Origin of the sequence: Salinicola peritrichatus (assembly GCF_003206715.1) — a bacterium.
GTDB classification, from domain to species: Bacteria; Pseudomonadota; Gammaproteobacteria; order Pseudomonadales; family Halomonadaceae; genus Salinicola; species Salinicola peritrichatus.
On record NZ_PZJU01000021.1, the window covers coordinates 57,672 to 114,984 of the forward strand.

49 protein-coding genes, 1 tRNA gene and 2 pseudogenes (2 of these 52 only partly in view) are annotated in these 57,313 nt (G+C 63.3%); 24 read left to right on the forward strand and 28 right to left on the reverse strand.

Annotation, left to right across the window (positions count from 1 at the left end; genetic code table 11):
- The 3 genes from DOM57_RS09230 to DOM57_RS09240 all read left to right on the forward strand — a co-directional run.
- Positions 1-260: the 3' end of an urease accessory protein UreF gene (locus DOM57_RS09230; RefSeq protein ID WP_110648919.1), read on the forward strand. 427 nt of this gene lie to the left of the window's left edge; only the last 260 of its 687 coding nucleotides appear in the window; its start codon lies off the left edge, out of view; its stop codon occupies positions 258-260.
- Positions 261-469: 209 nt separating this feature from the next.
- Positions 470-1,132, forward strand: coding sequence for an urease accessory protein UreG (ureG, locus tag DOM57_RS09235; protein WP_110648920.1), 663 nt, complete (start codon positions 470-472; stop codon positions 1,130-1,132).
- A gap of 27 nt (positions 1,133-1,159) precedes the next feature.
- Complete coding sequence (locus DOM57_RS09240) at positions 1,160-1,765, forward strand: HupE/UreJ family protein (RefSeq protein ID WP_110648921.1); 606 nt, start codon at positions 1,160-1,162, stop codon at positions 1,763-1,765.
- 63 nt (positions 1,766-1,828) lie between these two features.
- Here DOM57_RS09240 and DOM57_RS09245 read toward each other — a convergent pair whose 3' ends face one another.
- The gene (locus tag DOM57_RS09245) at positions 1,829-2,791 is read right to left on the reverse strand and encodes a DUF1206 domain-containing protein (protein ID WP_239496166.1); all 963 of its coding nucleotides are present in this window, start codon (positions 2,789-2,791) and stop codon (positions 1,829-1,831) included.
- A 58-nt stretch (positions 2,792-2,849) separates the two neighbouring features.
- Between DOM57_RS09245 and DOM57_RS09250 the strand changes: the two genes are divergently transcribed.
- The 3 genes from DOM57_RS09250 to DOM57_RS09260 all read left to right on the forward strand — a co-directional run bounded on the left by DOM57_RS09250 (position 2,850) and on the right by DOM57_RS09260 (position 6,046).
- Positions 2,850-4,247, forward strand: coding sequence for an amidase (locus DOM57_RS09250; protein WP_110648922.1), 1,398 nt, complete (start codon positions 2,850-2,852; stop codon positions 4,245-4,247).
- Between the two features lie 94 nt (positions 4,248-4,341).
- A complete protein-coding gene (locus tag DOM57_RS09255; RefSeq protein WP_110648923.1) occupies positions 4,342-4,572 on the forward strand; it encodes a hypothetical protein in 231 nt (76 codons plus the stop codon).
- Positions 4,562-6,046, forward strand: a complete 1,485-nt coding sequence (locus DOM57_RS09260; protein WP_110648924.1) for a sodium:solute symporter family protein — start codon at positions 4,562-4,564, stop codon at positions 6,044-6,046. The genes DOM57_RS09255 and DOM57_RS09260 overlap by 11 nt, the downstream gene beginning before the upstream one ends.
- Before the next feature lie 86 nt (positions 6,047-6,132).
- Here the strand turns inward: DOM57_RS09260 and DOM57_RS09265 are convergent, their stop codons facing one another.
- The 3 genes from DOM57_RS09265 to DOM57_RS09275 form a co-directional block, all read right to left on the reverse strand.
- Positions 6,133-6,882, reverse strand: coding sequence for an amino acid ABC transporter ATP-binding protein (locus DOM57_RS09265; RefSeq protein ID WP_110648925.1), 750 nt, complete (start codon positions 6,880-6,882; stop codon positions 6,133-6,135).
- Positions 6,879-7,553 (reverse strand): amino acid ABC transporter permease, encoded by a 675-nt coding sequence (locus DOM57_RS09270; RefSeq protein WP_110648926.1) that lies wholly within the window; start codon positions 7,551-7,553, stop codon positions 6,879-6,881. The genes DOM57_RS09265 and DOM57_RS09270 overlap by 4 nt, the downstream gene beginning before the upstream one ends.
- Before the next feature lie 232 nt (positions 7,554-7,785).
- Complete coding sequence (locus tag DOM57_RS09275) at positions 7,786-8,586, reverse strand: amino acid ABC transporter substrate-binding protein (protein WP_110648927.1); 801 nt, start codon at positions 8,584-8,586, stop codon at positions 7,786-7,788.
- Between the two features lie 969 nt (positions 8,587-9,555).
- On the opposite strand from DOM57_RS09275, the gene DOM57_RS09280 reads away from it, so the two are divergent.
- The 3 genes from DOM57_RS09280 to DOM57_RS09295 all read left to right on the forward strand — a co-directional run bounded on the left by DOM57_RS09280 (position 9,556) and on the right by DOM57_RS09295 (position 12,021).
- Positions 9,556-9,888, forward strand: coding sequence for a hypothetical protein (locus tag DOM57_RS09280; RefSeq protein ID WP_110648928.1), 333 nt, complete (start codon positions 9,556-9,558; stop codon positions 9,886-9,888).
- Between the two features lie 135 nt (positions 9,889-10,023).
- A tRNA-Leu gene (locus DOM57_RS09285) sits at positions 10,024-10,108 on the forward strand.
- Between the two features lie 782 nt (positions 10,109-10,890).
- Positions 10,891-12,021, forward strand: a complete 1,131-nt coding sequence (locus tag DOM57_RS09295; protein ID WP_110648930.1) for a mechanosensitive ion channel family protein — start codon at positions 10,891-10,893, stop codon at positions 12,019-12,021.
- Between the two features lie 54 nt (positions 12,022-12,075).
- Here DOM57_RS09295 and DOM57_RS09300 read toward each other — a convergent pair whose 3' ends face one another.
- Complete coding sequence (locus DOM57_RS09300; RefSeq protein WP_110648985.1) at positions 12,076-12,471, reverse strand: SRPBCC family protein; 396 nt, start codon at positions 12,469-12,471, stop codon at positions 12,076-12,078.
- A 140-nt stretch (positions 12,472-12,611) separates the two neighbouring features.
- On the opposite strand from DOM57_RS09300, the gene DOM57_RS09305 reads away from it, so the two are divergent.
- From DOM57_RS09305 to DOM57_RS09325, 5 genes are all read left to right on the forward strand, one after another.
- Complete coding sequence (locus tag DOM57_RS09305) at positions 12,612-13,367, forward strand: double zinc ribbon domain-containing protein (protein WP_239496167.1); 756 nt, start codon at positions 12,612-12,614, stop codon at positions 13,365-13,367.
- Between the two features lie 41 nt (positions 13,368-13,408).
- On the forward strand, positions 13,409-14,395 hold the full coding sequence (locus tag DOM57_RS09310; protein ID WP_110648931.1) for a serine/threonine protein kinase: 987 nt from the start codon (positions 13,409-13,411) through the stop codon (positions 14,393-14,395).
- Positions 14,396-14,554: 159 nt separating this feature from the next.
- Positions 14,555-15,112, forward strand: coding sequence for a GTP cyclohydrolase I FolE (gene folE, locus DOM57_RS09315; protein ID WP_110648932.1), 558 nt, complete (start codon positions 14,555-14,557; stop codon positions 15,110-15,112).
- Between the two features lie 89 nt (positions 15,113-15,201).
- Complete coding sequence (locus DOM57_RS09320) at positions 15,202-15,651, forward strand: hypothetical protein (RefSeq protein ID WP_110648933.1); 450 nt, start codon at positions 15,202-15,204, stop codon at positions 15,649-15,651.
- 226 nt (positions 15,652-15,877) lie between these two features.
- Complete coding sequence (locus DOM57_RS09325; RefSeq protein ID WP_110648934.1) at positions 15,878-17,341, forward strand: NAD-dependent succinate-semialdehyde dehydrogenase; 1,464 nt, start codon at positions 15,878-15,880, stop codon at positions 17,339-17,341.
- 88 nt (positions 17,342-17,429) lie between these two features.
- Here the strand turns inward: DOM57_RS09325 and DOM57_RS09330 are convergent.
- From DOM57_RS09330 to dsbD, 9 genes and pseudogenes are all read right to left on the reverse strand, one after another.
- Positions 17,430-18,592: pseudogene (locus DOM57_RS09330) on the reverse strand (IS3 family transposase).
- 209 nt (positions 18,593-18,801) lie between these two features.
- Complete coding sequence (gene purH / locus DOM57_RS09335; RefSeq protein ID WP_110648935.1) at positions 18,802-20,412, reverse strand: bifunctional phosphoribosylaminoimidazolecarboxamide formyltransferase/IMP cyclohydrolase; 1,611 nt, start codon at positions 20,410-20,412, stop codon at positions 18,802-18,804.
- A 107-nt stretch (positions 20,413-20,519) separates the two neighbouring features.
- The gene (fis, locus tag DOM57_RS09340) at positions 20,520-20,765 is read right to left on the reverse strand and encodes a DNA-binding transcriptional regulator Fis (RefSeq protein ID WP_110648987.1); all 246 of its coding nucleotides are present in this window, start codon (positions 20,763-20,765) and stop codon (positions 20,520-20,522) included.
- A gap of 59 nt (positions 20,766-20,824) precedes the next feature.
- On the reverse strand, positions 20,825-21,859 hold the full coding sequence (gene dusB, locus DOM57_RS09345; protein ID WP_110648936.1) for a tRNA dihydrouridine synthase DusB: 1,035 nt from the start codon (positions 21,857-21,859) through the stop codon (positions 20,825-20,827).
- Between the two features lie 228 nt (positions 21,860-22,087).
- A complete protein-coding gene (gene prmA, locus DOM57_RS09350) occupies positions 22,088-22,987 on the reverse strand; it encodes a 50S ribosomal protein L11 methyltransferase (protein ID WP_110648937.1) in 900 nt (299 codons plus the stop codon).
- A 180-nt stretch (positions 22,988-23,167) separates the two neighbouring features.
- On the reverse strand, positions 23,168-24,511 hold the full coding sequence (gene accC, locus DOM57_RS09355) for an acetyl-CoA carboxylase biotin carboxylase subunit (protein WP_110648938.1): 1,344 nt from the start codon (positions 24,509-24,511) through the stop codon (positions 23,168-23,170).
- 21 nt (positions 24,512-24,532) lie between these two features.
- Positions 24,533-24,994, reverse strand: a complete 462-nt coding sequence (gene accB, locus DOM57_RS09360; RefSeq protein ID WP_110648939.1) for an acetyl-CoA carboxylase biotin carboxyl carrier protein — start codon at positions 24,992-24,994, stop codon at positions 24,533-24,535.
- A 60-nt stretch (positions 24,995-25,054) separates the two neighbouring features.
- Complete coding sequence (aroQ, locus tag DOM57_RS22025) at positions 25,055-25,498, reverse strand: type II 3-dehydroquinate dehydratase (protein ID WP_204352912.1); 444 nt, start codon at positions 25,496-25,498, stop codon at positions 25,055-25,057.
- A 258-nt stretch (positions 25,499-25,756) separates the two neighbouring features.
- Positions 25,757-27,982, reverse strand: a pseudogene (dsbD, locus tag DOM57_RS09365) (protein-disulfide reductase DsbD); the annotation flags it as partial.
- On the opposite strand from dsbD, the gene DOM57_RS09370 reads away from it, so the two are divergent.
- Complete coding sequence (locus DOM57_RS09370) at positions 27,981-29,015, forward strand: DUF2333 family protein (RefSeq protein WP_110648941.1); 1,035 nt, start codon at positions 27,981-27,983, stop codon at positions 29,013-29,015. The pseudogene dsbD and the gene DOM57_RS09370 overlap by 2 nt on opposite strands.
- Before the next feature lie 155 nt (positions 29,016-29,170).
- Here DOM57_RS09370 and ppa read toward each other — a convergent pair whose 3' ends face one another.
- Positions 29,171-29,701: an inorganic diphosphatase gene (ppa, locus tag DOM57_RS09375; protein ID WP_110648942.1), complete on the reverse strand. Its 531-nt coding sequence runs from the start codon at positions 29,699-29,701 to the stop codon at positions 29,171-29,173.
- A 295-nt stretch (positions 29,702-29,996) separates the two neighbouring features.
- On the opposite strand from ppa, the gene DOM57_RS09380 reads away from it, so the two are divergent.
- Entirely contained in the window at positions 29,997-31,634 is a 1,638-nt protein-coding gene (locus tag DOM57_RS09380) for a bifunctional protein-serine/threonine kinase/phosphatase (RefSeq protein WP_420820223.1), read from the forward strand.
- A gap of 61 nt (positions 31,635-31,695) precedes the next feature.
- Here DOM57_RS09380 and DOM57_RS09385 read toward each other — a convergent pair whose 3' ends face one another.
- From DOM57_RS09385 to gatC, 12 genes are all read right to left on the reverse strand, one after another.
- Positions 31,696-32,979: a TRAP transporter large permease gene (locus DOM57_RS09385; protein ID WP_110648944.1), complete on the reverse strand. Its 1,284-nt coding sequence runs from the start codon at positions 32,977-32,979 to the stop codon at positions 31,696-31,698.
- Positions 32,976-33,617, reverse strand: coding sequence for a TRAP transporter small permease (locus tag DOM57_RS09390; RefSeq protein WP_110648945.1), 642 nt, complete (start codon positions 33,615-33,617; stop codon positions 32,976-32,978). The genes DOM57_RS09385 and DOM57_RS09390 overlap by 4 nt, the downstream gene beginning before the upstream one ends.
- A gap of 11 nt (positions 33,618-33,628) precedes the next feature.
- A complete protein-coding gene (locus tag DOM57_RS09395; protein WP_110648946.1) occupies positions 33,629-34,645 on the reverse strand; it encodes a TRAP transporter substrate-binding protein in 1,017 nt (338 codons plus the stop codon).
- A gap of 459 nt (positions 34,646-35,104) precedes the next feature.
- The gene (locus tag DOM57_RS09400; RefSeq protein WP_110648947.1) at positions 35,105-35,932 is read right to left on the reverse strand and encodes an HpcH/HpaI aldolase/citrate lyase family protein; all 828 of its coding nucleotides are present in this window, start codon (positions 35,930-35,932) and stop codon (positions 35,105-35,107) included.
- A 43-nt stretch (positions 35,933-35,975) separates the two neighbouring features.
- Positions 35,976-37,172 (reverse strand): CaiB/BaiF CoA transferase family protein, encoded by a 1,197-nt coding sequence (locus tag DOM57_RS09405; protein ID WP_110648948.1) that lies wholly within the window; start codon positions 37,170-37,172, stop codon positions 35,976-35,978.
- 49 nt (positions 37,173-37,221) lie between these two features.
- Positions 37,222-38,574: an MmgE/PrpD family protein gene (locus tag DOM57_RS09410; RefSeq protein WP_110648949.1), complete on the reverse strand. Its 1,353-nt coding sequence runs from the start codon at positions 38,572-38,574 to the stop codon at positions 37,222-37,224.
- 85 nt (positions 38,575-38,659) lie between these two features.
- Positions 38,660-39,829: an acyl-CoA dehydrogenase family protein gene (locus tag DOM57_RS09415; protein ID WP_204352909.1), complete on the reverse strand. Its 1,170-nt coding sequence runs from the start codon at positions 39,827-39,829 to the stop codon at positions 38,660-38,662.
- Positions 39,826-40,698 carry an HTD2 family dehydratase gene (locus tag DOM57_RS09420; RefSeq protein ID WP_110648950.1) on the reverse strand — a complete coding sequence of 291 codons (873 nt, stop codon included), beginning with the start codon at positions 40,696-40,698 and terminating at the stop codon, positions 39,826-39,828. The genes DOM57_RS09415 and DOM57_RS09420 overlap by 4 nt, the downstream gene beginning before the upstream one ends.
- A 119-nt stretch (positions 40,699-40,817) precedes the next feature.
- Positions 40,818-41,369, reverse strand: a complete 552-nt coding sequence (locus DOM57_RS09425; protein ID WP_110648951.1) for a cupin domain-containing protein — start codon at positions 41,367-41,369, stop codon at positions 40,818-40,820.
- Positions 41,370-41,428: 59 nt separating this feature from the next.
- The gene (gene gatB, locus DOM57_RS09430; RefSeq protein ID WP_110648952.1) at positions 41,429-42,880 is read right to left on the reverse strand and encodes an Asp-tRNA(Asn)/Glu-tRNA(Gln) amidotransferase subunit GatB; all 1,452 of its coding nucleotides are present in this window, start codon (positions 42,878-42,880) and stop codon (positions 41,429-41,431) included.
- Positions 42,880-44,337, reverse strand: coding sequence for an Asp-tRNA(Asn)/Glu-tRNA(Gln) amidotransferase subunit GatA (gene gatA / locus DOM57_RS09435; RefSeq protein ID WP_110648953.1), 1,458 nt, complete (start codon positions 44,335-44,337; stop codon positions 42,880-42,882). The genes gatB and gatA overlap by 1 nt, the downstream gene beginning before the upstream one ends.
- An 81-nt stretch (positions 44,338-44,418) precedes the next feature.
- Positions 44,419-44,709 carry an Asp-tRNA(Asn)/Glu-tRNA(Gln) amidotransferase subunit GatC gene (gene gatC, locus DOM57_RS09440; RefSeq protein WP_110648954.1) on the reverse strand — a complete coding sequence of 97 codons (291 nt, stop codon included), beginning with the start codon at positions 44,707-44,709 and terminating at the stop codon, positions 44,419-44,421.
- Positions 44,710-44,876: 167 nt separating this feature from the next.
- Here gatC and DOM57_RS09445 point away from each other — a divergent pair, with 167 nt between their 5' ends.
- The 7 genes from DOM57_RS09445 (at position 44,877) to tldD (ending at position 55,468) form a co-directional block, all read left to right on the forward strand.
- On the forward strand, positions 44,877-45,914 hold the full coding sequence (locus DOM57_RS09445; protein WP_035473851.1) for a rod shape-determining protein: 1,038 nt from the start codon (positions 44,877-44,879) through the stop codon (positions 45,912-45,914).
- A gap of 54 nt (positions 45,915-45,968) precedes the next feature.
- A complete protein-coding gene (mreC, locus tag DOM57_RS09450; RefSeq protein WP_275425968.1) occupies positions 45,969-46,943 on the forward strand; it encodes a rod shape-determining protein MreC in 975 nt (324 codons plus the stop codon).
- A 2-nt stretch (positions 46,944-46,945) separates the two neighbouring features.
- Positions 46,946-47,425, forward strand: a complete 480-nt coding sequence (mreD, locus tag DOM57_RS09455; protein ID WP_110648956.1) for a rod shape-determining protein MreD — start codon at positions 46,946-46,948, stop codon at positions 47,423-47,425.
- Between the two features lie 226 nt (positions 47,426-47,651).
- The gene (locus tag DOM57_RS09460; RefSeq protein WP_110648957.1) at positions 47,652-48,254 is read left to right on the forward strand and encodes a Maf family protein; all 603 of its coding nucleotides are present in this window, start codon (positions 47,652-47,654) and stop codon (positions 48,252-48,254) included.
- A 272-nt stretch (positions 48,255-48,526) separates the two neighbouring features.
- Positions 48,527-49,993, forward strand: coding sequence for a ribonuclease G (rng, locus tag DOM57_RS09465; protein ID WP_110648958.1), 1,467 nt, complete (start codon positions 48,527-48,529; stop codon positions 49,991-49,993).
- Between the two features lie 4 nt (positions 49,994-49,997).
- Complete coding sequence (locus DOM57_RS09470; RefSeq protein ID WP_110648959.1) at positions 49,998-54,002, forward strand: YhdP family phospholipid transporter; 4,005 nt, start codon at positions 49,998-50,000, stop codon at positions 54,000-54,002.
- Positions 53,999-55,468, forward strand: a complete 1,470-nt coding sequence (gene tldD, locus DOM57_RS09475) for a metalloprotease TldD (protein WP_420820221.1) — start codon at positions 53,999-54,001, stop codon at positions 55,466-55,468. Before DOM57_RS09470 ends, tldD begins: the two co-directional genes overlap by 4 nt.
- Before the next feature lie 156 nt (positions 55,469-55,624).
- Here the strand turns inward: tldD and yjgA are convergent, their stop codons facing one another.
- Entirely contained in the window at positions 55,625-56,113 is a 489-nt protein-coding gene (gene yjgA, locus DOM57_RS09480; RefSeq protein WP_110648960.1) for a ribosome biogenesis factor YjgA, read from the reverse strand.
- Positions 56,114-56,215: 102 nt separating this feature from the next.
- Between yjgA and pmbA the strand changes: the two genes are divergently transcribed.
- A protein-coding gene (gene pmbA, locus DOM57_RS09485) for a metalloprotease PmbA (RefSeq protein ID WP_110648961.1) crosses the window boundary here: on the forward strand, positions 56,216-57,313 show its 5' portion. Its footprint extends 243 nt past the window's final position; the window shows 1,098 of its 1,341 coding nt (coding positions 1-1,098); the start codon lies at positions 56,216-56,218; its stop codon lies beyond the right edge, outside the window.

The following is a 57,313-nucleotide window of genomic DNA, read 5'->3' on the forward strand; positions in this document are numbered from 1 at the left end:
AGCGCGGGATCGCAACGGGCGATGCCCAACTGGGATTCGCCTGGGCCTGGCTGGAAAATCAGCTGGCCGCCGCCTGCAAGGCGCTGCCGTTGGGCCAGACCGCGGCGCAACGGCTGGTCGAGCGCCTTCGTCCCAGGCTGGTGACGGCGGTGGATACGGCCAACCAGCTTGCGGACGATGAACTGGGGCCGATTCTGCCGGGCCTGGCCCTGGCCAGTGCGCTGCACGAGACCCAGTATTCGCGGCTGTTTAGAAGCTAGAGGGAAGAATGCTGCTTCGCAGCTTGAAGAGGGAAGATTGAAGATCGGCGCTTCGCGCTTGGAAGAAATAAGACCGGCGCTTCGCACCTGGGAGACAGAAGAGGAAAGATGTCGCTTCGCGACTTGGAGGGAAGAAAAGCCTTGATTAGATACTGTCTTCCTTCTTCCTTCTTTTTTCTGAAATTCGAATTCATGCGAGGAGTGAGAATATGACCCATTGCCTGCGCGTTGGCGTCGGTGGCCCGGTGGGGTCCGGCAAGACGGCGCTGCTGAAACAGCTCTGTCTGGCACTGCGCGACCATTACGACATCGCCGTGGTGACCAACGACATCTACACGCGCGAGGATGCCGATTTCCTGCTTCGCCACGAAGCACTGGCGGCGGATCGTATCATCGGCGTCGAGACCGGGGGTTGCCCGCATACCGCGATTCGCGAGGATGCCTCGATGAATCTGGCGGCGATCGACGACCTGCAGGAGCGCCATCCGCAACTCGAACTGGTGCTGGTGGAGTCGGGGGGAGACAACCTGGCCGCGACCTTCAGTCCCGAACTGTCCGATCTGACGCTCTACGTGATCGACGTTTCCGCCGGCGACAAGATTCCGCGCAAGGGCGGGCCGGGGATTACCAAGTCCGACCTGTTGATCATCAACAAGATCGATATCGCCGACTACGTTCACGCCTCGCTGGAAGTGATGGAGCGCGATGCCAAGAACATGCGTGGCGAGCGACCGTTCGTATTCACCAACCTTCATGACGGTGTCGGCGTGGAAACGATCGTGCGTTTCATCCTCGATCGCGGCATGTTGCCGGAGCGCCGGGGCGAGGAGCGCCGCGCCATCCAGGACCAAGCATTACTGACTGCCGACTGAGTCGGCGCTGCCTCAAGGAGACTCTAGATGTCTGGATCATTTTCCCCTTCCCGCCGCCTGGCCCTGCTCAGCGCGCCGATGGCACTGCTGATCGCTTCCGTGGCGCTGGCCCATCCGGGGCACCTGCCACATACCCACGGTGGCAGTTTCTTCGCCGGGTTGACCCATCCGCTGACGGGACTCGACCACCTGCTGGCGATGCTCGCGATCGGTCTCTGGAGTTGCCGCCAGGCGCCGGTACTGCGGCGCGCGATGCCGCTGCTGATCGCGCTGGGAATGATCGCCGGCGCGGGACTGGCCTGGGCGGGCGTGCCGCTGATGGGCGTCGAGTTCGGTATCGCCTCCAGCGTGCTGCTGGCCGGCGTGCTGCTGGCGACGCTGGTGCGTCTGCCGAGCGCCGTGGGCGGAACCCTGGTGTTCGCTTTCATTCTGCTGCACGGCCATGCGCATGGCAGCGAGCTGGCACCGGGGGCTTCCGCATTGCTTTATGCGGCCGGCTTCCTGATCGCCAGCGTGGCGATCACGCTGGTCGGCCGCACTGCCGGAGCCTGGCTGTCACGCCACGACAGCCGCTGGCTGCGCGGTATCGGTGCCGCCATCGCGGCTGCTGGTGGTGCCTTGATGCTGAGCTGAGACGCCGATCGCGATGGTCTCTGCAGCCGATGGCCGATGCCGGCTCGTGGGGATCGAGTGCCGTCAACGCTGTACCGATCGATTGGCAGGCCGCTTCGGCGCCCTTTTGCGTTGGGCTTGCGTGGCGATCGAATCGCCCCCGGACCAGCGACGCAGGCGGCCCACGCGGCGGTAGCCGGCGTTGATGAAGCAGTATCCGCCGTAGGCGATCAAGCCGATGGCGACGCCTCCCAATAGCCAGTGACCGTAGGGTTGGCGCGCGAGAAGATTCAGCGCACCGCCGAGCCCTTGGGCATTGCTCGGCGACAGTTTCCAGGCTGCCAGGTCGAGCAGGCCGCCGATGAGTATGAAAGTGATGCCGCGTGCCGCCAGTCCCAGGCGGGCGATGCCTTCCAGCAACGGCAGTGGCGGGTTGGGTCGGCTCGACAGGTGCCAGTTCCGGCGATAGGCGCGCTGCCAGGCGCGCCTCAGCTGATGAATGCCGACGCCGACGAAGGCCAGGCCGATAACCAGCAGCAGCCAGCGACCGCCCGGTAAACCCAGCAGGCGTTGCGTGCTCTGGCTGGTATCGTCATGGCCGGCGGAAAAGCTATGGAAAAGCAGCTCGCCGCACTGCCAGGCCAGCGTGGCATAGAGCCCGCCGCTGATGACAAAACCCAGCCGCTGAAACCAGCCCAGCCAGCCACTGCCTTTGTGTTCGGTATCCCATGTCGCCTGGCCCAGGCGCCAGGCGACGTAGGCGATCAGGCCGACACACAACAGCACCAGCAGCACCTCGCCAAAAGGCCACAGGGCAATCTTGCGGATCACGTCCGCGGTGCCGCTCTCGCTGCCACCGAGCCCGATGGCGGTGAGCAGTGCCAGCCAACCGATGGTCAGGTAGATCACACCCTTGGCGACATAGCCGGCCGATGCGGTGTGGCTCAGCCAGTGGCGCAATCGAGAGTGTCTGGAGGCCATATCATCCTTGTCGCTGGACATGCATGCAGCCTGGGAGAGTACCGCCGTGCGGTTCTGCGCTACCACCGGCGGCTCGACTCCTTTAGCGTAGTCGACAGAACAACATGAGAAAGGAAACCTCCGCATGGAAACCTGTCTGACGCTGAGTGCCCGCGCCCTGGTGACGCATTATCGCGATCGTACGCTCTCTCCCCGTGACGTCGCGGCGGCGCTGGTGGCGCACATCGAGCGTTGTGAGCCGAAGATTCGCGCACTCTATGGCTATGATCCCGATGGCCTGATGCGCGAGGCGGCGATCGCGGAGCGGCGCTGGATGGATGCCGCCCCGAGCGGTCCGCTGGATGGCGTACCGGTTACCGTCAAGGAACTGATCGCCACCCGGGGCATGCCGGTTCCCAAGGGCACCTGCGTGACGCCACTGGTGCCCGCGGCGCAAGATGCACCGCCCGCGGCCCGGCTGCGGGAGAGCGGCGCGCTGATCTATGCCAAGACCACCTGCCCGGATTACGGCATGCTCTCCTCGGGACTGTCGACTTTTCATGCCCTGAGCCGCAATCCCTGGAACCTCGCCTGTAACCCGGGCGGTTCCAGCGCGGGTGCCGGCGCGGCCGCGGCGGCGGGCTTCGGACCACTGCATCTCGGTACCGATATCGGCGGCTCGGTGCGCCTGCCGGCGGCCTGGTGCGGCGTGGTGGGCTTCAAGCCGACGCTTGGCCGCATTCCCATCGATCCGTACTACGTCGGCCGCTGCGCGGGCCCTATGACGCGTACGGTCGAGGATGCGGCGCTGATGATGTCGGTATTGGCACAGGACGATCGCCGTGACGCCATGCGCCTGCCACCGGAAAGCATCGACTGGTCCGACCTCGACACTTCGCTCCGGGGGCTCAAGGTCGGCGTGCTGGCGGATGCCGGTTGCGGCTTGCCGCTGGACGAGGAAATCCGCTCGGCGCTCGATGCGACCGCCGCCGCCATGCGCGATGCGGGGGCCGAGTGCGTCGCGCTGCCGGCGGTGATGACACGCGAGATGCTGGACGGCCTCGACCGTTTCTGGCGCGCCAGGCAGTGGGCCGAGCTGGAAACCCTATCGCCGGCGGATCGCCAGCGGGTACTGCCTTATATCGTGGAGTGGGCGCGCACCGCGACCCAGCTCAGCGGCGTCGATGCCGTGCGCGGTTTCGAGCAGACGCTGAAGATGCGCGCGGCCACCGAGGCGGTGTTCGATCGGGTCGATATCGTGCTCTCGCCGACCACGCCCAACGTCGCCTTCCCGGCGCAAGCCGCATCGCCCACCGACGACCCGACGCGGCCCTTCGAACACATTGCCTACACCGTGCCCTGGAACATGGGAGAGCAGCCGGCGATCTCGCTGCCGGCGGGCTTCAGCTGCGATGGCATGCCGATCGGGGTCCAATTGATCGGCCCGCGCTTTGCCGATCGCCGAGTGCTGGCCGTCGCCCGGGCGGTGGAGTCGATCCTCGCGCTGCCGGCACGCTTTCCCCAACTCACGCTGGAAGGCTGAGCGCCGCCGGGGGCTGCCGGCCGGTGCGATGGGTTATTCTGTAGCGCGCGTCGTCGCGGCGCTGCGGCAATCATTCAGGATCATGGGAACACCGATGAAACATTTTGTCGTACGCCCCCGCTCGCGCGGTGGCTGGCTGCTGACCGTGCTGTTCATGGCATTGATCGGGATGGGGATCTGGCCGGTGATCGGCTGGTTCAACCAGCCGAAGCTGTGGCTGGGGCTACCGTGGATTGCGGTCTGGACCTACGTCATCGTGATCGGCTGCTGGGTCGTGATGTTGATTGCCAATCGCTGGCTGAAGGGGACATCAGATGACGACTAGTCTCGTGCCGCTGTGGATGACCCTGGGCTATATCGCGGTGGCGCTGGTCATCGGTCTGCGTGCCCGTGGCGGCCGCTTGATGGACGATCTGGAGGAGTGGGGCGTGGCCGGGCGCAGCATGGGCGCGGTAACGCTCTATCTGCTGATCGCCGCCGGCAGCATCAGCGCCTATACCTTCATGGGCGCGCCGGGCTGGGCCTACAGCAAGGGCGTCGCGGTCTTCTACGTGGTGATCTATCTCTCCTACCTGGCACTGGTGGCATGGTATTGCGGCCCCAGGGTGTGGGCCTTCGGTCAGCGCTTCGGTCACGTCACCCAGGGCGCGGCGATCGCCGACCGTTACCAGAGCCCGCTGCTGGGTGGTCTGGCGGCGCTGGTGATGTCGATCGGCTCGCTCGCCTACGCGGTGCTGCAAACCATCGGTTCGGCCTACATTCTGTCGGTGATGAGCGGCGGGCGAATTCCGGTGTGGGCCGGCGTCGTGGTGATCCTGGCGGCGATCGCGATCTATCTCTACACCAGTGGCCAGCGTGCCATCGGCCTGACCAATGCTTTCCAGGGTGTCCTGATGCTGGTGGTGGCCTGGGCGGTCGGGCTATGGGCGACTCACCAGGCTACCGGCGAGATAGGATTTGCGGGCGTCTTCGAGCGGCTGGCCGCGGAGCACCCCGAATTCCTGACCTTGCCGGGGGCGGGCGGCGACATGGGTTTCGCCTTCTGGACCACCTCGATCATCGTCTCGATGCTGTCATTCATGCCGCCGGTATGGAGCCAGTGGATGAGCGCGCGTTCGGCCCGGACCATCCGGCGCAGCGCGACCTGGTTGCCGACCTACTACATCGTCGTACTGCCGATGGTGGTGGTCGGGTTTATCGGCATCATGGCATTGCCGGGGCTGGAGCGCGCCGATACCGTCGCCTTGCAGTATGCGTTGCAGAACATGCCGGCGTGGCTGGTCGGGCTGCTCGGCGCGGGCACGCTGGCGGCGGCGATGTCTTCCTGCGAGCCGTTTCTGCATTCGGTGTCGATGGCCTACGCCAGGGACATCGCCCAGCCGCTGTTCAAGCTGAGCGATGCGGCCACCGGTCGGCTGGCGCGGCGCCTGCTGGTGCCGATCATGATCTTGATCGTGGCGCCGGTGGCGATCAGCGAGCCGAGCAATCTGATCATGATTCTGCTGGTGGGGCTGGGCTTCGCGACCCAGGTGCTGCCGGCCTTCGTCGGCATGTTCCTGTGGACCCGGGCCTCGAAGTCCGGCGTGTTGGCCGGCATCGTCAGTGGCTTTTGCGTGACCCTGGCGTTCACGCTGATCTGGCCCAATCCGCTCGGCATTCATGCCGGTTTCTGGGGGCTGCTGGTCAACCTGCCGCTGTTCGTGATCGTCTCCTGCCTCACGCCGCCGGTCCGGGATGACGTGGTCGAGCGCTTTTTTGAGCTTACCATCCCTGGCAAGCTCCCTTCGGGCCGCCGCTAGGCGGCGTCAAAAATCGCTCCCGACGATCTTTTACAATTAGCGCGCCGGGGCGGCAGGTGTCGTGATGTATTGGCGGCCACCATCGCTCAGGCGATGGGATTGGCCGCCAGTATCTTGCGCAGAAACTGTTGCGTCCGTTCGTCTCTCGGTCGGCTGAACAGTTCTGCGGGCGGCGCCTGCTCGATGATCCGGCCCTGGTCCATGTAGACCACGCGGTCGGCCACTTCGCGGGCGAATTGCATCTCGTGGGTGACCACGATCATGGTCTGGTGCTCGGCGGCGAGTTGCTTCATCAGGCCGAGTACTTCCTCCACCCATTGCGGGTCCAATGCCGAGGTCGGCTCGTCGAACAGGATCACCTCGGCATTGGCGGCCATGGCGCGGCCGATGCCGACGCGCTGCTGCTGACCGCCGGAAAGTGACGCCGGGTAGGCGTCGGCCTTGTCGGCCAGGCCGATGCGTTCGAGTATTTCCCGGGCCCTGGCGTGGGCCTGCGCCTTGGGCAGCTTGTCGACCACGATCATGCCCTCGGCGATGTTCTGAAGTGCCGTCTTGTTGGCGAACAGGGCGTAATTCTGGAATACGAAAGCGGTGCGTCGGCGCAGGGCGAGAATCTGCTCGCGCGTCGCGGTGGTGGCATCGAGGCTGAGATCGCCCACGGTGAGCCGGCCCGCGTCCGGCGTCTCGAGGAAGTTGATGCAGCGCAGCAGCGTCGATTTGCCGGTGCCCGATGGGCCGACGATGACGATGATCTCGCCGCGTTCCAGGCTCAGGTCGATCCCGTCGAAGACGACATGATCGCCGAATTGCTTGCGGATACCCTTGAGTTCGATCATCGCTGATAGGCTCGGTTGAGTCGGTTTTCCAGCCACTTCTGCACCCAGGACAGGGCTTCGACCACGACCCAGTAGATCACGGCGACGACCAGAAAGGCTTCGAAGTAAAGGAAGCTGCCGGCGGCTTCCTTCTGCGTCGCGCCCATCATCTCGGTGACGCCGAGGGTGAAGGCGAGCGAGGTCGATTTGATCATGTCGATGAAATAGTTCATCAAGGTCGGTGTCGCCACGCGGGTGGCCTGGGGCAGCACGATGCGTCGCATCAGTTGCCCTCGGGTCATGCCGATGGAGAGCGCGGCTTCGGTCTGGCTGCGGTCGATACCGACGATGGCGGCGCGGATCGACTCCGCCATGTACGCGGAAAAGTGCAGCGTCAGGCCCAGAATGGTGGCGGTAATGCCGTTGATCGCGATCAGGAACGTCAAGATCTGCGGCAGTCCGTAATAGAACAGAAACAGCTGGACGAGCAGGGGAGTGCCGCGGAAGAACGAGATGAACAGCAGGGCGAAGGCATTGAGGCCGGGTATTCGCGTGACCCGAATCACCGCCAGCAGGCAGGCGAGTATCAAGGCGCAGGCCATGCCGGCGGCGGCCATCTCTAGGGTCAGCGGCAGATAGCCCAGCAGGATGGGGACCAGGCCCAGCATATAGTCGAAATCGAGTGCGTGCATATCGGTCGATGCTCCCGTTGCGCATCCTCAGAACCTGTTCAAAGCCTGCTGCGCGTCGGCCCTGCTGTATTGAAAACAGGCGAAAAATGCTCATTTACTTTTTGTAAACTGCGCTTCTTAGCCTGTTTTCGCCGTGCATGGCGCTAGCTCGCGAGCCCTTGAACAGGCTCTCAGATAAATGGAAAGCCCATGACGCCAGCAGGTGTCATGGGCCATCAATGCGAGAGGTCCGTCACGGCTGGGTGATGTCGGTCCCGAACCACTTCTCGGAAATCTCGCTCAGTTTGCCGCTGTCACGCAACTGCTCGAGCGCATCGTTGATGCGATCGCGTAGAGCCGCTCCGGCTTCGTCGTCGCGGAACGGATAGGCGTTCTCGATCCTGGAGAAAGGCTGGCCGGCCAACTGCAGCGGCAGTGGCTTGTCCTTGATTACCTGAGTGGCGCTGACGCGATCCATCACGAAGGCGTCGGCACGCCCCAGGGCCACGTCCTGCTCGATATTGGAGTCGTAGGTCTTGATGTCGATCTCGTCGGCATACGGCAATTCGCGTAGCAACTGCTCGTAGTTGGAGCCGAGATTGACCGCGACCGTCTTGCCCTTGAGATCCTCGACGTCCTGGATATCGTCGTTGCCCTTGCGCACCACGACCTGGGCGCCATCGTACACATAGGGGTCGCTGAAGAGATATTTCTGCTGTCGCTCGGGGGTGATGGTGATCTGGTTGGCGATGGTATCGATACGTCCGGAGTCCAGCATGCCCGCCAGCCCGGAGAAACTGGCGGTGACGAAATCGATGTCGTCACCGGTGATCTCGCCAATGGCATTCATCAGGTCGACCTCGAACCCCTTCAATTCGTCCTGCTCGACGTAGGTAAACGGATAGTAGCCGCCGGACATGCCTACCCGTAGCGTATCGGCATTGGCGGGGGCGATGCCCCATGTCGCGGCCAGGCCGAATGTCAGCGCGACGGCAACTCGGCGCAGGGGCGCCCAGGAGAGATGAGTGGCCCAGGAGAGATGGGTAAGTGTCATTGCGATCCGGCTCCTTTTGATTAACGGGGTGGGCACGGCGCGCTAATGTATCCTTCAACCGACCCAAACCCTTATAGGATAGGGTAAAACTTTTTGGTAATAAGCAAAATATTCGTTATATCAATTCGTTTGGATTAATTGACATGCCGACCCAGGTGCGTCTTTCGTCATGTCCTTGCGCCTGCATGCCGAACTTCGGTTCATTTGGCAGGATAACGTTGATTTTTGTACAGCACTTTATCGTTTGTAATGTATTGATCTAACATTTTGTTGATTCTCTTCATGAAGGCTGTCGCAGGGACGTAACCAAGGGATGTGCGCGCAGCGTTGGTTAGCGGCATGGGCCAGGGAACGAGCAACATGACTCAGGAGCGTGAAGAGAGTTGGGCGTGATGTTCAGCGTGACCGCATGAGCATGCCCGCATTGGCAGGCATCTCACGGCCGAGTCGGCGTGAGCACGTCTCCCGAAAACCGGCGTCCTTCCGCCGGTTTTCTTTATGTCTGCCTTCGCCTTTGCTGGAGTCTCTATCTCGCATGCGCTCATCACGCCAGCAATCGGTGGCTCGGAGCCGCTTGACCAATGCGCAAGCCTTGTATAGTTTTATATCCGTTGCTGATTTGTCGGCCCCATGGAAGGGGCGGGGACGGACGAGACGAATCAGTTTTGCAATCACGGACGATTGCTCGACCCGTTTGGCATCAGGACGATGGCGAACGGGTCTCAGCAAAGCGCCGCGCGCCACACCGGGTCAGGAAGACGCAAGGGTGGGACAGGATGTCCGGGCGAACGCGGATCTCATGAAGGCGGGCCGAGAGGTCCGCCTTTCGTATTGATACATCTCCTCCATCCCTCCCTTGCCGTCGATGAGGCTCCACTGGACGGCAAATCTTGCAGTTTGCGCTAAGGTGAAAATACGCCACATGGTTCGGTGTGGCGTCCCATTCACCAGGCTATAAAGGGATTTATCATGAGAAAGGGTCTAGCTGCCGTAACCGCCACCACCATGCTTCTGCTTATGGGAGGCGTGGGCTTCGCTCACGCGCAGAGCGATGCGATGGAAGAGGCTTACGATGCCAACGAGGAGCCCATGCAGTCTGGTTCCGGAGTCACCGATTCGGGCCATGACGACATGAACTCCATGGACAAGGAAACCGGGCATAGCGATGCGACTGACGAGTCGTTGGATTCCGTCAAGTCAGAAACCGATGAACCGACCAATGTGCCGGACGATCAGGAGCTCGACGAGTTGAATGCCGAAGGGCAGAGCGACGCGGCCGCTGAGGCTCAGGAAAGCCAGTGAACACAACGCGGCGAATCAGCCATCGCCAAGCGCCTCCCGCGAGGAGGCGCTTCTTGTGGATTTCGCACCACTGCAACTTCATGGCCCAATTGACTTCACCATGCCCGCACGTACAATAGGCGCGCCTATCATCCCGCGGATGTGGTGGAATTGGTAGACACGCTAGATTTAGGTTCTAGTGCCGCAAGGCGTGGGAGTTCGAGTCTCCCCATCCGCACCATTATTCTATTCATTTTCAATTACTTATAACTATTCGTGCCGCGTATTGGTCCGGTGCGGTCGGTTTTGGGCATGACGTGGCCAGCACACTGATCACTTTTTGCGCGAACATTTCGACCGCATTGATCCGGATCGGAAGGCGTTGGGTAGCCCCTGCGTATAGGTAGACACGGCGGATATCACGTGACGAATGGCGAAGAGTATTTGCCGACACGACATGATATGTTGGAGGAAGTTGCTGATAGGATTTCACGCAGTGATACTTTCCTACCCCATGATTCTCGCCCTAATCGCATTACCAGCCTTGGCGGTTGGCTTTATTACCTATGTTGTCAGCAGCCAAGTCAATGGAGATGCGGATCTTGCCTTTCACGGCGGTGCGATCGCTTCGATAGTCATCATAGTGGCAATATCCATAACACTCATCGTATCTCACTCATTTAATGTCGTAGCCTCATAACGCCAGTTGATGATTGAACTACGATTTGGTCGTTAGAGGGCGCCAGACCGCTATTCCTCCTGCCGTTGAATGAGCCGCAGGCCTGAGCCCGATCCTCTTCGAAATAGCCAGCGTAGATGTCATTGTCATGACCGCGGTTAGGTTGCCGTTTACGTCCGGCGCCGGGCAGGTCTTTATGTTCAATGTTTTCCAAGTTGTTAATCTTGATCAAGTTAATCGTTTGAAAGCTTTCTATGTTGAGGAGATTATTCTTTTCTTGTTTGCACAGCTGACAGGAAAATTTCCCATCCTCATGGGGCGACCCGGCATGCAAGGAGGCGGTTATGTTCGACTGGGGTTCGTGGCAGTCTTGGGAGGCCTGGATCTCCCAGCCCATCGTCGTGAATTTTTTCTTGGTACTCGGAATCGCTATTGCCAGTTATCTCGTGCTCCGGCTGCTGATGAGTTCTGTCATTGCTCGTCTCGTCGGCTGGCTGTCTCGTTCCAGAGGCCGTTGGGGTAACTATAGCGCCGAGATATTCAAGCATACGAGCCGCCTGCTCATAGCGGCAATGGCCTTGCAGATAGGCTTGGCAGTCGTCGACCTGGGCTCGGCCTGGGAGGCGCGGGTCAGTCACATATGGTTTCTGGTACTCGCCATGCAGTTCGGCTTATGGGCCGATACCGCTATCGCCTTATGGAAAGAGGAAACCATTCGGGACAAGGCGGGACAGGACAACCAACTGACGGTAACCATGGTCACGCTCATTTTCCGGATTGCGCTATGGGCCGTTATCTTGTTATCTGTCCTTGCCAACCTGGGCGTGAACATTACTGCCTTCGTCGCCAGCTTGGGAATCGGGGGCATCGCCATAGCACTGGCGGTGCAAACGCTCCTCGGAGATCTTTTCGCATCGGCATCGATTGGTATCGATAAACCATTCAAGACCGGACATTTCATCGTCTTCAACGACATTGCCGGCACCATTGAATATATCGGCTTGAAGACCACGCGTATCCGTAGCCTTAGCGGTGAGCAGGTAATCTGCTCGAACACCAAGTTACTTGAGCAGACCATTCATAACTATAACCGAATGACGACTCGTCGAGTGGTGTTCTCCTTCGCGCTTTCCTACCGCACACCTGTCAGTAAGATCCATGAAGTCCCGCCCTTGGTTGAACGGATCATCAAGGCCATCGACAACACCCGGTTTGATCGGGCGCATTTGCAGTCCCTGGCGGACTATGCCTTACGCTTCGAAGTGGTCTACTACGTTCTGAGCTCGGATTACAATCTCTACATGGATATACAACAGGCGATCAACTTGGCATTGCTGGACGAAATGGATAAGCGGGACATCAAGTTCGCCATGCCGGTACGCTCACTGGAGTTTCTGGATGAGATACCGTTACCTGCCACGGGAGACGGTACTCAAGAGGCGCACAGCTATCCCGACCAGCGGAAAGCTACGTAAGAATCTATGTAGGGAGTAGCATCGGTTCGCTCATTATAAAACGCTCCAACGAGTCTATTGCTCGGCCAGCGCTTTGAGCCTCGCCAGATCGCGCCGGACCCACTGCGCATCCCGCTCGAACGCCGCCTCGTTCATATCCGGCTGACGAAACAACGTCAGCTGTACCTCCGCGCCTCCCTCATTGGCAATGACGCGCAGCGGGACATGGATCTCGTTGCCGTTGTCCAATTCGACCCAATGGTCCATGACGCCGTAGGGATTATGCGCGGTGAAGCGAATGAAGACCTTGCTCTCGGGACCTTCCGCCAACCAGCGCTCGTCTTTCTTCAGCAGCCTCGACCGACTCAGCCCGGATGCCCATTCGGGAAATGCCTCGGGATGCCAGAACGCTGCGTAAAGGGATTGCCAGGGGCGGTCGATGGCGACGCTGACCGTAACGGTATCGAGCATATATCCCCCTTGATGATGCATGCCGGAATCCACTATAGCGCTGTTGGCGATCCATCGGAAAACTGCCAATGAGCCGGTTCTAGCTTCAGACAGGCTTCCGAGTTGCCGACAGATATTCATAGGCAACAAGGGGCTCGTGCATGATCGACGGACGAATGGCGGGGATGAACCAGACGTGGCGCTATGCCTTAGCCTGGCTCAACGACCGGCTGAAACGGGCGCTGCCGGGATACTGCGCCTTCTGCCACGCCGCTGTCCGTGGAGGCGTGCCGTGGTGTCCCGACTGCTATGCCGACATGCCGTGGAATCGTCACGCCTGTATGCGTTGTGCCGAACCCTTGCCCAGACTCGACGTTGGCGACACGCCGAATCTTTGTGGCCGCTGCCTGCGTCGAGAATCGGTATTGAGCGAGACCTGGGCGCCTCTGCGCTATGAAGAACGCCTGGTCCGGCTGATACAGCGCTTCAAGTTCTCCGCCGACCCCCGCGCGGGGGAGATACTGCTGCAACTGATGACGGCATCGCTGAGTGAGGCGCCGACCCTGGGCGAAGCGATCGTCGGTGTTCCCGGTCAGCGCGAAAGAACCCGCGAGCGTGGCTTCGACCACACGGCATGGCTGGCCACACGGCTGGCGGATCGCCTGCGCTTGAGCTTGGTGCCAGCGGTACGCCTGCGCGAGACGCCGTCCCAGCGGGGGCTGGATCGGCTCGGCCGCCGGCGCAACGTCAAACATGCCTTTGCGGTCACCCGGCCCTTGCCTGCGGCGGTGGTGGTGGTCGATGACGTCATGACCACCGGCGCCACGCTCGAATCGCTGGCGACGGCGTGTCGCGCCGCGGGGGCAGAGCGCGTCACGGCGCTGGCGTTCGCGCGCACGCCCTCGAATCGAATCTGATAGCATGCGCCCATGCATCCATATCGCCAGCCGAGGTTCGCATGAGCGCCGTTTCTCCACATCCGTTCGAGACGTTGACGCCGCAACGGGTGGTCGAGGCCGTGGAGTCCCTGGGCTTCTGGCTGCCGGGCGAGCCGTTTGCGCTCAATAGCTACGAAAACCGGGTCTATTCCCTGACCGACGACGACCGTCGCCGCTGGGTGGTGAAATTCTATCGCCCCGAGCGTTGGAACGATGAGCAGATACTGGAAGAGCATGCCTTTCTGGGGGAGCTGGCAAGCGAGTCGATCGCTGTCGGCGCGCCATGGGAAAATGGGCGGGGAGAGACGCTGCATCGCGCCGACGGTTTCCGATTCGCGCTGTTCGCCCATGTACCGGGGCAGGCGCCGGAGTTGGAAAACCCGGCACATCTGTTTGCCCTCGGCGAACTGATCGGGCGCATCCACGAGGTCGCCAGCCGGCGGCCGTTTCTCCACCGCCCGCGTTTCGACGTTGCCACCATCGTCGAGGAGAGCCGCGGTCGGGTCCTCGCGGCGCGTTGGCTCGACAGCCGTCAGCGCCGGGCCTACGTACGGGTGACCGATGCGCTGCTGCCGTTGCTGCTTGACCACGCCTGGCCGGAAAGCGCGCTGCAGCGTGTTCACGGCGATTGCCACCTTGGCAACATGCTGGGGCGGGACGAGCATTTCGCGCTGGTGGACTTCGACGATTGCGCCATGGCGCCGGCGATACAGGATCTCTGGATGCTGTTGACGGCGCAATCGCCCGAAGAGTGGCAGATGCAGCTCTCCGAAGTGATCGAGGGCTACGAGGAAACGCTCGAATTCGACCGCCGCCAACTCGACTGGATCGAGGCGCTGCGCACCTTGCGGGTCATTCGTCACAGTGCCTGGGTGACGGCGCGCTGGGAGGATCCCGCCTTTCCGCGCGCCTTCCCCTATGTCGCCGAGTCGGGCTACTGGGACCAGCATATCCGCACGCTGGAGCAGCAACGCATCGCGCTGGACTCGCCGCGCTGGCTGGCATAGAACCTGTCTGCGATCTGCTGCGCGCCGGCCAAACGGTGGGCTTTGAGATAGTGGCATCGAGCGAGTTTCGCTAGAATCTCCGGATTCCCGACAGACTGACCGGAACGACATGTCGACTCCCGTTTCCGATCGGCCACAGCGACAGGACAAGGCAGCAACATGACAGAGCAATTGGCAGGCCATTATCGCGGTATTCTCGAAAAGTTGGGGGAAGATCCCGAACGCGAAGGCTTGCGCAATACCCCGCTGCGCGCCGCCAAGGCGATGCAGTTTTTGACCCAGGGCTACCATCAGTCGCTGGAAGTGCTGGTCAACGGCGCCGTTTTCGCCTCCGACACCGATGAGATGGTGCTGATCAAGGATATCGAAATGTATTCGATGTGCGAGCACCACATGCTGCCTTTCATCGGCAAGTGCCACATCGCCTACTTGCCGCAGGGCAAGGTACTGGGGCTGTCCAAGTTCGCGCGCATCGTCGATATGTACGCGCGACGGCTGCAGATCCAGGAAAACCTCACCCGGGAAATCGCCGAAGCCGTGATGCAGGTCACCGAGGCGCGTGGCGTCGGGGTCGTCATCGAGGCGCAGCACATGTGCATGATGATGCGCGGTGTCGAAAAGCAGAACTCGTGCATGAAGACCTCGGTGATGCTGGGCAGCTTCCGCAAGAACCAGCCCACGCGTCAGGAGTTCCTGATGCTGGTCAACGGCCGCTAACGGGGCTCGAGCCGACCGTGCCCGCCAATATTCGTCTATCGACTCGCCCCGACAATCTTCACTCCTGAGAGTTGTATAAGGAAGGTGCCATGGATGGCTGGCTACGCCACTTCGACGACGACAGCCAGAGCGGCGAGATAGAAGGCGAGGACGGCAAGCGCTACGCCTTCGATTTCGCCCAGTGGCGGGGGCGTGGCTTGCCGGGCCCCGACCTGCCAGTGCGCTTCGAGGTCCGCGACGACCGTGCGATTCAGGTATTCAACCGCCCGGAAGCCCAGCGTCGCGCCACCAGTCTCCGGAATGCCGACGGCCAGACGCTGCGCAAGCAGCTCTCGCACTGGGCGCTGGCGGCTTTCGTGGTCGCCGTGGCGGGCATCAGCGCCGGCCGCTACGCACCGGTGGTGGAGGTGGCGGCGCTGATGCTGGCCTGGATCGGCCTGCGGCATGTACACCGCGCTCCACAGCGGCTGCGGGGTTATTGGCTCTCCGGCCTGGCGATCGTCGTCGCCGTCGGGGTGACGCTCTGGACTCAATGGTAAGGCGGTACCCTCCCGTTTCGAACCCGCCGAGATGCCGGCTGGCCATCGAGCGGTGCGCGTTTTACGACGGATTGTGACTGGCGTCGGCGGCGCTGACGCGCCATCCTGTGAGAGACACGTTGCCGTTCTCATCCGTCGCCGATAGCCGCGACGACATCCCAGGCAACGGCCGGCGGCGTGCCGCAATGCGGCGGCGTCGGTACGCACATCAAGGAAGGAGTGAGTCATGCAATCCGTCAAAGAGAGCGAGCTGTTTCGACCCTACGCCTACATCGACGGCAACTGGGTCGCCGCCGACAGCGGCGAGCAGATCGATGTCGACAACCCCGCCAACGGCGAGATCCTCGGGCGCATGCCACGCCTGGGGCGCGCCGAGACCGAACGTGCCATCGAGGCTGCCGAAGCCGCACTGCCGGGGTGGCGCAATCATACCGCGCAGGAGCGCGCGGACATCCTGATGAAGTGGTACGAGCTGATGCTCGAGCACAAGGATGAGCTGGCCGCGATCATGACCGCCGAACAGGGCAAACCGGTCAAGGAGGCCGCCGGCGAAATCGTCTACGCCGCCAGCTTCATGCGCTGGTTCGCGGAAGAGGCGCGGCGCATCTACGGCGATACCATCCCGGCGGCCAACCATCAGCAGCGCATCGTGGTCATGAAGCAGCCGGTCGGCGTGGTCGGCGCCATCACGCCGTGGAATTTCCCCTCGTCGATGATCACCCGCAAGGTAGGCGCGGCGCTGGCGGCGGGTTGCACCATCGTCATCAAGCCGGCCAGCCAGACGCCGTTTTCGGCCACCGCCTTGGCGGCGCTGGCCGAGCAGGCCGGCGTGCCCCGCGGCGTGTTCAACGTGGTGCCCGGCAAGGCGAGCGAAATCGCCAAGGCAATGACGGACTCACCGATCGTGCGCAAGGTGACCTTCACCGGTTCCACCGAAGTCGGCAGCTCGCTGATGGCGAACGCGGCACAGCACATCCAGAAGATTTCACTGGAGCTGGGCGGCAATGCACCGTTCCTGGTGTTCGAGGACGCTGACCTGGATGCCGCCGTCGAGGGCGCGATCGCCTCCAAGTTCCGCAACGCCGGTCAGACCTGCGTTTGCACCAACCGCTTCCTGGTGCAGTCGAGCGTGGTCAACGCGTTCAGCGAAAAGCTCGCCGCAGCAATGAACAGCGAGCTCAAGGTGGGTGACGGTTTCGAGGATGGCGTCAACATCGGTCCGTTGATCGACGACGACGCCGTCGCCAAGGTGAGCGACCACGTCAAGGATGCCACCGACAAGGGCGCCCAGTTGCTGCTTGGCGGCCACGAGCACCCGCTGGGCGGTCGCTTCTTCTCGCCGACATTGGTCAGCCACGTCACCGAAGATATGAAGGTAGCGACCGAGGAGACCTTCGGCCCGCTGGCGGCGGTGTTCCCGTTCGAGACCGAGGAAGAAGGCGTGCGCATGGCTAATGACACCAAGTTCGGGCTCGCCTCCTACTTCTACTCGAAGGACCTCGGCCGTGTCTGGCGGGTTGCCGAAGCGCTCGAGTACGGCATGGTCGGCATCAACACCGGCTTGATCTCCAATGCCAGCGCGCCGTTCGGCGGCGTCAAGGCCTCCGGCCTCGGCCGCGAGGGCTCCAAGTACGGCCTCGACGAATACCTCGAGATCAAATACCTCTGTATCGACCTGGGGCAGTCATAAGCTACGGGTTTCGAGCTTCGAGCTTCGAGCTTCGAGCTTCGAGCTTCGAGCTTCGAGCTGTAGTGGTCAAGTAAAAACGGACACGTTGTTAAGCCGCTTGTAGCGCCGCCGCTTCATAGTCGTTCGGGCTTCGGTTACCCAGATAACTATGGAGACGGTGGCTGTTATAGAACATCGCAATGTAATCCAGAACATCCGCTCTGGCAGCACTCCGCGCTCGGTAGCGCTGGTGACCGACACGCTCCACCTTGAGACTACGGAAGAACCGTTCCACAACGGCATTATCCCAACAGTTGCCCTTCCGGCTCATGCTGCAGACCATCCCCCATGCTGCCAACTGCGCTTGATAGCGCTGGCTCGCATACTGGACACCCCTGTCCGAGTGGTGCAGTAAACCGACTCCAGGACGGCGATGCCGGTAGGCCATCATCAACGCCCGCAGTGCCAACTCCGTTCCCATGTAATGATCCATGGCCCAACCCACTACCTTGCGCGAATAAAGATCGATCACCACGGCCAGATACAGCCAGCCCTCGTCGGTACGCAGACAGGTAATGTCTGCTCCCCAGACCTGGTTGGGTGCCTTCACCTGGAAATCCCGGTTCAGGAGGTTCGCGGCCACCGGCAACTTGTGCCGGCTGTGGGTCGTTGCCTTGAATCGTGACTTTTGCACCACCTTCAGCCCCAATCGCCGCATCAGGCTACGCACGGCGTAGCGACCCATTTGATGCCCTTTGGCCCGTAGGGCTTCACACAGCCGACGTGAGCCGTAGGAATGCCTCGAGCGCTCAAATATCTCCCGGATGGTGTCCGCCAGGATCGCAGACTCGTGACAAGCCGGGGCGCCCTGGCGTTTCAGGAAGGCATGGAAGCCGCTTCGACTCACCTGCATCACCTTGCAAAGCACGCTGATGGGGTAGGCCTTCTTCTGCTGGAAGATGAACGCATATTTCAAGGCGACTCTCTGGCAAAGAAGGCCGTGGCCTTTTTTAGGATGTCGCGCTCCATCTCAAGCCGCTTGACTTCCCGGCGTAGCCGACTCAGTTCCTCTCGCTCACTTTCATTAACGGCGCCCTCTGGCAAGCTTGCCGAGGCAGCGCTGGATGCCTGTGCCTTCCTGATCCACCGCCGCAGGATGCTGGCATCCATGCCGAGACTATCGGCTGCTTCCTTGGGGGTATATCCCTGCTCAAGAACCAATTGAATGGCATCCGCCTTGAATTCACGGGAGTATCTACGTCGTGTTTGCATGGGTATCGTTTCACCTCACTGGAGTCACCAGTATGAGGCTTAACGCTGTGTCCGTTATCATTGGACCACTACAAGCTTCGAGCTTCGAGCTTCGAGCTTCGAGCTTCGAGCTTCGAGCGAAGAACGCCAGCGACAATGTCGCTGGCGTTCTTCGTTTCACAGTCACGCTGTTTTTCGCGGCTCGCGGCTCGCGGCTCGCGGCTCGCGGCTCAGTGCCGAAAATGGCGCATGCCGGTAAACACCATCGCGATGTCGGCTTCGTTGGCGGCGGCGATCACTTCGTCGTCGCGCATCGAGCCGCCCGGCTGGATGACGGCGGTGATGCCTGCGGCGGCGGCATTGTCAAGGCCGTCGCGGAAGGGGAAGAAGGCGTCCGAGGCCATGACGGAGCCTTCGACCTGCAGGCCGGCTTGCTCGGCCTTGATGCCGGCGATGCGGGCGGAGTTGACGCGGCTCATCTGGCCGGCGCCGACGCCGACGGTCTGGCGGTTCCTGGCGTAGACGATGGCGTTGGACTTGACGAACTTGGCGACCTTCCAGGCGAAGACGAGGTCGTGTAGCTCGCGTTCGCTCGGCGCGCGCCGGGTGACCACCTTGAGATCGTCGGCATCGATCATGCCGGTGTCGCGGCTCTGGACCAGTAGGCCACCGTTGACGCGCTTGTAGTCCCAGCCGTCGGTGGTCTTCGCTGGCAGCTCGCCGCATTCGAGCAGGCGCACGTTGGTCTTGCTGGCGACCGCTTCGCGCGCTTCGCCGGAGATGCGCGGGGCGATGATCACCTCGACGAACTGGCGCGCGACGATCGCCTTGGCGGTCTCTCCGTCGAGTTCGCGGTTGAAGGCGATGATGCCGCCGAAGGCGGATTCGCTGTCGGTCTCGAAGGCCAGGTCGTAGGCCTTGCGGATGCCGCCGTCGGCTTCCGGCACCACGGCCACGCCACAGGGGTTGGCGTGCTTGACGATCACGCATGCCGGCTTGGTGAAGGACTTGACGCACTCCAGCGCGGCATCGGTATCGGCGACGTTGTTGAACGACAGCGCCTTGCCCTGGAGCTGCTCGGCGGTAGCAATGCTGGCTTCCGTCTGGCCGGGCTCGAGCGTACTTGACTCAACATAGAACGCGGCTTTCTGGTGCGGATTCTCGCCGTAGCGCATGCCCTGTTTCTTGGTGAATTGCAGCGACAGCGTGCGCGGAAAATCGGCCTCGCCGTTACCCACCCGCTGGCCGAAGTAGTTGGCGATGGCGCTATCGTAGGCGGCGGTATGCTCGAACGCCTTGATCGCCAGATCGAAGCGCGTGGCATGACTGACCGCGCCGTTATGACTCGCCATGTCTTTCAATACGCGGGAATAATCGCCGGCATCGACCACGATGATGGTGTGGGCATGGTTCTTGGCACAGGCGCGGACCATGGTCGGGCCGCCGATGTCGATGTTCTCGATCGCATCTTCCAGCGTGCAGTCCGGGTTGGCCACGGTCTGCTCGAACGGATAGAGATTGACCACCACCATGTCGATCGGGTCGATGCCGTGCTCGGCCATGACCGCGTCGTCCTGGCCGCGGCGCCCCAGAATGCCGCCATGAATCTTGGGATGCAGCGTCTTGACGCGGCCATCCATGATCTCCGGGAATCCGGTGTGAGCGGAGACCTCGGTGACGGCGATGCCATTTTCCTGAAGCAGCCGGTAGGTGCCGCCCGTCGACAGCAGTTCGACGCCGCGTGATGCCAGCTCGCGGGCGAAATCGACCACGCCGGTCTTGTCGGAGACGCTAAGCAGGGCACGGCGTACGGTGGCGGAAGATGCGGAGTTTTGAGACATGCCAGTCCACTCTTATCGGTGAGTCGGACGGGCGTCGCCACGGCTCGGCAGGGTGGTGGCGGCGCGCGTCCGGTTGACGCCTCGCCTCGGCGAAGCGAAGGGAGAAATCAGATCAAGTCGTACTGTTTGAGTTTCTTGCGCAGCGTGCCCCGATTGAGGCCCAGCAGCTCGGCGGCGCGAGTCTGGTTGCCGTCGACATGGCGCATCACCACCTCGAGCAGCGGGGCTTCGACTTCTGCCAGCACCATGGTGTAGAGATGCGAGACGGATTCGCCCTCGAGATGCGAGAAATAGCGTTCCATGACGCGCTCGACACACTCCCGGAGGGTGGTGTGGGACAACGCATCGGGCATCTGAAGCGGATCGGCCTCGGCCGATGAATCACCATCGAGAGCTAGGGGTTGCCGGCTGTTCATGCTGCGTGGATTCCGTTACCGATCGCGGCGGCGTCACCACGAAAGAGTTCATGAAGAAAATCGAATTGTGCCCGGGCCTGTTCCAGACGGTTGAAACGGGCCCGGTGTTCGCGGCTCGGGTCGCGTGCGGCGAGATACCAGCCAATGTGCTTGCGCGCCACGCGCACGCCCAGGTAGTCGCCGTAGTGGGCATGCAGCGCGCGTAGATGACGCTGCATGGTGCGCTCGATCTCTTCGACATTCGGCGGGGCATGCTCGCGACCGGTGCGCAAGTAATGCTCGATCTCGCGAAACAGCCACGGATTGCCTTGAGCCCCGCGACCGATCATTACCGCATCGGCTCCGGTATAGACCAGGACTTCGGCGGCGCGCCGTGGCGTGGTGATATCGCCGTTGGCGAACACCGGAATCGACACCTGCTGCTTGACCGCGGCGATGATGTCGTACTCCGCCTCACCGGTATAGCGCTGTTCGCGGGTGCGGCCATGCACGGCGAGCGCGGCGATGCCGGCGTTCTCGGCAAGCCTGGCAACGCGTACCGCATTGCGTGTCTCACGACACCAGCCGGTGCGGATCTTGAGCGTCACCGGGATATCCACGGCGTCGACCACCGCGTCGAGGATGGCGGCGACCAGGCGTTCGTCCCGCAGCAGGGCCGATCCCGCCGCCTTGTTGCAGACCTTTTTCGCCGGGCAGCCCATGTTGATATCGATGATCTCCGCGCCGGCCTCGGCGTTGAGTCGAGCGGCCTCGGCCAGCATCTGCGGGTCGCCGCCGGCGATCTGCACCGAGCGCGGTCCGGGTTCGCCGCGATGAATCAGGCGCTGTTGGGACTTTCGCGTATGCCATAGCCGACTATCGGCCGTTACCATCTCGGACACCACCAGCCCGGCCCCCAGTTCGCGGCACAACTGGCGAAAGGGACGATCGGTCACACCGGCCATGGGCGCCAGTATCACGCGGTTGGGCAAGGTATGACGGCCGATACAGGGCAACGGGCGATCGGTCTGCGATGACACGGAATCACGCATCGTTACAGGGGCTCAGGCAAAACGGGGAAGCTATGATACCGGGCACCTTGGCTTTGTTGAAGCGCTGTTTGCCGATACGCGACCTAAGCCGTAAACCCCAATCAACGCTTGCAGCTGGCGTCGGCCGAGCCTTTTGAGCGTGGCAACGATCGTTGAGGTGAGCGCGGGGCCATCAACGATCGTTGAGGTGAGCGCGGGGCCATCAACGGTCGTGACGGCTACCGGAGCTCAATCGCGGCGATGACCGGTAAGCAGCATCCAGCCCTCTTTCTCCTGCGGCTCGTCCATCACCATGTCCTGATCGCGATAGGCGTCGAGCACGGACTCCGCCTGGGCCGCGAGGATGCCGGAGAGCGCCAGCCGCCCGCCGGGGGCGACCCGGCCGGCGATCGCCGCGGCCAGCTTGATCAGCGGACCCGCCAGGATGTTGGCGACGACGACGTCGAATCGCCCCTGTCCCAGGCGTTCGGGGTAATCGAGGATCAGGCGGGACTCGTCGATCCCGTTGCGCTCGGCGTTGTCACGGCTCGCCTGTAGCGCCTGGGGATCGATGTCGACGCCGACGGCGGTATCGGCGCCGAGCTTGAGTGCGGCGATGGCGAGAATGCCCGAGCCACAGCCGTAGTCGAGAATCTGGCGCTGGTCGAGATCCTGGGCGTCCAGCCAGCCGAGACACAGCGCCGTGGTGGGGTGGGTACCAGTGCCGAAGGCCAGCCCCGGATCGAGCAGCAGGTTGACCGCCTGCGGGTCCGGTGCCGCATGCCAGCTGGGCACGATCCACAGCCGCTCGCCCATGCGTAGTGGCTCGAAACCATCCATCCACTCACGCTCCCAGTCGCGGTCGGCGAGCAGTTCATACTCGATCTGCGGCGTTGGCTCGTCGGGCAGTTGCTGCGCCCAGGCGCGCTGGACGCGTTCGATCATCACCTCGACATCGTTCAAGTCGTCGTAAAGCCCGGTCAGCACGGTCTCGCGCCACAGCGGGGTGGTGCCGCGGTCGGGCTCGAACACCGGCTCGTCGTGGGCGTCCTGCAGGGTAATCGCGCTGGCGCCTTCGGCCAGCAGCAATTCTTCCAGCCACTCGGCCTGCTCGGGGGCAATGGATGCCTTGAGTTGTAGCCACGCCATGACTAACCGCTCTCCAGTCGAGGTTAATGTATGAGAATCGATGCATGAAAAAGGGCGGCCATCACCGGATGACCGCCCCGTCGTCACTTGCCGGGAATCGAGGAAGCGCCGAATAAGTCGTCGAGCAGGATGAAGCGCAACGCAGCGATTCGCCTGCGTAGACATTTAGGCAGTGCTTCCTCAGCTCAGCCCGAGCTTCTTCTCGAGGTAATGGATATTGACGCCGCCGCGCTGGAAGGCGCTGTCGCGAACCAGATCCTTCTGCAGGTCGATGTTGGTCTTGATGCCTTCGACCAGCAACTCGTCCAGCGCATTGCGCATGCGCACCAGCGCCGTGTCGCGATCCGCGCCCCAGGTGATCAGCTTGCCGATCAGCGAGTCGTAGTGCGGGGGGACGCTATAGCCGGTGTAGATGTGCGAGTCCATGCGCACGCCCAGGCCACCCGGCGGGTGGTAAAGGGTGATCTTGCCGGGGGAAGGCATGAAGGTGCGGGCATCCTCGGCATTGATGCGACACTCGAAGGCATGGCCGTTGAGCTTGACGTCTTGCTGACGAATCGACAGCGGCAAACCCGAGGCGATGCGCAACTGCTCCTTGACGATATCGACATCGGTGACCATCTCGGTGACCGGATGCTCGACCTGCACGCGGGTATTCATCTCGATGAAGAAGAACTGACCGTTCTCGTACAGGAACTCGAAGGTGCCGGCACCGCGATAATTGATCTCCAGGCAGGCATCGGTACATGCCTTGAGCACCTCGGCGCGGGCTTCGGGATCGATATGCGGCGCCGGTGCCTCTTCCAGTACCTTCTGGTGGCGGCGCTGCAGCGAGCAGTCGCGGTCATAGAGGTGAATGGCGTTGCCCTGGCCGTCGGCCAGCACCTGGATTTCGACGTGACGCGGATTCTCGAGGAATTTCTCCATGTAGACCGTGCCGTCGCCGAAGGCCGCGGCGGCCTCGGAGCGGGTGACGCTGGCCGCCTTGGCGACTTCGTCGTCGTTGCGCACGACGCGCATGCCGCGTCCACCGCCGCCGGCGGCGGCCTTGATGATCACCGGATAGCCGATGCGTCCGGCAATGCGACGAATCTCGTCGTCATCGTTGGGCAGCGGGCCGTCGGAGCCGGGAACCGTGGGCACGCCGGCCTTCTTCATCGCATTGATGGCACTGACCTTGTCGCCCATCAGCCGGATGGTTTCGGCGCGCGGGCCGACGAAGATGAATCCGGAGCGTTCCACCTGCTCGGCGAAGTTGGCGTTTTCCGACAGAAAACCGTAGCCGGGATGAATGGCGCTCGAATCCGTGACCTCGGCCGCGCTGATCAGGGCCGGGATGTTGAGATAGGACTGGGCCGACGATGCCGGGCCGATGCAGACCGCTTCGTCGGCCAGGCGCACGTGCATCAGGTCGCGGTCGGGCTTGGAGTGAACCGCCACGGTCTTGATCCCCAGCTCCTTGCAGGCGCGCAGGACGCGAAGGGCGATCTCGCCACGGTTGGCGATGAGTACCTTGTCCAACATGATGGTTTCGCTCGTGTGGCCTTAGTTGATGATGATCATCGGCTGGTCGAACTCGACCGGCTCGCCATCCTCGACCAGGATTGCCTCGATCACGCCGTCCTTGTCGGCCTCGATCTGGTTCATCATCTTCATTGCTTCGACGATACACACGGTGTCGCCCTTCTTGACGCTCTGGCCGGTTTCGACGAACGGCTTGGCGCCCGGCGCCGGGGAGCGATAGAAAGTGCCCACCATGGGCGAGGTCACCGCATGACCCGTGGGCTGTACCGGTGCCGGCTCGGCAGGGTCGGCTGCCGGTGCGCTGGGTGCCGCCGGCGCGGCCGGTGCCATGGCGTGCGGCATGACCATCGGTTGCTGCATGGCGCCGAAGCCGTTCGGATGACGGCTGATGCGCACCGACTCCTCACCTTCCTGAATCTCGATTTCGCTGATATTGGACTCTTCGAGCAGTTCGATGAGTTTTTTGACCTTGCGTATATCCATGGCGATGTCTCGGTTATTGACTCGGTGAACGAAGGGATGAAAACCCGCGGGCGAAAAAGATCAGCCGCGATCCAGCTGCGAAATTGCCGCGTCCAGCGCCAGGGTATAACTCTCGGCGCCGAATCCGGCGATGACGCCGCGGGCGACATCCGTGAAATAGGAGTGAGCGCGGAAGGGCTCGCGGGCATGCACATTGGAGAGGTGCAGCTCGATGAAAGGGATGGCGACGCCGGTAAGGGCATCGCGCAGGGCGACGCTGGTATGCGTGAAGGCCGCCGGGTTGAGCAGGATGAAATCGACGTTTTCCTGACGTGCGCGATGCACGCGCTCGACCAGTTCGTGTTCGGCATTGGACTGCAGCCACTCGAGCTGGTGCCCGGCGGCAAGGGCACGTTGCGTCAGCTTGACGCGAATGTCCTCGAGGGTCGTCGTGCCATAGACCTCGGGCTCGCGAGTGCCAAGCAGATTCAGGTTGGGACCGTTGAGAACCAGGAGTCTAGCCATGACTGTCCTTGCGCTGTTAACCCTTTCATACTTTGCCGAGATGACGTCAGTTTCCTGCAAGATGGCGGCATCGGCGCGTCGTTTCAGCTGTGGGCGGAGTTTGCCGAAAAAAGCCCAGAGTGTCCAGAGACCCTTCGGGGAGTTAAAAGCCATAAGCTTTAAGCTGTAAGAAACACCAACCCCCAACTGAGAAAAACTTTTGCCTTGGCAGGAAGGGCATCCTGGCTTACGGCTTANNTGCCGGGTAACGGCGTCGAGATGGTTGGCCAGCGTTCGTGCATCGACCTCGCCTTGAATGCGGGCCTGGCGGAGTTCCTGGCCGTCGGCGAAGAACAGCAGGCCCGGCGGGCCGAACAGGCCGTAGCGTTCGAGCAGCTGGCGACTGGCAGGGACGTCATCGGTGACATCGGCGCGAATCAGCACGAAACCGGCCAGGCGTTGCGCGACTTCGGGGGCGGGGAAGACTTCGCGCTCCATCACCTTGCAGGAGATGCACCACTCGGCGCTGACGTCGACCATGGCAGGACGGCCGGCCTGGCGGGCTTGCGCCAGCGCTGCGTCGAGCTGGGCGTCATTGCTGACAGTCTGAAATGTGGTCTGAACCGCGGCCTGGTTTTCGTCGCCGATGGCCGGGAGCGGGCGCAGCGGATCGCTGCCGCCCTGGGCCGCACCCCAGACCATGGCAACGCCCCATACCAGCAGTAACCAGCCGCCGGTCCGGCGCAGCAGCGGCCAACCGCCTCCGGTTCGTCTATCCAGCGCCCCCAGCGCCAGCGCACAGCCGAGCGCCAGCGCGCCCCACAGCAGCAGCGACATGGGGCCTGGAAGCAATCTCTCGACGAGCCAGATCGCCACGCCCAGCAGCATGACGCCGAACAGCGCCTTGACGCCATTCATCCAGTTCCCGGCGCGGGGAAGCCACGCGCCTCCCAAGGTGCCGACGAGAATCAACGGCAGGCCCATGCCCAGTGCGAGTGCCAGCAGCGCCAGGGCGCCGCCGGCGACATTACCGGTCGTCGAGATGAACACCAACGCACCGGCCAGCGGCGCCGAGACGCAGGGCGAGACCACCAGTACCGAGAGCGCGCCGGCGGCGGCCAGGCCGAGCGGACCGCTACGCTGCAGTCGGGCCTGCCAGGTATCGACCCGCTGGCTGATCCCGTTGGGCAGGCGCAGATTGAAACCGCCGAACATCGCCAGCGCAAACAGCACGAACAACAGCGCCAGCGGCACCAACACCCAGGGAGACTGCAGACGCGCCTGCAGGTTGAGCGAGGCTCCGAACAGTCCCATCAGCGTACCGAGCAGGGTGAAAGTCACCGCCATCCCCGCCACATAGCTGGCGGAGAGTGCCAATGCACGGCTGCGGCGGGCGTTCTGGCCGACGATGATCGAGGTCAGGATCGGGATCATCGGCAGCACGCAGGGAGTGAAGGTCAGCCCGAGGCCGGCCAGGAAGAACAACCCTAGCGTGGTCAGTCCAATGCCGCCGTGGAGCCGTGCCTGGAATCGCCCATCGGTGCTGGAGGATGAAAACGGCGCGGCTTCGGGCGCCGGATTGGAACGTGGCGCGGCTTCGGGCGCCGGGTTCGAGAGCGCCGAGCCGGCCTCGTCCGGAGTAGAGAACGGATCGGCGGTAGCTGTCGCGGCATCGCCGATCGGCGAGGACTGGGCTTCGTCGCTGGCGTCGCGGAACGCCTCGGGAGGCGGCCCCGACTTGGCCTTCAGCTCCCAATGCTCCGGTGGATAGCAGAGCCCGGCATCGGCACAGCCCTGGAAGGTCAGCGTGACGGGAATCGTCGCAGCGTGATCGGGCGTATCGTCACGGGATAGCGGGGCACTGAATACCACCTGATCGTAGAAAACGTGCACATCGCCCAAATAAGGGTCGTGCTTGAACTTGCCGGCCGGTATCTCGAGCGTTCCCAGGGCGATTCCGGGCTGGTGGCTTTCGAGTCCGAAACGCTGGCGATAGAGATAGTAGCCGGGTCGGTTGCGCATCCCGACATAGACGCGCTCGTCGTCATGCCAGGCGTAAGCGTGGAAGGCCTGATCCACCGGCAGAAACTGGGCGTCATTGGTATTGGAGAAATTGGTACTGGCGAAAGGGGAACTCGAACGCGTGGACGAGAGCGGGCCCTCGGCCTGCGCCGTCAGCGGTGCGATCAGGCAGAGGCCGAGCGTGAGAAGCAACCAGTGAAAACGCGACATCCTTGAACGAGTATCCCAACGAGAGTGAAAACGTGGCCGGACCGGGGCGGAAACGATGGTAGAAAGTACGACCCACCGCCGGGCGAGGTTGACGGAACACCCGGTTTCGACTGCGCAACGTGCCGAAAGTGCCGTGCCTTTTGCCCGCTTCGGCATACAGCGAAAGGCGGGCTGCGCGCTACCGGGAGCATGATAGGATAGAGTCATCCTGCTCCCAACCCTGTTTCTCCGACTCATTTGACCCACAACCCGGGAACGACAAGGATTGTCCATGGCTCTGTTTCGCAAGAAGGCGCCGCTGTCGCGCACCGAGATTCTCGAAACGCCTCAGTACGGTTGGATCTGGAAGCCGCTGGTGGCGTTGGTGGTGATCTATCTGCTGATCTGCATCGTGCTCGGTATCTGGTGGAGCTGGACGCCGGCACCCACCGATCCGAAACAGGCGGTCGAGAATCAGCGCGGTTTCCCGCAGTCCGTCGATACCGATGGTCCGCAGTCTCAACCTGCGATGGCCTCGGGCGAAGCGTTGCTGGCGACCAATATCGGCATCCTCGACACGCTGTTGAACAAACCCGGTGGCTACCTGAACAACGATGTCATGCCGCCCGGGCTGTGGCTCGACAACATGCCCAACTGGGAAGTCGGCGTGACGCAGCAAGTCCGTGACGCCGTCACTTCACTCGGCGGTTCGCTGGGCGTCGGCGAGGCGCCGTTGAGTCAGGCCGAGGAATCCCTTGCCGGCGATCTCGACAGCTGGCGCTGGCCGGCATCCGAAAAGTTGCTGCGTGCGGCGCGCAACAATCTCGGCGAAGCTTTCAATGCGCTGGAAAACGCCTCCGGGCCCGGCGCCGCGACTCAGGACGCTGGCGCTACGGCTTCGCAGCCGGCGGCGCTCGATGCCGATGCGCTCTCCGAGTGGCTGGGCCGGGTAGAGCAGCGCCTACAGGCCCAGACCCGGCAGCTCGCCGCCAACGTCGGGCAATCACCGAGTGGTGCCCAGCAGAGCGAGAGCAACCCCTGGTTCCGTATCGATAACGTGTTCTTCGAGGCCCGCGGCACCACCTGGGCGCTGATGCAGTTGATGCAGGCGGCCAGGATCGATTATGCCGATGCGATCGAGAGCAGCGGCGTCGGTGACAGTTTCGATCAATTGATCGCCGAGCTGGAGGCATCGCAGGCTCAGCTCTGGAGCCCCGTGATCCTCAACGGCTCGGGATTTGGTTTCTTTGCCAATCACTCGCTGATGATGGCCAACTATACGGTACGTTCGGCGCAGTTGGTGGCGCGGATTCGCGGCCAGCTTTAAAGGGCGTTGACACAGGCCGCGCTCGCCGCGCCGGCTTGCAGCCAGATTCCGACTGATCCATTCCTGAAAAATCCATGTCCTGAAAACGCGGCGCCGCCCACGGAGGGCGGCGCTGACGCTGGGGCATGTTCCGGTCGTCTTGCCGGAAGGCCGATTTACTGATTCTGGTAAGCGCTGACGGCTTTTTCGATCGCCTTGCGTGCGGCGTCGGCGCCGTCCCAGGACTCGATCTTCACCCACTTGCCTTTCTCGAGATCCTTGTAGTTCTCGAAAAAGTGCGCGATCTGCTGGCGCAGCAACTCGGGCAGGTCGGTCACTTCGTGCACATCGTCATAGAGCGCGCTCAGCTTTTCATGCGGCACGCATACCAGCTTGGCGTCTTCGCCGGCTTCGTCGGACATGTTCAACACACCCACCGGACGGGCACGGATCACGCTGCCGGGCTGGACCGGGTAGGGCGTGACGACCAGGGCGTCGAGCGGGTCGCCGTCATCGGCCAGGGTGTTGGGAATGAAACCGTAGTTGGCGGGATAGAACATCGGCGTGGCCATGAAGCGGTCGACCACCAGCGCGTCCATCTCCTTGTCGATTTCATACTTGATCGGCGCGTGGTTGGCGGGGATTTCGATCGCCACGTACACGTCGTTGGGGAGATCCTTTCCGGCGGGAATCTTGTCGAAACTCATCGTTGAGTCCTTGCGGTTTGCAGGTTGAACACCAGCGGGCGAAAATCCCGGGAATTATACGAACAGCCTAGGCCGATTACCAACCCGGCCCAAGGGAACCCGCCTCGAGGACCAGCCGTTCGCGGGCGTGGCCGTGACCGCGTGATCGACTGGCGAAGTCGTCCAGCATGCCCGGGGCGCCGGGGCGGGGCCGTTCGTCGACCGATTTGGGAGAAAACCGTTGTCGAAAAGCGCATTGTCCCTGAGCTATGGCCAAGCCTTCGTGGCGCCGGACCTGCACCGGCATCGCAGCTCGATGTCGGTGCAGATCCCGCAGGGCGAGCAGTTGATGTCCAAAGGGGGCTGCGCGCTCATCAGCGACTCGACCTGGCGCAACTCGATCGCCAAGCAGGCCGGCGATCTCAGTGTGCGTGGCTTCCTGGCCGATTACTACTCGACGCCCGAGCATTGGGACGTCAAGACGTCCGCCACCCGCGTTTTGCGGGCGTTGAATAGCTGGTGTCACAGCCAGAGCGGTTATATCGAAGGGGGCAGTTACATCTGTTCGCTGTCGGCGATGATTTTTCATCAGCACGACGCGCATCTCTTCCACATGGGTGACACGCTGGTTTATCGCATCCGTGGCGCGGAGTTCGAGCAGCTGACGCGGGACCATGTCACCGACCTGGGCGGCTACCGTTATCCCTCGCGGGCGCTGGGGATGGACGGGCACGTCGATATCGACTATTCCACCTTTTCGCTCAAGCAGGGCGATCTGTTCCTGTTCATGACCCAGGCCGTTCGCGGCACGCTGGTGCCGTCCGAGTACGTGCAGTTGATCCGTGCCGACGTCAGCGATCTCGACGCGGCCTGCGAGCGCCTGGCCGCAGCCGCCAACCAGCGAGCCAGCGAGCGCGGCTACAACGCCAACCAGTTCTGCTTCCAACTGGTGCGGGTCGATCGCCTGCCGGAAGAGTTGCCTGAGCACCAGCCCCGTGTATTCCATCACCTGCCGGTACCGCCGGAGCTTTCCAGCGGAGAGCGTCTCGACGGTCTCGAGGTGGTCGAGGTGCTGTCACGCACGGCCAAGGCGCGTATCTATCACGTGCGCGACATTCGCAGCGGGCGCGACATGGTCATGAAGGCACCGAGCCCCGAACTCTCGCCACGCAACATCTATCTCGAGCACTTCGCGCTGCAGCAGTGGGTCGTCGAACGGGTCAACTCGCCATTCGTGGTCAAGGTCGTCGAACCGGCCCGGCCGCGCCGCTACCTCTATTACCTGATGAGTTACGTCGACGGCGCCACCTTGACGGAGTGGCTCGGTCGCCACCCCCAGGCGAGCCTCGAGCAGCGTCTCGAAATTGCCCGTCAACTGGTGAAGGCGGTACAGGCGCTGCATCGCCACGAGGTGCTCCATCAGCATATCCACCCGGACAACATTCTGATCGATCGTCATGGCAACCTGCTGCTGACCGACTTCGGCGCCTGCCACAAGCGCGACAACGATGTCGGGGCGAGGGAACTGGCGCGGGAAGTGGGCCTCAACGAGCACAGTGCGCCGGAGTACGCGCTCGACACCGAAGTGGGCAGGCGCAGCGATCAATACTCGCTGGCTTCCACCATCTACTGGATGCTCACCGGGCATCTGCCTTACACCATGCTGCCCAACCATCTGCGCAGCCATACCGATCTCGAGCAGATGACCTACCGCCGGGCGCGGCTGAGCAATCCGGCGATCAGCGAGGACCTCGACGATGCCTTGCGGCGCTCGCTGGACCCGTTGCGGGCACTGCGTTTTCGCCGTATCTCCGAGTTCGCCTATCACCTGCGGCCGATACCCAAGGCGGAAAACGAAGCTCGCCGGCCGCCCTGGCGCGAGCCCGCCAACGTCTGGCAGGCGATCGCCACCGTGCTGTTGCTGTTGCTGATACTTTCCTGGTGGCTGAAATAGCCGGGGCCATAACGACGGAGGACGCCGCTTGGCGTCCTCCGTCGTCACGAAGTGCGTGAGCTCACGGCATCCCCAGCCAATTGGGCAGGCCCATCGACAGGAAGGGTACGTAGGTCACCAGCAGCAGGAAGCCGATCAGCAGGAACAACCAAGGCGCTGCCGCGCGGATCGTGTGGGTCAGCGGCATGCCGGTGACGGCGGAGGCCACGAACAGGTTGAGCCCCACCGGGGGCGTGACCAGCCCGATCTCCATGTTGACCACCATGATGATGCCGAAGTGAATCGGATCGATGCCCAGCTGGGAAGCCACCGGGAACAGGATCGGCGCCAGGATCAGGATGATCGCCGAAGGTTCCATGAAGGCGCCCGCCACCAACAGCACGATATTGACCACCAGCAGGAAGGTGATCGGCGAGAAGCCCTGCTCGACCACCCAGCTGGTGATCGTCTGCGGAATCTGTTCGGTGGTCAGCACATGAGCGAACAGCATGGCGTTGGCGATGATGAACATCAGCACCACCGACAGCTTGGCCGCATCCAGCAGCACGCCGGGACACTGTTTGAAAGTGATGTCACGGTAGATGAACAGCGCCACGAAACCGGCATAGACCGCCGCCACCGCCGCCGCTTCGGTCGGCGTGAAGATGCCGCCGTAGATCCCGCCCAGTACGATGACGATGGTCAGCAGCCCCCAGCTCGCCTTGCGTGCGGTGGCGAGGAACTCGCGCAGCGACGGGCGCGGCATGGCCGGCATGTTCTTGATGCGGGCGACGATATAGATCGCCACCATCAGTATCAGGCCGAGCACCAGCCCGGGAACGACACCGGCAACGAAGATCTTGCCGACCGAACTTTCGGTCACCGTGGCGTAGACCACCATCACGATCGACGGCGGAATCAGGATGCCCAGGGTCCCGGCATTGCTCACGATGCCGGTGGCGAACTCCTTGGTGTAGCCCGAGCGGGCCATGCCGGCGATGACCACCGAACCGACGGCGGCCACCGTTGCCGGCGACGAGCCGGAGAGTGCCGCGAACATCACGCAGGCGAGTACCGAAGCGATGGCCAGCCCGCCGCGGATGTGGCCGACGCAGGCGTTGGCGAAATTGATCAGGCGTCGCGCCACGCCGCCGCTGGTCATGAAGGCGCCGGCGAGAATGAAGAACGGGATGGCCAGCAGGGTATAGTGCTCGGAAGTCTCGAACAGCTTGATCGCCAGCGAACTCAGCGAATCCTGACTGAACAGCAGAATGGTCAGCGAACTGGCGATGCCCAGCGAGAAGGCGATCGGAACATTGAGGAAGAGCAGCCCGAACAGCACCACGAACAAAAAGGCAATGGTCATGTCGGTTTCTCCTCGTCGCCGGCTTCTTCCTGCAGTTTCAATGCGTCGGTGGATTCGTTGCTCAACTCCATGGTCACCTGCTGGCCGCGCAGCATGCGGATCAGGACCTCGATCAGACGAATCAGTACCAGCGTGAAGCCGATCGGCACGATGGCGGTGATATGCCATTGCAGGATGCCGTACTGATCCAGGTCCTCGGCGCCGATGCCGGCACGCATCAGCGCTTGTACCCAGGTGTAGCTGGAAACGGTGAATAGCGACGTATAGGCGATACAGATCAGGCAAGTGACGATGCCGACAACGCGTTGCAGTGACACCGGCAGCAACCTCACCAGCAGATCGACCCCGATATTGGCGCCGATACGCACGATATAGGCGATGCCGATGAAGATCAGCCAGGCGAAGCACGCCTTGGTCACGGCAATGCTCCAGGTCATTCGCTGGGCGAGGTCGATGATGAAGTCACCGATGGCGAACAGCGGCGTTGCCGCGAACGGCATCAGGTCGGCGGCATCGTAGAAGACGGTATAGAGGTTGTTGACCATCACGTAGGTGAAGGTCACCAAGGTCATGAGGGCGAGGAGGAAGGCCACCAGGCCCTCCTCCAGATGCGCCCAGGCACGCATGAAACGTGTCATGGTCGGCTCGTTTACTGGGTGGTTTCGGACTGGTTGGCGTCTTCGGCGGTCTCGATCAGGTCTTCGCCGATGTCATCCTGAAACTTCTCCCACACCGGGCGCATGGCTTCGCGCCAGTCTTCGCGCTGTTCCGGCGTCAACTGGATGATTTCGCTGGTTCCGGCATCGACGATCGACTGCTTGGCCTGCTGGTTGAGGTCGTAGGCCTGCTGGTTCACCTTCTGGGTCACATCGGCCAGGATATCCTCCAGCTGGGAACGGATGTCGTCGGGCAGGCCGTTCCAGAACTCGGCGTTGGTGATCACCATGTAATCGATGATGCCGTGGTCGGACTCGGTGATGTAGGGCTGCACCTCGTGCATCTTCTGGCTATAGATGTTCGACCAGGTGTTTTCCTGCCCATTGACCACGCCGGTCTGCAGCGCCTGGTAAACCTCACCGAAACTCATCTTGCGGGGAACGGCGCGAAGTTCCTTGAACTGCTCGTCGAGAACGTCGGAAGCCTGTACCCGGAACTTGAGACCCCGGGCATCGCTGGGTTCACGCAGCGCCTTGTTGGCTGAAAGTTGCTTCATGCCGTTGTGCCAATAGGCCAGCCCCTGGATGTTCCGATCCTGCATGGAATCGAGCAGCCCTTGACCGGCATCGGAGTGCTGGAAGCGGTCGACGGCGTCGATGTCGTCGAACAGAAACGGCAGATCGTAGAGCTGCAGGCTCGGGCTGTACTGCTCGAACTTGGCCAGCGAAGGCGCCAGCATCTGCACGTCGCCGAGCAGCAGTGCCTCCATTTCCTTGCCGTCGCCGTAGAGCGAGGAGTTGGGGTAGACCTCGACCTTGACGCGGTCGCCCAGCTTCTCCTTTACCTCCTCGGCGAACATCTTGGCCCCTTGGCCTTTCGGCGTGTTCTCGGCCACGACGTGCGAGAACTTGATCACGATCGGATCCTGCGCCTGGGCGATGCCGACGCTACCGATCAGGGTGGCGCATCCGATGGCGCTGATGAGTAGTTTGCGATGGATCGAAAGCATGAGTCGTCGCTCCGATTTTTTATAAGGTTGATGGAATAAAACCGACTTGGCTGGCTAGCAATGCAACGCGAGTATGGGATGACTGGCTCGGCAGCGACCATTCAACCTTAGTGGCGATTACCGTCGGATAAGCGCCTGTTGTTACTTTTTTTAATTACAAAATTAGCCGGCAGCGCCGTGCACGGTTTCGGTGAAAATTTCGCACCGAGTCTTTTCGATCATGGCGCCGGGCAGGGGTTGATGCAGCAGAGTGTCGGCCGTTTTCGTTACGGCGGACCGGTAATCAATCGTTCCGTTTTTTCACGATTAAGCGAAAAATTGCCGGATGAAAATCGAGGTGTCTCGAGGAGAATGCCTTGAAAATGATTTACAAGATATCGGTCATTTGAGGCACGAAAGAGCCGGCTCTCGACGACACGAGAGCCAGAGGTCGGTTCGATGATTCAATAGGATTTATGGCTATTGCACCGTGCCGGCACGCTGAATGAGGCGCCTGGCACGCATCACCACCGGGGCGTCGATCATCTGGCCGTCGACCTGTACCGCGCCGGCGTCGTTGTCGGCGGCGGCGATGACCCGACGGGCCCAGTCGAGTTTCTCCGCGCTCGGCGCCAGGCCGCGGTGAACGGCCTCGACCTGTTGCGGGTGAATGCAGAGCATGCCGCCAAATCCCATTTCCGCTGCGCGTCGCGCGGCATTTTCCGCCACTTCGGGGTTGCGAAACTCCGGATGTACGGTCTCGATGGGGGGCGCCAGGCCGGCCAGACGCGAGTGCAGCACGATCTGGTAGCGGGCCTGATCCAGAATCCAGTCGCCGCCCTCGCTGCCGGGTTCGATACCCAGATCGACGCTCAAGTCGAGGGCGCCGAAGCTCAGCCGCTCGACGCCTTCGACCTGGCTCAGCGCCGACAATGCCTGCAGGCCGGCGGCGCTCTCGATCAGCGCGATCAGCGGATATCCGAGTTCGGCGACCCGGGCCAGCGACTCGGCCGTTTCGGCCTTGGGCACCACCAGGCCGGCGATGCCCGGGCGGCCGTGGCAGAAAGCGAGATCGGCGTCGAATTCCGTACTCTCGGCGGCATTGATCCGGATCCAGAGGCCGGCGTCAGCGTTGGCCTGCAAATAGTCGCCGAGCGCCTGGCGGGCATCCGCCTTGGCTTCAGGGGCGACCGCATCCTCCAGATCGACGATCACGATATCGGCGCCCGCGGCCAGCGCCTTGGGGATGCGCTCCGGCCGGTTGGCGGGCACGAACAGGGCGGAACGCATGAGATCGGGTGAAGGCATCGATGTCTCCGTATGGCTCGATGGCGGAAAGGCTCGCAGTGTCTCAGATCGTACCTGCCGCACGCAGCCGTGCGATGGCGTCGTCGCCATAGCCCAACTGTCGCAGGATCGTTTCGCTGTGCTCGCCAAGATCCGGGACGGCATCCATGCGCGGCGTATAGCTGTTGTTGCGTCCCGGCGGCAATAGCGCCGGCAAGGTGCCGCTGGGGCTGCCCACGTCTCTCCAGGCCTGGCGCGCGGCGAGCTGGGGATGATCCCATACGCCGGCCATGTCGTTGACATGCGCATTGGCGATCTGCGCGGCGTCGAGGCGTGCGATCACCTGCTCCGCGCTGAGCGTGGCGAACGCCTCGTCGATGATGGCGCGCAGCGTCGCGCGATTCTCGGAACGTTTGAAGTTGGCGTCGAAGCGGGCGTCCTGAGCCAGTTCGGGTTTTTCGAGCACTTTCTCGCAGAACAGTTGCCACTCGCGCTCGTTCTGCAGGCCCAGCATGACGGTGCCGCCGTCCCCGGTCGGAAACGGGCCGTAGGGATAGATCGTCGAGTGGGACGCGCCGGCGCGGGGCGGCGGGGCGCCGTCGAAGGCGTAGTACATCGGATAGCCCATCCACTCGACCAGGCTCTCGAGCATGGAGACGTCGATGCGCGACCCCTCGCCGGTACGCCCGCGCAGCAGCAGCGCGGAGAGGATGTTGCTGTAGGCGTACATGCCGGCGGCGATGTCGGCCACCGAGCAGCCCGCCTTGGCGATCGCCTCCGGTTCCGGGCCGCCGGTGACCGAGAGGAAGCCTGCCTCGCTCTGGATCAGCAGATCGTAGGCCTTCTTGGTTGCATACGGACCGCCCTCGCCGTAACCCGAGATATCGCACACGATCAGGCGCGGAAAGCGTTGGTGCAGCGAGTCGAAATCGAGCCCCATGCGCGCCGCCGCGCCTGGTGCGAGGTTCTGTACCAGCACGTCGGCCTCGGCCAGGAGATCCTGCAGGATCGGCTGGGCCGCCTCGTGCTTGAGATTGAGGGCGAGGCTCTCCTTCGAGCGGTTGGTCCACACGAAGTGCGACGAGAGGCCCCGCACGCGTTCGTCGTAGCCGCGCGCGAAATCGCCGACGCCGGGGCGTTCGATCTTGATCACCCGGGCGCCCTGGTCGGCCAGTTGCCGCGTACAGAAGGGTGCGGCGATGGCGTGTTCCAGACTGATGACCGTGATGCCGTCGAGCGGTCGCGTGGTTTGAGCAGTCATGAAGCATCCTGTCTGAAATGGAAAAACCGAAGCGAGGTGGCGTGCCGTCTCATAACAGCGGGCCGATCCGGGGCATGTCTGGCAGCGACCAGGCATGCGCGATCGAGCGCTCGACCTCGCTCGCGCTGGCGGCGCCGGAGAACGCAACGAGCCGCCGGAACTTGTCCTCGAGCTCCTCGCGACTCAGCGTATTGCCCGGATCGCCCTTGGGCTCGTCGATCGCCGCGCTCAGCTGGCGGCCGTCACGGGTGACGACCTCGATCCGGCCCAGCCAGCGCCGGGGGTAGGCGGCGTCCACTTCGGCATCGAGCGTCATGTTCACACGCCGGCGGAAGGCGCTGACGGCCTCGTCCTGCAGGGCGTGATCGCGGAAGCTGGCGAGACTGGCATCGCCGTGGACGGCGATCAATCCGAGCACGCTGCCCATCGAAAACTTGGCCTGGTGAATGGTGCGTGGATCGGTCACCGGGCCGAGCACATCGAGCGCCGCCTGATGGACCCGGGCGGTGACCGTCTCGATATCGCCGTGGCCGAGTGACTCGCGTTGCATCAGCGCCAGCAACGCGTCCGCCGCCGGGTGGGTATGACGACACGAAGCATGGAACTTGAACGAGGTCTCCTCCAGCGCCCAGCGTTCGCCCAGGCGGTCGACCAGGCGCGCCGGGTCGGCATTCGTCGACATACCGGCGGCCATGCCCTGGGGGCCTTCGAGAACATGCCGGGCTCCCGTCAGGCCGCTTTGGGTCATATAGGCCGCGAGCAGGCCGTCGGCGGCCGCCTTGGCGGTATGCAGCTGCTTGGAATCCGCCGCATCGCGCAGGAATTCCCACAGCCCGGCGGCTTGGGTGCCGGCGCTGCCGAGCAGATTGACGAAGCCGTCGGTGTCGAGCGCCAGCAGTTTGCCCACCGTCACCGCGGCGGCCAACGTGCCGGCGGTACCGGTGGTATGGAAGATGCGGTAGTGAGAGCGGCCGAGGAATTCGCCGATGCGGATTCCCGCCTCGTAGCCGGCCACGGCAGCGGTGATCAGCGCCTGCCCGCTGCTGCCCTGGTCCTGGGCCGTTGCCAGCGCCGCCGGGAAGACCACCGTGGCGGGGTGGAGTACCGAACTGTTGTGGAGATCATCCTGCTCGACCACATGGGATGCCGCGGCATTGACCAGCGCCGCGAAGTGCGGCGAGGTCATGCGGCGGTCGGTCAATTGCTGGCTGCCACCGTCGCCGGGGCCCATCATTTCGCTGTAACGCTCGAACAGCGGGATCGGTGGATGGTCCTTGCCGGCCAGGGCGGAGCCCAGCCAGTCGAGATAGAGCGCCTGACAACGCTCGACGGCAGTGTCGGGCAACTGTTCGAAACGCAGTTCGGCGAGAAAAGTCGCTAGTTCGCGAGTGTAATCACGCATCTCGGGTGTCCTCGGTTCGGTTGGCGACCTCGACCGGATCGCCGTCGGGGTCGCGTCAGCGGGGCGAGCCGTGCATGTCGATCCCTCAGAACGAACGCGGTAGATCGAGCAGGTGCTCGGCCACGTAGGAGAGGATCAGGTTGGTCGAGATCGGTGCCACCTGGTAGAGCCGGGTCTCGCGGAACTTGCGTTCGACATCGTATTCGTTGGCGAAGCCGAAGCCGCCGTGGGTCTGCAGGCAGACGTTGGCCGCTTCCCACGAGGCCTTGGCGGCCAGGTACTTGGCCATGTTGGCGCTGGCACCGGCCGGCTGGCCGGCATCGAACTCCTGGCAGGCGCGCCAGCGCATCAGGTCGGCGGCCTCGACCTCGATATGCGCCTCGGCGATCGGAAACTGCACGCCCTGGTTCTGGCCGATGGGGCGGTCGAATACCACTCGTTCGTTGGCGTAGCGGCTGGCCTTGTCGATGAACCAGCGACCGTCGCCGATGCATTCCGCTGCGATCAGGGTGCGCTCGGCATTGAGCCCGTCGAGGATATAGCGAAAGCCCTTGCCTTCCTCGCCGATCAGGCTCTCCTCGGGCAGTTCGAGATTATCGAAGAACAGCTCGTTGGTCTCGTGGCCGACCATGTTGTCGATCGGCTGCACGCTCATGCCGTTGCCGATTGCCTGATGCAGGTCGACCAGGAAGATCGACATCCCCTCGGACTTGCGCTTGACCTCGGCCAACGGCGTCGTGCGCGCCAGCAGAATCATCAGGTCAGAGTGCTGAATCCGCGAGATCCACACCTTCTGGCCGTTGATCACGTATTTGTCGCCGCGCTTGACCGCGGTGGTCTTGATCTTGGTGGTGTCGGTGCCGGTGGTGGGCTCGGTGACGCCCATCGACTGCAGGCGAAGCTCGCCGCTGGCCAGCTTCGGCAGTATCGCCTGCTTCTGGGCCTCGCTGCCGTGCTTGAGCAGCGTCGCCATGTTGTACATCTGGCCGTGGACGAAGCCGGCGTTGCCACCGCAGCGGTTGACCTCTTCCAGAATCACGCTGGCCTCGGCCAGTCCCAGCCCGGAGCCGCCGAACGACTCGGGAATCATCGCGCCCAGCCAGCCGGCCGCGGTCAATTCATCGACGAACTTGTCGGGAAATCCCTGCGCTTCGTCGATGCCGCGCCAATATTCACCGTCGTACTGCTGGCACAGGCCGCGCACGCCGTCGCGGATCGCCTCCAGCGCTTCGTGATCGATCGGGTTCAGGTTCATGGGCGTGAAGACTCCTCGAATTCGGCGCTTGCAAGATCCACATTCTGGAATTCAATCGTGGCGCGATGGGCCGGACCGTCGGCATTGCCGGCGGTCAGCTCGGCGCGGCCGGCCTCGGTCACGAGCCCCGTCGTCTGGAACGGTTGATCGGCGATCAGCGGGCGCAGGCCGCGATACGCCATGCGCGTGGGTCGCGCGTCGGGATTGGCCTCGCAGAAAGCCTGCAACTGCAGCGTCGCGATCAATGGCCCGTGAACCACTAGCCCCGGGTAACCCTCGGTCCCGGTAACGTAAGGCCAGTCATAGTGGATACGGTGGCCGTTGAAGGTCACCGCCGAGTAACGAAATAGCAAGACCGGATCGGGGTCGAAGGACTGCGACCAGTCAGCCTCCGGCATGGGTTCGTCGAGTGAGAGTTTGGGCGGCGCAGGCTGGCGGTAGACGATGTCCTGTTCCTCGCGAATGCACAGTTCGCCACGCTGGCGGTATTCATGGCGCACCGTCACGAACAGCAGCGAGCCGGTGCGTCCCTGCTTCTCCTGGATGTCGCTCACCGTCGACACGCGCTCGGCCTCGACCCCGGCCTTGAGCGGCGCCAGGAAATCGAGACGACCGCCGGCCCACATGCGATTGCGGTCGTCCGCGGGCGGCAGGAAGCCGCCACGGGCGGGATGGCCGTCGTCGCCCAGCCCATCGGCAGGCACCGGATTCTGGAAGAAGGCCCAGTGCCAAAGCGGCGGCAAGGGTTCTCCGGGAGCGGGACAGGCGGTACCGAAGGTGGCGGCGACCCGTGCCACCAGGGCGCCGTCCAGATGGTCCGTGCACTGTTCGCGATTACCGATCCAGCGTGCGAGAGCGTTATCCGACATCGGCCGATCCATGAGCGTTCAAAGGTTGAGCGTAGGATCGCCCGGCAATAATCCAGATGAAATTCGTATTTCTCGGCAGGGGTCTTTGGTTTTGCTTAATACGACTTTGGTCGGAAAGCTTAGAACTGGCTGGCGGGAGTGCAGCAACTCACCAGCCTGCAGGGTTCGCTACCGCTGTTGCGGAAGCGGTGGGGCACGTTGGTATCGAAGTAGTAGGCCTCGCCAGGGTGCAGTTGGCGGGTGTGGGCACCGATGGTGATCTCGATGCTGCCCTCCAGGATCACGCCGGCCTCCTCGCCGCGATGGGCGATCATTTCACGGCCGGTGTCGGCACCGGGCGGGTAGGTCTCGATCAGAAAGGAGAGCGCGCGATGCTCGCGGTTGGCGCCGACCAGGCGGTAGATGACGTCGTTGGTCGCCACGTTGGGTAGCTCGTCGACACTGTAGAATACCTGATTGCGGCTCTCCAGCTCGAAGGTGAAGAAATCGCCGACGCTGATCGGGATCGCGTCGAGGATCTTCTTCAGCGAACTGACCGATGGGCTGACCTTGCCCTGTTCGATCAACGACAGGCTGGAGTGGGTGACGCCACAGCGCTTGGCCAGCTCACGCTGGGAAATGCCACGCAGCGTACGCAGCGTACGCAGGCGAGAACCAACGTCGTCGGACATCGCAATCTCCTTCGGCCCGGTCATGCCACCGACCGGGCCCATTCAGGACAAGGTATATGTCAAGCCTGATCCAGCTTCTGCTTGAGCAAGCCATTGACCTGTTGCGGGTTGGCGGTGCCGCGCGAGGCTTTCATCACCTGGCCGACGAAGTAGCCGATCATCTTGCCGCGCTTGGCCTCGTCGGCTTCGCGGTACTGGGCGACCTGCACCGGGCTCTCCGCGATGACCTGGTCGATCATCGCTTCGATGGCGCCTGTGTCGGTGACCTGCTTGAGACCACGGGCGTCGATGATCTCGTCGGCGCTCGTGCCTTCGTTGTTCCACAGTGCGGCGAAGACCTGCTTGGCGGCCTTGCCGTTGATGGTGTCGTCGAGCACGCGACTTATCAGCTCGCCGAGCTGTTCCGGCGTGACCGGGCTGTTGCCGATGTCGATGTTCTCGCGGTTGAGATGCGCCGAAAGCTCGCCCTGGACCCAGTTGGCGGCCTGCTTGGCATCGCCGCAGACGGCCAGCACGGCCTCGAAGTATTCGGCCATGGGACGGGTCGAGGAGAGCACGCCGGCGTCATAGGCGGAAAGGCCGAGGGTGTTCTCGAAACGGTCGCGCTTCTCGCTGGGCAGCTCCGGCAGGGTGGCGCGCTGGTGTTCGATGTAGGCTTCGTCGAGCATCACCGGCAGCAGGTCGGGACAGGGGAAGTAACGGTAGTCGTTGGCTTCCTCCTTGGTGCGCATGCTGCGCGTCTCGTCCAGATCCGGGTCGTAGAGCCGGGTCTCCTGCACCACCTTGCCGCCATCCTCGAGCAGCTCGATCTGGCGCTCGACCTCGAACTCGATCGCGCGCTCGACGAAGCGGAAGGAGTTGACGTTCTTGATCTCGGCGCGGGTACCGAAGGTTTCCTGTCCCTTGGGGCGCACCGAGACATTGACGTCGCAGCGCATCGAGCCCTCGGCCATGTTGCCGTCGGAAATGCCCAGATAGGTGACGATGGCGTGCAGCGCACGGATGTAGGCGACCGCTTCCCTGGCCGAGCGCATGTCGGGTTCGGAGACGATCTCCAAAAGCGGCGTACCGGCCCGGTTGAGGTCGACCCCGGTCATGCCATGGAAGTCCTCGTGCAGCGACTTGCCGGCGTCCTCTTCCAGGTGGGCGTGATGAATACGCACGCGCTTGCGGCTGTCGTCGTCGAGCAGAATCTCCACTTCGCCCTTGCCGACGATGGGCTGGGCCATCTGACTGGTCTGGTAGCCCTTGGGCAGATCGGGATAGAAGTAGTTCTTGCGCTCGAACAGCGAGGTCTCGGGAATCTCGGCGTTGATCGCCAGGCCGAACTGGACGGCCATCGCCACCGCGCCCTCATTGAGCACCGGCAGTACGCCCGGCAGGCCGAGATCGATGGCGCAGGCCTGGGTATTGGGCTCGGCACCGAAGGCGGTGGAGGCGCCGGAAAAGATCTTGGACTGGGTCGCGAGCTGGACGTGGACTTCCAACCCGATGACGGTTTCCCACTGCATTAGGTTGTCTCCTGGTCGGACGGATGCCGACGGTGCCAATCCGTCGCCTGCTGGAACTGGTGTGCCACGTTGAGCAGCTGGCCTTCGGCGAAGTGCTGGCCGAGGATCTGCAGGCCGATCGGGCGCTTGCCGGCAAAGCCCGCCGGTACGCTGATGCCCGGGATGCCGGCCAGGTTGATGGCGATGGTGTAGATGTCCTGCAGGTACATCGAGACCGGATCCTTCTTGGCGCCGAGATCGAACGCCGGGGTCGGCGCGGCCGGGCCCATCAGCACGTCGACTTCCTCGAAGGCGTCGAGAAAGTCCTGGCGAATCAGGCGGCGAACCTGCTGCGCCTTGCGGTAGTAGGCGTCGAAGAAACCTTCCGACAGCGTGTGGGTGCCGATCAGGATGCGACGCTTGACCTCGTCGCCGAAGCCTTCGGCGCGCGAGCGCTTGTAGAGATCCTCGAGATCGACCGGATTGTCGCAACGATGGCCGAAACGCACGCCGTCGTAACGCGAGAGGTTGGAAGACGCCTCCGCCGGCGCGATGACGTAGTAGGCCGGGACCGCCAGATGGGTATGCGGCAGGCTGACTTCGCACACCTTGGCGCCGAGGGACTCGAAGGTACCGATCGCTTCACGGATCGCGCCCTCGACTTCGTCATCCAGACCGTCGCCGAAATACTCCTTGGGCAGGCCGATCTTGAGCCCGGCCAGCGGCGTGTCGAGTTCGGCGAGATAGTCCGGTACCACGCGGGCGACACTGGTGGAGTCGCGCAGATCATGCCCGGCGATGGCGCCGAGCAGCAGGGCGCAATCGGCCGCCGAGCGGGCCATCGGGCCGCCCTGGTCGAGGCTCGAGGCGAAGGCGACCATGCCGTAGCGGGAGACCCGGCCGTAGGTCGGCTTGAGCCCGGTGATGCCGCAGAAGGCGGCGGGCTGGCGGATCGAGCCGCCGGTGTCGGTGCCCAGCGCGGCGGGGGCGAAGCCGGCCGCCACGGCGGCGGCGCTGCCGCCGGAGGAGCCGCCGGGCACGGCGCTCAGGTCCCAGGGATTCTTCACCGGGCCGTAGTAGCTGGATTCGTTGGACGAGCCCATGGCGAACTCGTCCATGTTGGTCTTGCCGAGGCTGACCATGCCGGCGGCTTCGAGCTTTTCGACCACCGTGGCGCTGTAGGGCGCCTGGAAGTTGTCGAGCATCTTCGAGCCGCAACTGGTGCGGATGCCGCGCGTACAGAAGATATCCTTGATCGCCAGCGGCAGGCCGGCGAGCGGGCGATCGTCGCCTCTGGCGCGGGCCTGGTCGGCAGCGTCGGCGGCCGCCAGGGCCTGGTCGCGGGTGACGGTGATGAAGCTATTGATATCGCCATCCAGCCGCTCAATGCGATCGAGCAGGCTGGTGGTCAGCTCTCGGCTGGAAAAGTCGCCGGCCTTGATGCCTTTGGCGAGTTCCGTGAGCGTCATTTGATGCATGGGGTCGGTGTTCCCTGTCAGAAAGCGACGCGGCGTTGGTCAATGGCCGGCGCCGGCGGAAGACTCTGCGGATCGTCTCGCTTACTCGACGACGCGCGGTACCAGATAGAGACCGTCGGACGTTTCCGGCGCACAGGCCTGGAAGGCCTCGCGCTGGTTGGTCTCGGTGACCTCGTCCGGGCGCAGGCGCTGGGTGGCGTCGAGCGGATGCGACAGCGGAGCGACGCCTTCGGTGTCGATGGCGCGCAGACGGTCGACCATCTCCAGGATGCGCGAAAGATCGTCGACGTAAGCGGCCGCTTCGGTGTCGCTGTCGAGACCCAGGCGAGCGAGATGTGCCGCTCGCAACACATCAGCATGTTCGATTGCCATGTGGAGAAGTACCTTTATGTTGGAAGGTCGTAACGATACGTCGATAAATGAGGGCAACATTACCATATTCGTGTGCCATCTGGCAGGCTCGCGCTTGCTGCTTCACCCCCACGGTGATACCGTTTGCGTCCGCACAGGGTTCCGGTCTGGACTAGGTAAAAGTTTCCATGTTTAAACGTTTACGGGGGCTGTTCTCGAGCGATCTGTCGATCGACCTGGGAACCGCCAACACGCTGATTTACGTCCGCGGCCGCGGTATCGTCCTGGACGAACCCTCCGTCGTGGCGATTCGCCAATCCGGCAACATGCGCAGCGTTGCCGCCGTCGGCCTCGACGCCAAACGCATGCTGGGGCGTACGCCCGGTAACATTACCGCCATCCGTCCGATGAAGGATGGCGTGATCGCCGATTTCACCGTTACCGAGCAGATGCTGCAGCACTTCATTCGCAAGGTTCATCAGAGCACCTTCCTGACCCCGAGTCCGCGCGTGCTGGTTTGCGTTCCCTGCATGTCCACGCAGGTCGAACGCCGCGCGATCAAGGAGTCCGCCGAGGGCGCCGGAGCGCGCGATGTCTATCTGATCGAAGAGCCGATGGCCGCCGCGATCGGGGCCGGTCTGCCGGTCGAGGAGGCCCAGGGCTCGATGGTCGTCGACATCGGTGGCGGTACCACCGAGATCGCCATCATTTCGCTCAACGGGGTGGTCTACTCCGAATCGGTGCGCATTGGTGGCGACCGTTTCGACGAAGCCATTACCTCCTATGTGCGTCGCCACTACGGCAGTCTGATCGGCGAGGCCACGGCGGAGCGGATCAAGGAGGAGGTGGGGTGTGCCTACCCGGGCGGCGAGCTGCGCGAGATCGACGTGCGCGGGCGCAACCTGGCCGAGGGCATTCCACGCAGCTTCACGCTCAACTCTCACGAGATCCTCGATGCGCTTCAGGAGCCGCTGGCGGCGATCGTCGCGGCGGTCAAGAGCGCGCTGGAGCAGTCGCCGCCGGAACTGGCCTCCGACATCGCCGAGCGCGGCCTGGTGCTGACCGGTGGTGGCGCGCTGCTGCGCGACATCGACAAGCTGATCGCCGAGGAAACCGGTCTGCCGGTGATCATCGCCGAGGATCCGCTGACCTGTGTGGCGCGTGGTGGCGGCAAGGCGCTGGAGATGATCGACCAGCACACCTTCGAGCTGCTATCCAGCGACTGAGGCCATCCGCGACGGGAGCCGCCGTTCGGCGGCGCCGGTCACCGGTAGGCGGAGGTGAGGCCTATCAAACCGCTGTTTTCCTACGGCCCGGTGCCCACGTATCGCATGCTGCTGTGTGCGGTGTTGGCATTCGGGCTGATGTTCGCCGAACATCGCTTCAGTGCGGTGGAAACGGTGCGTTCTCATTTGACCACCGTCGTGGCGCCGATCCAGTGGCTGGTCAGCCTGCCTAGCGAGGGCATGCGCTGGGGGGCGATGGCGATCTCCGATCAGCAGAGCCTGATCGACGAGAACCTGCGCCTGCGCGAACAATTGCTGACCCTTTCCAACCGGGTGCAGCGCATGGCCAGCCTGACGGCGGAAAACGTCCATCTGCGCGAATTGCTCAACGCGCCCAATCCCGACGACGTTCCCTACATCACCGCGGAGCTATTGTCGCTGGATTCCGATCCGTTCACCCAGCAGATGGTGATCAACCGCGGCCGGCGTGACGGTGCCTATATCGGCCAGCCGGTCATGGACGCCTCGGGGCTGATCGGCCAGGTGGTCTCGGTCTCCGCCTACACCAGCCGGGTATTGATGGTGGCCGACGCCAACCATGCAGTGCCGGTGGAGATCAACCGCAACGGGTTGCGCTTCATCGCTCAAGGCACCGGTCAGCTCGATACCCTCGACGTTCCCAGCGTGCCGGCGACGGCGGACATTCGTGAGGGCGATCTGTTGGTTACCTCCGGTCTCGGCGGACGTTTCCCGCAGGGCTATCCGGTGGCGCGTGTCAGCCGCGTCAAACGTGCATCGAGTCAGGCTTTCATGGAAGTGACCGCCGAGCCGATCTCGCAGCCGGAACGCTCACGCTATTTCCTGTTGCTGTTCCCGCCCGAGCGTCCCGATACCAGTGGCCTGAGCGGCCCGGAGCGGATGGCCCGCCAGGTGATCTGGCCCGGCGATCCCGCTCATCCCGAGGTCCATCGGATCAGCGAGACGGCACTGACGGCGGCATTGAAACTGCAAGCGGGGGCACCGCATTGACCATGGGGCTGTTCGGCTATCTTTTTGTCTGGTGCACGCTGTTGTTGGCCCTCTGCCTGCAGGTGATGCCGCTGCCCGATGCCTGGCTGGTGTGGCGCCCGGACTGGCTGGGCGTGTTGCTCGCTTATTGGTGCGTGGCCACGCCGCAGCGCGTCGGTGTCGTGCACGGTTTCGTGCTGGGCCTGATTCTCGATCTGATCGAGGGTGCGCCGCTGGGGCAGAACGCGCTGACGCTGTCGCTGCTGGCCTATCTTTTCCTGTTGCTGTACCAGCGTTTCCGGGTCTACTCGATCTGGCAGCAGGCGGTGCTGGTATTCGTCCTGCTGGGCATCGCTCAACTGGTCGAGCAATGGTTGCGCACGATTTTCGGGCCGATCTCGGTCAGTCTGGAGTTCCTGCTGCCGGCGCTGATCGGCGCGCTGCTGTGGCCGTGGCTGTTCACCATGATGCAGGTGCTGCGGCGTCGCCTAGGCATCGGCTAAGGAAACACTGCCTAAATGTCTGCGCAGGCGAATCGCTGCGTTATGACCGCCATCCCTGGCGGTCACCGGAGGCCGGCCTGCGGCCGTTCAAATTCGCTCCCGGCGAATTTGTGCGCGGTGCNNGGTTGCTGCGCTCCGGGCACCTTGCGACGGAGTGCCGCCCACTTCATCCTGCTCGCCGATTTATACAGCGTTTCCTCGGTATGTCTTCACCTGGAGCCTTCGGATGCTTTCTACCGCCACTCCCATGCTGCGACTGGCCTCGGCATCGCCGCGCCGGCGCGAGCTGCTGACCTCGATCGGTGTTTCCGTCGAGGTCGCGCCTGCCCATATCGACGAGTCCTGTCGCGACGACGAATCCCCTGAAGACTTGGTGACCCGCCTGGCGCGTGAAAAGGCCGAGGCCGGCCATGGCCACGGTGCGCTGCCGACGCTCGGTGCCGATACGGTGGTCGTCTGCGATGGCGAGATATTCGGCAAGCCGCGAGACGAAAGTCACGCCCGCCGGATGTTGTCGGCATTGTCCGGACGGGCGCATCGGGTAATGTCGGCGGTGGCGGTGATTGGCCCGCGGGGGACGCTGGAGTGTCGGGTGGCGACCCAGGTATACATGCGCGAGATCGCCGCGGCGGAGATGGCGGCGTACTGGGCCACCGGCGAGCCTCGCGACAAGGCCGGCGGCTACGCCGTTCAGGGCCGGGCGGCTGTTTTCGTCGAACGGCTGGAGGGCAGCTATTCGGCGGTCGTCGGGTTGCCGCTGTTTGAAACGGCACAACTCCTGCGCGCTCAGGGCATCGCCTTGTGGGATGGCGTCGAGGCTGTGTCATAATCCCTGGCACGGCCCCCAACAACTCGCAAGAATCTGTTTACGATCTCGCGAGCTAGAGTCTCGATTATGGATAATTCGGGGCGAAAACACTTGAGGAAAGGACCGGGCTCGCGTACGAGTTTACATGGGGTTAAATGAGCATTCCGAAGTGTTTGACTCGCTTCGCTCGCCCTACGGACCAGCCTCCGGCTGTTGTCTCCGCGAAGCTCCGACTCAACAATGTTTGGCCGACGCGCAGCAGATCGTAGGCAGGTTCTGACAAGGATGCCCGCATGAGCGGTGAGGTACTGATCAATCTGACGCCGATGGAGACCCGCGTCGCCGTCGTCGAGAACGGGGTGCTGCAGGAAGCTTTCATCGAACGCAGCCGGCGGCGGGGCATCGTCGGCAATATCTACAAGGGCAAGGTGGTTCGCGTGCTGCCCGGCATGCAGGCAGCCTTCGTCGACATCGGTCTCGAACGGGCTGCCTTCATCCATGTCAACGAAGTGGCGCCGCCGCCGGATACGCCCCACGATGAACCGGCATCGATCAGTCATCTGCTGCACGCTGGCCAGTCGCTGATCGTCCAGGTCACCAAGGACCCGATCGGTTCCAAGGGCGCGCGCCTGACGACGCATCTGTCGATTCCCTCCCGCTATCTGGTCTACATGCCGGATTCCCCGCATGTGGGCGTTTCCCAGCGCATCGAGGATGAGGCCGAGCGCGAGCGGCTCAAGGCCCTGGTCGAATGCGGCCAGTCGGAATTGCCGGACGCGGGCGGTGGCGGCTTCATCATTCGCACCGCAGCCGAGGGCGTGGGGCGCGACGAGCTGTTCGCCGACATGGTGTTCCTCCAGCGGCTATGGCAGAAGATCGCCGAGCGGCGTCTCACCGCGTCGACACCGAGTGCCATCTACGACGACCTGCCGCTGTTCATCCGCACCCTGCGCGACGTCATGCGCGACCAGATCGAAAAGGTGCGCATCGACTCCCGCGAGAACTACTTCAAGCTCAAGGAGTTCGCCCGCGAGTTCATGCCGACGCTGGAGTCCTGCATCGAGTATTACCCCGGCGAGCGGCCGATCTTCGACCTTTACAGCGTCGAGGACGAAATCCAGAAGGCGCTGGGGCGCAAGGTCCAGCTCAAGTCCGGCGGCTACCTGGTGATCGACCAGACCGAGGCGATGACCACCATCGACGTCAATACCGGCGGCTACGTGGGTCACCGCAATCTCGAAGAGACCATTTTCAAGACCAACCTCGAGGCAGCCACTGCGATCGCCCGGCAACTGCGCCTGCGCAACCTCGGCGGCATCATCATCATCGACTTCATCGACATGGAGGAACTGGAGCACCAGCGCCAGGTGCTGCGCGTATTGGAAAAGGCGCTGGAGCGCGATCACGCCAAGAACAAGCTGACCGGCGTCACCGAGCTCGGACTGGTGCAGCTGACCCGCAAGCGTACGCGGGAGAGTCTGGAACAGACGCTGTGCGAGCCGTGTCCGACCTGCCAGGGGCGCGGTGCGCTGAAGACACCGGAAACCGTATGCTACGAAATCTTCCGCGAGATCCTGCGCGAGGAGCGCGCCTACTCGCCGGAGACTTACATGGTGCTGGCCTCGCAATCCGTGGTCGACCGCCTGCTCGACGAGGAGTCCGCGGCAGTCGCCGATCTCGAATCCTTCATCGGCAAGACGATTCGCTTCCAGGTCGAAGCGCACTATTCCCAGGAACAGTACGACATCGTACTGATGTGAGTCGATGAGCCGTCTGCGCAACACGCCTTTACGAGCGACGGGACGCTGGCTGCTGACGCTGGTCGCCGTGATCGCCATCGCGCTCGCCTGTGTCTCCACCGGGCTGCGTCTTGCCGCCTTGCAGATCGATCGGTTGTCGCCGTGGCTGGTCTCCTGGGTGGAAGGGCAACTCGATGCCCGGGCCGGTCTCGGCCATCTGGCGCTCGATATCCACCATCTTGACCCGCAATTGACGATGCACGATCTCACGCTGGAAAGCCGTGGGGGGCAGCCGCTGTTGAGCGTCGATCACGCCTCGGGCCGGTTCGAGACACTGGCCAGTTGGCAGCGCGGCGCGCCCATCGTCACGGCGGGAGAGATTCAGGGCCTGACGCTGCATCTCTACGAAACGCCGGAGGGCGACTGGACCTGGCCCGAGGGTGCGGGCAGCCGTTGGTTCGGTGGTAGTGGTCCGCGCGAGCCAGGCCGTATGCCGGACATCGATGCCTGGCTGAAGACGCTGTTGCGTCAGCAGGCCGAGATCGAGGATGCGACCCTGGTGCTGCATGGTCGCGAGCGCGAGGCACGGGTGACACTGTCGCGGCTTGCCTTGGCCAGTCGCAACGGCAAGGCGTCGATCCAGGCCGTTATCGAGCGGAGCCAGGGCCAGAGTGATGGGAGCCAGGCCGCCGAATCGGCGAACGGGAGCGCGGCGACACTGCATATCGCCATCGACGGCGCCGGAGATGCCCCACAGGCGCGCTTCGTCGGCAGTCTGAACCTTTCTGCGCTATCCCCGGCGCTGGCGGTATTGACCGCGCCCCCCGGAACTAATATGTGGGGAGGCAAGGCGCTGGGCCAGGCCGACGGCCGGGCGACGATATCCGGGGAGTGGCGCGATGGCGGTCTGCGCAGCGGCCGCCTGACGCTGGACGTGCCCAGCCTGCGCATCGTCGACACCCGGAACGAGACATCCGAAACACTCACCGACCTTGGCCTGAACGCCGGACTCACGCGGGACTCCGCGGGGCAATGGCGGGCGTGGATCGATGACCTGCGCGTATCCCATGCGGGGCTGGCCGATGTCGACTGGCCGAGCGCGCTACAGGCGCAATCCACCGATGATGGCTGGTGGCTGCGCACTACGCCGTTCGATGTCGACGGCATGACCGACTATCTGCGCTTCGTGCCATTGCCGTTCGACATCGCGCAGCCGCTGATCCATCTCGATCCGCGCGGACATGTCGCCGGGCTGGAAGTGGGCCAGGATCACGGCGAGTGGTACGCGCAGAGCGCGCTCGAGCAAGTTTCGCTGACGGCCTGGAACGAGATTCCCGGCGGTGGTCCTGTCGATGCCTGGGCCACGTTCCGCGGCCGAGGTGGCAGCGTCGCGTTTACCGGTGGCGAGCACACGACCTTTTCTCTCCCCAGCGTCTATGCCGATCCGCTCGATCTCTCCTCGGCCAGCGGCGCGATCGATTGGCGGCTGACGCAGGAGGGCGCCGTATTCAGTGGCGAAGACCTCAAGGCCGGCTGGCGAGGAGCCAGCGCCGAGGGGCGCTTCGGCCTGACGCTCTTCGACGCCGACGACAAGCCGGGAAGTTTTCTGCTCGATCTCTCCTTCGCCGATGCCGATGCGCGCCATTCCGGTGTGCTTTCCTGGTTGCCCACGCGCGTGATCGACGATCCGCAACTGCTCAAGTGGTTCGGCGGCGACATCGGCGGCATGGTCAAACGCGGCGAGTTGGGGCTGTCGCTGACACTGACCGACAAGGAGGCACCGGAGGGGCAGATGTTCGTCAATCCTGACGACCGCTTCACGCTGTCGCTGGATATCACCGACGGGCACCTGCAGTACGCTCCGGACTGGCCGACGCTCGAAGATGTCGAGGGTCATCTGCAGGTCGACAACATGGACCTGCAGGCCCAGGTCGATCACGCCACCAGTCATGATCTGACGACCCGCGACGCCACGGTCACCCTGGCCGACAAGCAGCTTGCGATCGACGGCCACGTTACGGGCAGCAGTGGTGGCTTGCTGGATTTCCTCGCCGATGCACCCTTGGAGGATATGAGCGAGACCTTTGGGCTGTGGCAGAGCGAGGGCCGTGTCGACGCCAAGTTGCACATCGGCATGCCGATGACCGAGCAGAGCGACGCCGAGACCGACATGGCGGTGGACGTGCAGGGGCAGGCCGACGTCGATTCGCTGACCTTCCCCGAATTGCAGCTGACGTTCGGCGACATCGATGGTGACCTGCGCTATCGGCGCGAGAAAGGCGAGGATTACGTGACCGGAACGCTCGACGCACGTGCCCTCGACGGGCCTTTGCAGGCACGTTTCAATATCGGTGGTCGCGACGATGCGCTCGAACCGGGTATCGCAATACAGGGGCAGGCCTGGGGGCAGGGAATCCTGGCCTGGAGCGGTCTGCAGCGGATCGGCGGCTTGCTGGATGGTGTCTTTCCCTACCACGCAGCCATCACCTTCGATGATCAGGACAACGCCAGCCTGACGCTGCGCAGCGATCTCGAAGGCCTCGCCATCCATCTGCCGCCACCGTTCGGCAAGTCGCCGGAGGCCAAGGAAGCACTGGCGATCGATGCGGATCTCGGCTCCGGCTCTGGCACGGTAACACTGGCTGACTGGGGGCGCGCGCGCTGGCGCACGATCGACGACGATGCCCAGGGGCAGGTTTGGCTGGAAGGGTGGCCGGGAGAGCAGGCAGCCTGGCCCAGCGAGCCGGGGTGGTATGTATTGTGGCGACCCAATCGTGTGGATACGCAACGTTGGGTGGAGGCGTTGACCCAGCTCAAGGCTAGCGATGCGGCCTCGGTGTCACGCAGTCGTGTCGAGACCACACTCGAAGACGACGTCGGCGCTCCGGGTGCGCAGCCGGTAAAGAGCGGTGGCGGACTCAAGCGGGTCGCGTTGTCAACGCCTTGCATTCTGGTGGAAGGGCGTTGTCTCGGCGGTCTGCAGGTCGACGCCGCGCCCCTTTCGAAGGGATGGCGGCTCTCCCTCGCTGGCGAAATCGCCGCCGGTGAGGCGAACTGGCAGCCACAGGCCGCAATGCCGATCGACGTCGATCTACAGCGTCTCAATCTCGACGCGTTAACGCCGGAGAAAAAAAACAGGGCGGATCACGATGCGGCATCGAGTTTAATGGACGAGATCGAAACCGCGCCTCACCCGGTCGGTCTGCCTTCTTGGCTCGCCAAAATCCCGGCAGGGCATGTGCGTGTCGCCGAGTTCGAGCGTCAGGGTCAGCGGTTCGGACCCTGGGAAGCGACCTGGCAGGCCGACGACCGGCATCTTACTGTCGAGCCACTGGCGCTTTCGCTGGGCGAGTTGGATCTATCGGGGTCACTTGATTGGGAAGCTTCCGGAGGCGCGAGTCTGAGTCGAGTCCAGTTGCATGCCAGCGGTGGTAATGTGGGAAGCGCGTTCCGCATATTGGGCCAGCCGGTACCGGTCACCAGCGACAGTGCCAAAGCCGACATGCAGCTTTCCTGGCCAGGCGCGCCATGGCAATTTTCGCTGCCACTGTCGACGGGCCGGGTTCAGACGACGATGAATACCGGACAGTTGCGCCAGATCCATTCGTCCGGGGCCAAGCTGGTCGGGCTTTTCAATCTGGACAATATCCTACGCCGTCTGCAACTGGATTTTTCCGACGTGACCAGCGGCGGCACCGCTTTCAATCGCATCGATGGCAGCGCTACCCTGTATGATGGTGTTTTGAAGAGCCAGGGTCCGGTGGTGATCGAGGGGACTTCGACGCGTTTTACGCTAACGGGGAGCGTCGATCTCAATCGCCAGACGCTGAATCAGCGCCTGGGCATTACCGTACCGGTCAGCCAGAACCTGCCATTGGTCGCGGTGATGGCGGGGGCGCCCCAGGTGGGTCTGGGGCTCTTTGCGTTCCATAAACTATTTGGCCGTTGGCTGGATAGTGCCACGCAAATTTATTATCGCATCGAGGGCCCCTGGTCCTCGCCGAACATCAACCTGGAAAGTGCCCGATGACACTGAATCCAATGAGACAGAAGAGTAATGACGTTCTCGAGCAGGCATCGGCGCTGTTGCTGGCCCCCGACGGCCTGGACGTGGGGGCGCTGGATGTCGGTCTGGGCCATGCCATGGGCGTCGGTATCGATTACGCCGATCTGTTCTTTCAGCGCACCTGGCATGAAATGTGGGTGCTCGAGGATGGCGAAGTGAAGGATGCCAGCTACAGCATCGACGGCGGCGTCGGTGTGCGCTCGCTCTCCGGCGAGAAGACCGGCTTCGCCTATTCCAGCCAGATCAGCTCGGATGCGCTGCTGGATACCGGACGCACGGCGTCCGGCATCGCCCGGAGCGGCACGCGGCATCGGCCGGCGTCGATTCAGGTCGCGGCGGCCACCGCGCGCTATCAGGGCGTCGATCCGCTGAGCGGACTCTCCGCCGAGGACAAGATCGCGATGCTCAAGGAAGCCGACCGGGTCGCTCGCGCCGAGGACCCGTCGGTCACCCAGGTGAGCGCTTCCCTGACCGGTGTGCACGAGGTGGTGCTGGTGTGCGCCAGCGATGGCACGCTGGCGGCCGACATCCGTCCGCTGGTGCGCTTCAACGTCAACGTGATCGTGGCCCGCGACGGTCGGCGTGAACGAGGTAGCGCCGGCGGCGGCGGGCGTTACTCGATGGAACGCCTGCGCGACGAGAAGGTCGCCGACAAGTACGCTCGCGAAGCGGTGCGTCAGGCGCTGGTGAATCTGGAGGCGGTGGCCGCGCCGGCCGGTCAGATGCCGGTGGTGCTGGCCAATGGCTGGCCCGGTATCCTGCTGCACGAGGCGGTCGGCCATGGGCTCGAGGGCGATTTCAACCGCAAGGGCAGCTCCGCCTTCGCCGGCCGCCTGGGTCAGCAGGTCGCGGCCAAGGGGGTCACCGTGGTCGACGACGCCACGCTCGCCGATTGTCGCGGCTCGCTCAGCGTCGATGACGAAGGGACACCCGGCCAGTACACGCCGCTGATCGAGGACGGCATTCTCACCGGCTACATGCAGGACAAGCTCAACGCGCGGCTGATGGGCATGCAGCCGACCGGCAACGCGCGGCGCGAATCCTACGCCCATACCACCATGCCGCGCATGACCAACACCTACATGCTAGCGGGCCGGGACGACCCGGAAGAGATCGTCAAGAGCGTCAAGCGCGGCCTCTATGCCGTCAGCTTCGGCGGCGGCCAAGTCGACATCACCTCGGGCAAGTTCGTGTTCTCGGCCAGCGAGGCCTACCTGATCGAGGACGGCAGGATCACCACGCCGGTGAAAGGCGCGACGTTGATCGGCAACGGCCCCGAGGCGATGTCGCATGTCTCGATGATCGGCAACGACATGGCGCTGGACAGCGGTATCGGGATCTGCGGCAAGGAGGGCCAGGGCGTGCCGGTCGGCGTCGGGCAGCCGACGCTGAAGCTGGATGAGATAACCGTTGGGGGGACGGGAACGTAATCCTGGGGGAAGAGGGAAGAAGAAAGAGGGAAGAGGGAAGAGGGAGACTATGCGTTTATCTTCCATCTTAAGGCGCGTAGCGCCGTACTTCCTTCTTATAGCGGCGTAGCCGCGCTTCTTTCTTCTAGCCGCGAAGCGGCGCTTCCACCTTCAGGACTATAGGTTGGCCGTGTCGCGGAGCAGTTGGAACAGCTTGCGCGCGCTGGTGGGCGGTTTCTCCCGCTGGCGTTCGTTGCGGGCGTTGCGGATCAACTGGCGCAGCGCCTGGCGGTCGACCTGGGGGTGCGCTTCGATGAAGGGTTCGAGGGCGTCGTCGTCATCGATCAAGCGGTCGCGCCACTGCTCCAGCCGATGGAAAGCGGCGTTGCGCTGGACCTGTTCGTGGTCGATCGCTTCGAAAGCGGTGCGAATCGCTTCCCGGTCCTCGCGGCGCATCAGCTTGCCGACGTACTGCATGTGGCGGCGGCGGCCTTCGTGGGAACGAATGCGTCCGGTTTCCTCGACCGCAGCCAGCATGTCATCGGAGAGCGGCAGGCGGGCACGAGTGGCTTCGTCGAGCGCGATGATGCGTTCTCCCAGGGCTTGCAGTTCGTGCATCTCTTTCTTGCGTTGCGTCTTGCTGGGAGGCGCGTCCTCGAAAGTCATGTCATTACCATTTACGACGAGTGAGGCCCGCAGTATATCAGCGCGTGCTTGCTCGCCAATGCTTCTTGTTGAGTCAGAAGCTTCGATGATCAGGAGTTTGAGATGAGCCAAGCCTTCAATGCCGAGCAGCAGCAGTCGCGCCTCGAGGAGCGCGCGGCGATGGCGCTGGATCTCGCCAGGCAGATGGGCGCGGACGCCTGCGAGGTTGGCGCGAGCGTCGATCAGGGCATCGGTGTGAGCGTACGCCTCGGCGAGACCGAGACCGTCGAGCTTTCCCGCGATCAAGGCATCGCGGTGACCGTGTACGTCGGCCAGCGCAAGGGCAATGCGTCCTCATCGGATGCCGGCGATGCCTCGATTCGCGCCGCGGTCGAGAAGGCGATCTCGATCGCCCGCTATACCGGCGAGGACCCGGCGACGGGGCTGGCCGATGCCGAGCTGATGGCCACCGACTTGCCCGATCTCGATCTGCATCATCCTTGGGCACTGACCACCGACGAGGCGATCGATCTGGCACTGCGTTGTGAAAGCGCCGGGCGCGAGCAGGCGGGAATCACCAATTCCGAGGGCGCGAGCCTGTCATCTTCGGAAATGGTGACGGTCTACGCCAACAGCCACGGGTTTCTAGGCAGTCGCCGGGGCACGCGCCATTCGCTGTCGTGTCTGCTGATCGCCGGTAGCGGCGACCACATGCAGCGCGACCACGACTTCACCACCGCGCGCAGGTCCAGCGATCTGACCAGCCCGGAGTCGGTGGGGATGAGTGCCGCCGAGCGTACGTTGCGCCGGCTGGGTGGCCAGCGGCCCAGGACGGGGCGGCTGCCGGTACTGTTTTCGCCGGAGATGGCGCGTGGCCTGGTCGGCAATCTGCTTAACAGCATCGCCGGAGGCGCGCTCTATCGCGAGTCGTCGTTTCTCTGCGACCAACTCGGCGAACGGCTGTTCCCCGAGTGGTTCTCGCTGGGTGAACGCCCGCGTGAAGTCGGCGGGCTCGCCAGCGCGGCATTCGATGGCGATGGCGTAGCGACGCGCGATAACCTGTTCATCGACCGCGGCCGGCTCGCCAGCTACATGCTTTCCGCCTACAGCGCACGACGGCTGGGACTCGAGACCACGGGCAACGCCGGTGGAGCCCGCAACGTGCGGATCGAAGCGCCGTTGGCGTCGCTGGAATCGCTCTTGCAACAGTTGGGGACCGGG

Excerpts from the sequence above, each read along its gene's own strand:
- ureG (WP_110648920.1), top strand. The coding sequence starts at position 470 with ATGACCCATTGCCTGCGCGTTGGCGTCGGTGGCCCGGTGGGGTCCGGC.
- DOM57_RS09240 (WP_110648921.1), top strand. The coding sequence starts at position 1,160 with ATGTCTGGATCATTTTCCCCTTCCCGCCGCCTGGCCCTGCTCAGCGCG.
- DOM57_RS09250 (WP_110648922.1), top strand. The coding sequence starts at position 2,850 with ATGGAAACCTGTCTGACGCTGAGTGCCCGCGCCCTGGTGACGCATTAT.
- DOM57_RS09255 (WP_110648923.1), top strand. The coding sequence starts at position 4,342 with ATGAAACATTTTGTCGTACGCCCCCGCTCGCGCGGTGGCTGGCTGCTG.
- DOM57_RS09260 (WP_110648924.1), top strand. The coding sequence starts at position 4,562 with ATGACGACTAGTCTCGTGCCGCTGTGGATGACCCTGGGCTATATCGCG.
- DOM57_RS09265 (WP_110648925.1), bottom strand. The coding sequence starts at position 6,882 with ATGATCGAACTCAAGGGTATCCGCAAGCAATTCGGCGATCATGTCGTC.
- DOM57_RS09270 (WP_110648926.1), bottom strand. The coding sequence starts at position 7,553 with ATGCACGCACTCGATTTCGACTATATGCTGGGCCTGGTCCCCATCCTG.
- DOM57_RS09275 (WP_110648927.1), bottom strand. The coding sequence starts at position 8,586 with ATGACACTTACCCATCTCTCCTGGGCCACTCATCTCTCCTGGGCGCCC.
- DOM57_RS09280 (WP_110648928.1), top strand. The coding sequence starts at position 9,556 with ATGAGAAAGGGTCTAGCTGCCGTAACCGCCACCACCATGCTTCTGCTT.
- DOM57_RS09295 (WP_110648930.1), top strand. The coding sequence starts at position 10,891 with ATGTTCGACTGGGGTTCGTGGCAGTCTTGGGAGGCCTGGATCTCCCAG.
- DOM57_RS09300 (WP_110648985.1), bottom strand. The coding sequence starts at position 12,471 with ATGCTCGATACCGTTACGGTCAGCGTCGCCATCGACCGCCCCTGGCAA.
- DOM57_RS09305 (WP_239496167.1), top strand. The coding sequence starts at position 12,612 with ATGATCGACGGACGAATGGCGGGGATGAACCAGACGTGGCGCTATGCC.
- DOM57_RS09310 (WP_110648931.1), top strand. The coding sequence starts at position 13,409 with ATGAGCGCCGTTTCTCCACATCCGTTCGAGACGTTGACGCCGCAACGG.
- folE (WP_110648932.1), top strand. The coding sequence starts at position 14,555 with ATGACAGAGCAATTGGCAGGCCATTATCGCGGTATTCTCGAAAAGTTG.
- DOM57_RS09320 (WP_110648933.1), top strand. The coding sequence starts at position 15,202 with ATGGATGGCTGGCTACGCCACTTCGACGACGACAGCCAGAGCGGCGAG.
- DOM57_RS09325 (WP_110648934.1), top strand. The coding sequence starts at position 15,878 with ATGCAATCCGTCAAAGAGAGCGAGCTGTTTCGACCCTACGCCTACATC.
- purH (WP_110648935.1), bottom strand. The coding sequence starts at position 20,412 with ATGTCTCAAAACTCCGCATCTTCCGCCACCGTACGCCGTGCCCTGCTT.
- fis (WP_110648987.1), bottom strand. The coding sequence starts at position 20,765 with ATGCCCGATGCGTTGTCCCACACCACCCTCCGGGAGTGTGTCGAGCGC.
- dusB (WP_110648936.1), bottom strand. The coding sequence starts at position 21,859 with ATGCGTGATTCCGTGTCATCGCAGACCGATCGCCCGTTGCCCTGTATC.
- prmA (WP_110648937.1), bottom strand. The coding sequence starts at position 22,987 with ATGGCGTGGCTACAACTCAAGGCATCCATTGCCCCCGAGCAGGCCGAG.
- accC (WP_110648938.1), bottom strand. The coding sequence starts at position 24,511 with ATGTTGGACAAGGTACTCATCGCCAACCGTGGCGAGATCGCCCTTCGC.
- accB (WP_110648939.1), bottom strand. The coding sequence starts at position 24,994 with ATGGATATACGCAAGGTCAAAAAACTCATCGAACTGCTCGAAGAGTCC.
- aroQ (WP_204352912.1), bottom strand. The coding sequence starts at position 25,498 with ATGGCTAGACTCCTGGTTCTCAACGGTCCCAACCTGAATCTGCTTGGC.
- DOM57_RS09370 (WP_110648941.1), top strand. The coding sequence starts at position 27,981 with ATGGCTCTGTTTCGCAAGAAGGCGCCGCTGTCGCGCACCGAGATTCTC.
- ppa (WP_110648942.1), bottom strand. The coding sequence starts at position 29,701 with ATGAGTTTCGACAAGATTCCCGCCGGAAAGGATCTCCCCAACGACGTG.
- DOM57_RS09380 (WP_420820223.1), top strand. The coding sequence starts at position 29,997 with ATGTCGGTGCAGATCCCGCAGGGCGAGCAGTTGATGTCCAAAGGGGGC.
- DOM57_RS09385 (WP_110648944.1), bottom strand. The coding sequence starts at position 32,979 with ATGACCATTGCCTTTTTGTTCGTGGTGCTGTTCGGGCTGCTCTTCCTC.
- DOM57_RS09390 (WP_110648945.1), bottom strand. The coding sequence starts at position 33,617 with ATGACACGTTTCATGCGTGCCTGGGCGCATCTGGAGGAGGGCCTGGTG.
- DOM57_RS09395 (WP_110648946.1), bottom strand. The coding sequence starts at position 34,645 with ATGCTTTCGATCCATCGCAAACTACTCATCAGCGCCATCGGATGCGCC.
- DOM57_RS09400 (WP_110648947.1), bottom strand. The coding sequence starts at position 35,932 with ATGCCTTCACCCGATCTCATGCGTTCCGCCCTGTTCGTGCCCGCCAAC.
- DOM57_RS09405 (WP_110648948.1), bottom strand. The coding sequence starts at position 37,172 with ATGACTGCTCAAACCACGCGACCGCTCGACGGCATCACGGTCATCAGT.
- DOM57_RS09410 (WP_110648949.1), bottom strand. The coding sequence starts at position 38,574 with ATGCGTGATTACACTCGCGAACTAGCGACTTTTCTCGCCGAACTGCGT.
- DOM57_RS09415 (WP_204352909.1), bottom strand. The coding sequence starts at position 39,829 with ATGAACCTGAACCCGATCGATCACGAAGCGCTGGAGGCGATCCGCGAC.
- DOM57_RS09420 (WP_110648950.1), bottom strand. The coding sequence starts at position 40,698 with ATGTCGGATAACGCTCTCGCACGCTGGATCGGTAATCGCGAACAGTGC.
- DOM57_RS09425 (WP_110648951.1), bottom strand. The coding sequence starts at position 41,369 with ATGTCCGACGACGTTGGTTCTCGCCTGCGTACGCTGCGTACGCTGCGT.
- gatB (WP_110648952.1), bottom strand. The coding sequence starts at position 42,880 with ATGCAGTGGGAAACCGTCATCGGGTTGGAAGTCCACGTCCAGCTCGCG.
- gatA (WP_110648953.1), bottom strand. The coding sequence starts at position 44,337 with ATGCATCAAATGACGCTCACGGAACTCGCCAAAGGCATCAAGGCCGGC.
- gatC (WP_110648954.1), bottom strand. The coding sequence starts at position 44,709 with ATGGCAATCGAACATGCTGATGTGTTGCGAGCGGCACATCTCGCTCGC.
- DOM57_RS09445 (WP_035473851.1), top strand. The coding sequence starts at position 44,877 with ATGTTTAAACGTTTACGGGGGCTGTTCTCGAGCGATCTGTCGATCGAC.
- mreD (WP_110648956.1), top strand. The coding sequence starts at position 46,946 with ATGGGGCTGTTCGGCTATCTTTTTGTCTGGTGCACGCTGTTGTTGGCC.
- DOM57_RS09460 (WP_110648957.1), top strand. The coding sequence starts at position 47,652 with ATGCTTTCTACCGCCACTCCCATGCTGCGACTGGCCTCGGCATCGCCG.
- rng (WP_110648958.1), top strand. The coding sequence starts at position 48,527 with ATGAGCGGTGAGGTACTGATCAATCTGACGCCGATGGAGACCCGCGTC.
- DOM57_RS09470 (WP_110648959.1), top strand. The coding sequence starts at position 49,998 with ATGAGCCGTCTGCGCAACACGCCTTTACGAGCGACGGGACGCTGGCTG.
- tldD (WP_420820221.1), top strand. The coding sequence starts at position 53,999 with ATGACACTGAATCCAATGAGACAGAAGAGTAATGACGTTCTCGAGCAG.
- yjgA (WP_110648960.1), bottom strand. The coding sequence starts at position 56,113 with ATGACTTTCGAGGACGCGCCTCCCAGCAAGACGCAACGCAAGAAAGAG.